Below are 57190 nucleotides of genomic sequence, written 5' to 3'. Positions count from 1 at the left end.
GTTTAGCGCTTCTTTGGCTTGTCCTGTCGGAGGCGCTAAGAATTTCAGCGGAACTCCGGTTTTCTTCTGCCATTCTTGGAAAAAGGGCACATCGGCATGTGTCGTTTTCACACCTGTTAAATTCCCGTTCAACTCACCCCAATAGGTCAGTGTTTTATCCGTAGTCATCGGATATGTCGTCGCGGTAGTTGTAGCTGGTGATTGTGACTCACTCGTTGTTGTCGTTGTTTCCGTCTTCGAGGAACAGGCAATGGCTGTACCCATCATCATGACAATCATGGTTGAAGCTAAAATTTTCTTCATTCGTTGACCCTCCACTACATGTTATGGTGAGATGCATCTCTTCCTTAAGCGTAGTGGAATCCATCGGATTAACCTATGAGCAATATGAAGAATGGCATGGTCTTTTCGTCATGTCAAATTGTTGATTTCTGCAATCCAATAGGCGAAATCACAAAATCAGCCCCAATTTAGACAAAAAAATAGCACGGAATGATGATCTTTCACATCATTCCGTGCTATTTGTTACCTTTTACAAACCGAAAATGGCATCAATGACTGGCTTTGTTGTTCCGCCGGGATACAAGACATACAACAATACATAAACCATTACGCCTGTTGGCGCTGTTAGCAGCCATACAATCGCTGCAACTTTACCGATTTTCTTATGTTTTAGGAATTTCTTTTTGTAAGCGAACCATAGCGTGACGAGGCCAAGAATGCCGCCTATTGTAGCCAAGGTAATATGGAAGAACAAGAACAAATGATAAGGCAATTTTAAGCTCTCCGGCCCACCAAATGCCGTATTTCCTTCAAATAAGGTTCGGGACATGTAGATGATGAAAAAGGCTAAAGCGAAAATAGCGCCTAGAACCATCAGCTTTTCATGCGTATCCCGGTTACCTTTGACGATATGATACCATCCGAATCCAACAAAAATGGCACTAATCACAATAAACATCGTAGAAATCGTAGGTAATATGTGCATCTTTCTAATCCTCTCTCTAAGCGCGATTCCAGTTCCCGCCTTGATTATTCAAGCTATCTTGTGATGGAATAGGATCCAATTCATCCTCATCCTTGCGCTCTCGGCGATACCAGCGGAAGAAAATATAAGCTAAAGTAGCTCCATAGATAATTTCTTGCAATATCTTCATGATTACACCACCGAGCTGTTGATCATCGAGCGGTGACAAATGAGCAAACGGAACAGTGACGTTGTCATACATATCGTAGATAATTGAATCCGCAAAAATGATAAGCGCACATGCGGGTGTCAACAACACACCATTTCCGAAAATATACGCCATCTTCTTCAAATCGTTCAAGCGATTCAGCTCAGGAAGCGGACAGAATACCGGAAACCACATAATAAAGGCTGTCACTAAGAGCAACGTATGATAAGCAAGAAGCGGTACATCATTCTTCATCAGATAATCCATAATAAACGGCATATGGTAGATGGAGAATAGCATATTGAACATGAACAATGCGATCAGAGGCCGAGTGAAGAAGGAAAATAGACTGCGAAACACGATATTTTTCATGCAAGCACGAACCAACCAAGCCGGTGTTCCTAGCCAAATGAAGATCGGTACAATCAAGTAAAGAATCGTTTGTTGCAGCATGTGCATACTGAACAAGTAGTGATGCCCTATGTAGTTAATTGGACTTCCTTGCCCAATATAGAATAAGATTAGCCCCGCATAGAAGAGAAGCTGCTGTGAGATCGAAATTGGCTCTGATTTCGCAGCGCTCCCATTCCCTTTCACGACAAAGCGACCATAACTATATCCGATTACGATGACGATCAACAATAAAACAGGATTCCACAAATCAAAAAAACCACCAATCTGACTCATACCTGCATCTATCTCCTTTCAAGCTGACTACTTCCGAATAACTCTACTTAAAAAAAGAGGAGGCACTTTGTCTAGACAAAGTTGCCTCTTCTTCCTTTTTTACCACCAAACCCAATATACGGCCATGATTACGCCAGTAAGAGCAACGAACGCTCCTGCAAAGATAAAGATTAGAGGGAACAAATGTCCTCTCTCTTTGGCATGCATCCAGAAAAGTAACTGAACGAGTGCCTGCACGATCCCGAGGGATACGATGAAAATCAAGATAAACGAACGATCCAAATCTCCGTAGAGTACGACAGCGAATGCCAACATCGTGAGTAGAATCGAGATAATGTAAGTCAAATAGTGATTTACGGGTGAATCGTGCTTAACCCGCTTGCTAGGTGCGTGTGTATCATGAGAATTGCTGCTCATTTAGTGACCCACCTTCCCCATCAGATAAACAACTGTGAAGATAAATACCCAGACTAAGTCGATAAAGTGCCAGTACAGGGATGCGACATAAAACTTAGGAGCCGTAACGACTGTAAGACCTTTCTTAAGTCCTTGGAAAATCAACAGTGTAATCCAGCAAACACCGAATGCTACGTGAGCACCGTGGAAACCAACCAACGTATAGAACGAGGTGGAGAAAGCACTTGTTGTAAACTTGTGTCCTTCATGCACATACTCGTAAAACTCGTAGATCTCCATTCCTAAGAACGAAAGACCGAACAAAACAGTTACTGCCAACCAAGCTAGCAATTGACCTACTTTTTGACGGTGCATCGCAATAATTGCGAATACACTCGTCAAACTGCTCGTTAAGAGAATAAACGTTGACCAACCAACTGTTTTGAGCTTGAAAAGCTCTTCAGCTGTTGGGCCATCCGGAACTGAGTTCCGAAGGGCAATGTAAGTTGCGAATAAGCAACCGAACAATACAACCTCTGCACCAAGGAAAAGCCAGAAGCCAAGAACTTTATTTTTCCCTTCGAGGGTAGCCGTTTCCGGATTAGCAGGCAGTGCGCCCGTGTGATGACTACTCATGCCTTTACCCCCTTATGATCGTCTTCAAGTTCTTCTGGTTCAATATGCCAACCGTGGTCGTCATATACGGAACGCAAGAACATGGCAATGAAAGTAACTACGATACCTGCAGCAGCTACATAGTAGTTTTTGTACATAAAACCAAAACCAGCGATGAACAAACCAACAGACATCACAAGCGGCAAGATCGATGCCGAAGGCATGTGGATCGAACCAATTGGTTCAGCTGGTGTCATTTGCTTGTTACCAGCCATTTTTTCTTTCCAGAAAGCATCTAAACCGCGAACAAGCGGAGTTTGTTTGAAGTTGTACTCAGGTGCAGGTGATGGAATTGTCCACTCCAAGGAGCGTCCATCCCACGGATCTGCAGGAGCTGTCATAGGTTTTCTTGCTGTAGTGATAATGTTGATGAGGAACACCAACGTACCAATACCCATTAAGAATGCACCAACTGTTGAAACTAAGTTACCGACTTCAAGTTGGTATCCTGGCTGATACGTAAAGACGCGTCGCGGCATCCCCATTAGTCCCAAGAAATGTTGCGGGAAGAATGTCAAATGGAAACCGATGAAGAACAACCAGAAATGCAATTTACCTAAGCCTTCACTTAGCATACGACCGAACATTTTCGGCCACCAGTAGTAAAGACCTGCGAACAAACCAAGTACTAGACCACCAACGATAACATAATGGAAATGCGCTACTACGAAGTACGTATCGTGGTACTGGAAGTCAGCCGCTGGAATCGCAAGCATAACCCCTGTAGTTCCACCCATAACGAATGTTGGAATAAACGCTGTTGCGAAGATATTCGCAGTTGTGAAGCGGATTTGACCACCCCAAAGTGTGAACAACCAGTTGAAGATTTTCACACCCGTTGGAACAGCAATCGCCATCGTAGCAATCGCGAAGATCGAGTTCGCTACTGGGCCTAGACCTGCTGTAAACATATGGTGAACCCAAACCATGAAGCCTAAGAAACCAATTAGCACTGTTGCAAATACCATGGAGCTGTATCCGAACAGACGTTTTTTCGAAAAAGTAGAAACAATCTCAGAAATAATACCGAAAGCTGGAAGAATCAAAATGTAAACTTCGGGATGCCCGAAAATCCAGAACAAGTGTTCCCAAAGCACATTGTTACCGCCTCTGGCTGCATCGAAGAATGCACCACCGAAGACGCGGTCAAACATTAGCTCAACCAATGCAACCGTGATTGCAGGGAAAGCAAGAACAATTAGACCTGAAGTTACAAAAGCAGACCAAGTAAACATTGGTAAACGCATGTATGTAAGCCCAGGAGCACGCATGTTGATAATCGTTACGAGGAAGTTAATCCCCCCGATTAGCGTACCGATACCTGCAATTTGCAAACCAAGAACGTAGAAGTCCGTTCCTTGCAAGTTGCCTTCAAGAGTTGCCCCCCAGTTTGAATCAGTGATCGAGGATAAAGGTGCGTATCCTGTCCAACCCGCATCTGGAGCTCCACCTAAGAACCAACTAGTGTTCATTAGCACGCCGCCGGCGAAGAATAACCAGAAACCAAGCGAGTTAACGAACGGGAACGCAACGTCCCTTGCACCAATTTGTAGAGGAACGATGGCATTCATGAAAGCGAAGATAACCGGCATGGCCGCAAAGAAAATCATCGTTGTTCCGTGCATCGTTGTTAATTGGTTAAATGAATCTCCAACAAAAATTTGTTGATCTGGATAAGCGAGTTGTATCCGAATCAAGATCGCTTCAAGTCCCCCTACGAGGAAGAAGAAGCCGCCCGCTAGTAAATACAGGATACCGATTTTCTTATGATCGACGGTAGTAAGCCAATCCATAAGCCCGGTATGTTTTTTTACTGGATGAGAGTGAGCCAACGTATGAACCTCCTTTACATCAAGAGTTTATTTCAATGTTTGTAAGTACGTAACAATATCTTTAATTTGAGTGTCATCTAATTTACCGTTTGCTTCTTTACCGAAAGCTGGCATTTTGTTACCCGGTTTCAGTTCTTGCGGATTATGTATCCACGATGCTAAGTTCTCAGGCGTCTTCTCTAGGATACCTGCAAGTGTATCGCGATCTGCGAAGCCTTTAAGGTTAGGAGCAACCCCTGGACCGCTTGCGTTAACAGCATGACAAGACATACAGTTTTCTTTGAAAAGCTCTTCACCCTTTTGAGCAGATGCTGGTACGGTAGAAGGAGCTTTCATTTTCGCAACCCAAGCATTAAAGTCTGCTTCAGACTTAGCCGCAACGGTAAAGTTCATCAAAGCATGTGAAGCTCCACAAAGCTCTGTACATCTACCTTGGAACGTTGCAATTTCATCTGCTTGCAAGTAAAGCGTATTACGGATACCTGGGTTCGTATCAACTTTACCACCTAGAGATGGTACCCAGAAAGCATGAGCAACGTCAGCAGAAACAACATCAAAGGCAATGATTTTGTCCTTAGGAATCACAAGCTGTTGAGCTGTTGCGATACCAAGGTCTGGATATTCAAACTGCCACCAGAACTGATGCGCAGTGACTTTCACATGGATAGCGTCTTTGTTCTTGTTGTAATTCTCGGAGTGTTTGAACGTGTAGGATACTGTCGGCACCGCAAGCACTAACAGTAAAAGAATTGGGATTACTGTCCAGATAATCTCCAAAACATGACTTCCTTCGACTTGTTTCGGAATACTTTCGTCGCCTTTACGCTTGCGAAAGCGAACTAAAACGTACACATAAATCGCAAATACGACAATTACGACAAAAATCATGATAAAGAGACTTAATTTCATTAAATAAAGCTGCTCCGTCGCCACAGGACCTTTTGGCACTAAAGCAGATAAGGTTGGGTCTCCGCACCCAGTTAGCATGAGCGTCATCACCGCTAGAAGGGGTAGCAGACGCCAGAACTTTTTCAATTGACTCATTGTATCAACCCCACTTTTAAAACAATATTTTTACCACGAAGGCCATGCCCATGTCAATTCACTTTAATAACTATAAATTCGTGAAAACTTTTTGTCAATCGCTGTAGGAGAGTTCACAAATTGTTCTTAAACAGCGTCTGTAGCGATATATTTCCCTTCATGGTTATTTCCATACACCCACCTCTTTATGCATAAAAGCCTTTATTTGTGAACACGAATAATTCGACAGAAACATCTCATCCTATAGACATTAAATCGCATTGGGAGGTCTGTTAATTATGTTCAGGAAGTTAGGTTTTCCGATTTGTGGAATCATATTCCTCCTGCTCACATTATCCGCATGTGGTTCTAGCGGTAAAGAGTACAGAGGCAATCCAGATAACTCTACTAGCTCGAATTTTGGCGCTAATGTCGAAAAGGGAGACGCGATGGACCGTGCCTATCAAGTACAACAACTCTCCGGCCCTGTTACGCATAACAACACGAAGCTGGAATACAGTCAGTATCTCTCAGACCAGCTTAATACCATGGACGGGGTTAATACGGCCTTAGTTATGATTACAAATCAGAATGCTTATGTTGCATTAATGATGGATAGCAGCGCGGTAGGTACGAAAGGTTTGACCAAAGAGACGAATAATCAAGGAACGAACAAAGGCTTTTACAACGATGATAACCCCTATGATGACTCATTACCGTCTAATGATCTAAATAAAGGTTACAATAGTTATGAAACAGCTGTGCATCATGATTTACTTTCGCATCAGTTTAAACAGGCCATTGCTGAGAAGCTTCGTGTCCTTAAACCAGATCTGATGGATGTCTATATTTCGGCAAATCGGGATTTCCTTAATAAAATGAATAGCTTCGCTCAGGAAAGCTGGAAAGGTCATTCGCTTATGCCTCTTCTAACTGACTTCAACCAGACGGTGACACGTGTGTTTGGAACAGCGCAATCATTACCCCATGACTAGTTAATTTAGGGCTAGCCTCCTAAAGGAAGCTTTATTTCTATTAGGAGGTCTTGCCACGCCTTTTGGAGCTCAACCAGCATGTAAATCTTCTATTAATAAAGTAGTTTATTTCTGCTTGTGGGTCGGCTCCTGTTTTCATTTGTCTTTCATTCCTGTACAATGAGGGAATCGTCTTTACTAAGAAGGAAAAAGGGAGCTGGCCAATTACCCATGTCAAATGGATTTGCCTCATTAGGTATTAGAGAACAATTAGTTCAAGTTTTGCAAAATCAAGGTGTCGTAGAACCGACCCCCATTCAACGAGAAGCGATTCCAGTATTGTTAAAAGGTTCGGACGTTATCGCACAAGCTCAAACAGGTACAGGTAAAACCCTTGCCTTTGTACTTCCTATATTAGAAACAATTGATGTAGAAAGCTCGGATGTTCAAGCGCTTATTCTTACCCCTACTCGTGAGTTAGCGATTCAAATTAGCAATGAGTTGAAAACCCTTGTCCCAATTACAGGTGCGAAGGTCCTAGCTGCTTACGGCGGGCAAGATGTAGAAAAACAGCTTAGAAAGCTACAAGGCAACATACATATAGTAGTAGGAACACCGGGAAGATTGCTTGATCATCTTCGTCGCGGTTCTATCAACTTCTATAAATTGAAAATACTCGTATTAGATGAAGCAGATCAAATGTTGCACATGGGCTTCTTGCATGAAGTCAAGGATATCATTGCGCAAACGTCACCTTATCGCCAAACGCTGCTCTTCTCCGCAACGATGCCAGAACAGGTCATCAATTTGTCTAAGGCTTATATGAAGGAAGCAAAAGAAATTAAAATTCAAAGTAAACAAGTCACTTTGACTGAAATTCAGCAGGTGCTTGTCCCTACGACTGATCGCGATAAACAAGACGCTCTTATTGCAGCAATTAAACAGTATAGGCCCTATCTTGCGATGATTTTCTGTCGGACCAAAGCCAAAGCGATTGCGCTCAATGAAACACTGCAAGAAATCGGATTAATGTCCGATGAGCTGCATGGTGACTTGTCTCAAGCGAAACGTGAACAAGTGATGAAGCGTTTCAGAGAAGGACGCATCGAGCTCTTAGTCGCTACGGATATCGCAGCTCGCGGTTTAGACGTGGAAGGCGTAACGCATATCTTCAACTATGATGTACCTCAAGATGCCGAAAGCTATATTCATCGGATTGGTAGAACGGGCCGTGCAGGCGAGTCAGGCGTTGCTGTGACTTTCGCAACGCAAAGAGATATGCCAACGATTGAGCTTATCGAAAAAGGCATCAAAATGTCATTGCGTGGTGCTGATGGACAGCAAAGACGTGTTGTTCGTTCCAACACGGATGACTACGTAGAGCAAGATGGCAGAGGGTCTGCACGTAAAGGCGGAGCTGGTGCTTCCTCACGCGGTGGCAGACGTAATGACCGTGGCGGAGCGCCCGAACAACGCAGCGGCGGACGTGCTGGAAGACCTGGAGCACGTGAATTGCGTGGCGAGCGCGCTAACGTTCAATACGGTGGCGAGCGCAAAACAGGTTTTGGTTCCAAAAGCGACAAATTCGGCTCACGCGGAGGTTCAGCTGGTGCTGGGCGTTCAGGCGAAAGACCGGCTAAAGTGAACTCGGAGCGTAGCCCGAATACATGGGGACGCGCAACCGTTGTTCACGAATCGCCAACTACGAATTCAGCTCCAGCTCGCGGAGCGAACATTGGCGCAGCCAAAGCACGCGTAACCGGTTCCTACAATGGCGGCGGTGAAGGTACCGAACGCAAACGTTCTGCTCCACATGGCGATAAGTCTTACTCGCCATACAACAAGTACGCTGGCGCAGGTCGTGATGACGCGGCTAGCGCGTCTCGCAACATTCGCGGCGGCAAGGGCCGTGGCGATGGAGCTGCACGCGGTGCTGCTCCTCGCAGTGAGGGCTTCGGCGCTCGCACGGGCAGCGCTCCTCGCGGCGAGGGCTTCGGCGCTCGCACGGGCAGCGCTCCTCGCGGCGAGGGCTTCGGCGCTCGCACGGGCGGTGCTCCTCGCGGCGAGGGCTTCGGCGCTCGCACGGGCGGTGCTCCTCGCAGTGAGGGCTTCGGCGCTCGCACGGGCAGCGCTCCTCGCGGACGGAGTGATGAGCGTGGTGCGCGCAGCGCAGCACCTCGTGGCGACAGCTTCGGCTCACGCGGCGGTGCTCCGCGCGGTGACAGACCAAGTGGCCCACGCGGTGGGCAAGGCGGCGCTCGTGGAAGTGCGCCAAGAGGCACTCGCGGCGGTGGCAGCAAACGCTAGGCTTGCTGATGAAGCGATTTCACGCAAGTCTTTACCGATGAAGCCTTACGATGTAAACTATAAGTATGGTTTAATCAGATTCAATTTTATAAAAATCGTTTCAACCCGTGCTCGCACGTAGGATTTACCCCCCCATCCAATCGAAGGAGGTATGTTCCATGTACGCATTAAAGGATAAAGAAATGATTTTTGTATTCACTGGCCCACACGGGGCAGGCCGAAAAACCGTTGCGGAAATGTCCGGCTCCACGCTGGGGATGAAACAAGTGATTTCGTACACCACACGACCTCCAAAACCAACAGAGGAAGATGGTCAAGATTATCACTTCATCTCACCCGCCCAATTTGTTCAGGCACAAGCTGGCGGTGAATTCATCGAGGTAAGTACCGTTAATGACCATTTATATGGAATCAAAAGTTCAGATATTGAACGAATGTTCCAGCAAAGTGGCAGCATCTACTTGATTCTGAATCGTTTTGGTGCCGAAACTCTCAAAAAGCTATATGGTGACCGTGTCGTCCAAATCTTCATTTATGCCCAGCGAGACACGCTCGAAGAGCGAATGAAAGAAAGCGGAGATTCCGAAGAGATCGCCTCTAAATATTTGTCCGACTATGAAAATGAATTAGCCTACCGAGATCAATGCGACCATGTTTTTGAAAATGTGGACCTGGCTCATACGGTATTTGATCTTACCAAAACATTGGATCTATATTTAAATCGTAATCTGGTCGACTTAGACTAGAAACGAAGGGCACTAGCTGCCGATAAAGGCCTGGACGGTCCCCCGTCCGGGCCTTTTCATCTAACGAATGAACGGCTTCGTAAGTAGTCCATTCCACTAAGGAGTTGAATGATATGAAAATCATTTCCATCGAACCTACACCCAGCCCCAACTCCATGAAACTTAATATGGATGAGTCCTTACCTGCCGGTGTGCGAGAAACATATACGAAGAAGAATCTAATTGGCGCCCCCGAGGAAGTGCAGAAACTGCTTGCAGTGCCCGGTGTTATTAGTGTGTTCCACGCTGCCGACTTCATCGCGGTAGACCGCAGCTCGAAGGGTGACTGGCAGTTCATCCTGGCGCAGGCGCGCGAGATCTATGGCGAAGCGCAGCCTGCTGCTGGTACTGGATTGCCAACCGAGCAGCCTGCAGCTGACGCTGCCTTTGGCGAAGCGCAAGTGCTCGTGCAGATGTTTCGCGGTATTCCGCTCCAGGTGAGGGTACGCGCAGGCTCAGAAGAAGCGCGCGTCGCTATGCCGGAGCGCTTCACAGAAGCCGCGGTGCGCGCAGGTACGGCTTCGCCGAACCTGATCAAAGAGCGGAAGCTCGAGGAGCTCGGCGTCCGCTACGGCGAGCTTGGAGACATCGCGGGCGAAGTCGTCCAGGAACTGGACGCTTCTTACGACGATGCCCGCGTCGAGGAACTGGTCTCCCGCGCGATGCAGGAGACCACGGATGCCCCTGTGGAGGAGGCTGCCACAGGAGATCTTGTCGCAGCAGCGGAGCAGCTGCGACACAGCGATTGGAAGCTGCGCTACGCCGCGCTTCAGAAGATCCAGCCGTCGCTAGAGACGCTGCCCCTTCTCGTCACTGCGTTGCAGGACGAGAACACGTCGCTTCGGCGACTGGCCACGGTGTACCTCGGGGACATCAAGGAACCCGAGGTACTGCCCTACCTGTATCGTGCCCTCGAGGACGATACAGCTTCTGTGCGTCGGACGGCGGGCGATACGCTGTCCGATCTTGGTGACCCCGCCGCCATGCCAGCGATGGCCAAGGCACTGAAAGACCGCAACAAGCTGGTCCGTTGGCGCGCGGCGCGCTTCCTTTATGAAGTCGGGGACGACTCCGTGCTTCCTGACCTGAAGCAAGCGGCAGACGATCCCGAGTTCGAGGTGCGTATGCAGGTCAAGATTGCCCTCGAGCGTATCGAAGGCGGTCACGCCGCTGAAGGATCTGTCTGGCAGCAAATGACACGCAGAAATGAGTAGCTGAGTAATGATAAAAGCACGAGTGCCTACTTCCGAATGGAAGATTGGCATTCGTGCTTTTTTGGATTTTTGCCTACTAAACGCTAACTAGTTTACTTCTTATACCGCTCAAAATACGTAATTCTCTCCTCAATCGTCGGATGCGAGCCGCGGAACCACTGCACCAGTTTTGGCTGAGTAACGGGACTGAGATTTTCTTTGGCGATATGCTGAAACGCCCGAATTGCTGCATCCCCATCCCCCGTCATCTGCATTGCATAGACGTCTGCTCGGTGCTCGATCACCCTTGAGAACGCATTTTGAGCTGGTGATGACAGGAAGCTCATCAGCGAGATGAGCAGCAGAAGAATTGGTAATGCAGCAAGATCTCTTTCCCCTCGCATGCCCCAAAGTGCCCCCCAGCGTTTTAAGATTAGCCGGTACGCATGGAAAGCCAACCAGAAGCCAACCAAACTGAGTGCAATACCATAGGCAATTCCCCAATAGATATGCCGCTCTACGTAATGCCCCATCTCGTGCGCCATCACCGTCAGGATTTCATCAGGCTGCAATTTATTCAGAATAGTATCCCACAGCACAATACGCGCGTTCCCGCCGATCCCATTGACATAAGCGTTAATGGCATTCGTCCTCTCCGACATGTTGACCTCGTAAACCTGATCGGTTGGGATGTGCGATTTGGCAGCAAGATCAAGAATTTGCGTTTTCAATTCCTGATTTTGAAGAGGCTGGAACTGATTGAACAACGGGTCCAGTACCACAGGCTGAATAAATGTGACGAATAAGATTAATGGAATGGAAATTAACCACAACCATACCCACCACCGTTTAGGGCTCCACTTACTGATCCATCTGAAAATCCCAACCGTGAGTATCGTGCCTACGATATCTATGAGAAATGTTTTTACATAATCCTTTAGAAAAATGATAGGTGTCTCATTGGATATGCCGAAGGCTTGGTCGATTTTGAACAGAAACACATCAATGGGAAGAAATAGCACGTCCATGACGAGGGTAAAAAGCACCACAAAAAGGAACATTTGCAGGAAAGAAGCTCGGAATACTTTCTCCGCGAGTTGACGGAAACTGACGGCTATGCCGAATAAGGCCACGGTCACACCCATTTGCAGGGGAGCGCTTAAAAAGAACGTTAACGAATGAATCCTTGAAAGTGCCTCTGCTTTGGCAATTTCTGCATGGGTCATGAACGTATTCGGATCCGCCACAGAACCAACTAAGGTCATAGGGATTTGAAATAAATCCCCTTTTAAGAAATATACAATCACGATAACGGCATAACAGGCAAAAGCAGCTGTACACCACAAATAGAAACGTTTCATCCCATGCCTCCACGTTCATCTTGATAGGCTCATCTTATATAGAGATTACTAGTTTGAATAAGCTTGTTTACTTAGTCTATGCGAGCAAGCCAGCAGCGTATGTGTCGCAAGGCATATTTTGGATGGCACATATTGCATTCTCCAGCGACCCATGATGTAATGAGAACATTGACAAGAACGGACGTGCTGCATGAAGAAATTGAAATTGCTTATACTTCTATTGCTGGCTTTGACCAGTTTTACACTTATTCTACTCGTAAAAACTAATTCTCACGATGCCAAACAACTCCTCACGCTAGCCAGTCCAAACGGAGAAGTTGCAGATCAGCATCTTGCAAGGGAAACCGCAACGGCAATCCCTTCACCCCCTGAATCTGGCGTTGCTCTGGCAGAAACTGCTTCTACTAACCAAACATCCACTGATGAAGCACCTGCGCTCGCTAAGCATCTTGTTCAAATACAAGCGATTCCGGCGCTCTCACAGCTCCCCGAGCTGCCGAATGGTTGTGAAGCTGTCGCTGCGACCATGCTGCTGAATTGGGCCGGACTGCCGATAACGAAAGAAGAAGTGGCACATGCTCTCCCCACGGGAGATATGCCCTACGAGAATGAATTCGGTGCCTTTGTGGGTGCAAATCCCAAAGATGTTTTCGTTGGCGATCCTTTTGATATCGGCTATGGGATTTATCATACCCCAGTAGCTAAGCTTATGAATCAGTGGTTACCTGGTCACGTTCGTGATTTGACAGGAACCTCCTTCGAGGATTTGCTTGGCGTCATCGCAAAAGGCAACCCTGCCATGATTTGGGCAACTGAGCATATGGATAGCCCTTATTTCGACTTGGAGTGGGAGGATGAGACGGGTGAGCTTGTCCCGTGGTATCAGCCCGAGCATGCCTTATTACTAACTGGCTGGGATGATGATTATGCTTATATGAACGATCCGATGACGGGTGAACAAGAAGCTTACCCACTCGCTTCCTTCAAGGAAGCATGGGAGTTCATGGGTTCCCAGGCCATCACGATTATCGGATAAAGACTAATGCGTTTGTGGAATGCACCATCGCACTACTGATTTTTTGACGACCCACGTCCGCAAGTCCACAAGTCATCTTATACTTTCTATTGTGGTCAAAAGTGCGAAAGAGCACTTTTGGAATAGGTTTCCCCTCCGTAATTGGAAATTGATGCAAATAGGCATCAATTTCGATCGATTTGAGGAAATTCTCTTTAAATTCGTTAAAAAGGTTGCCTATTTGCACGCATTTTCAATTTCGACTCAAAATTAGTGGAAAAGGTTGTCTTTTTGCATTTTTGTGAGAAGGGAGAGAGTATGTGCGTATGTGAAGTAACTTGAGTGATTGTTGTAGCTTGAGTAGCTTAATTAGCTTGGGTTGCTTAACTAGCTTGAGTTGTTGAGTAGCTTGAGTAGCATCCACAACTCGACTAGTATCATCAGTTTCCGTAGCCCAGATAATTTCAGCAGCTTAGAAAACAAGTTACCCGCCTGATTCGTCCTCATCATAACCTACATCAACCACCACCAAAAAAAGCATGGACCTCCCCCGAGGGGTTGTCCATGCTTTTTCTACAAGGGATCCAGCTGAACAGCAGCTTGCTTGCCACTCAGTTGAATGCCGGTATGCTTCTTCCCGTGGGAGCCAAGCTCCTTCACCAGCGTTTCCAGCAATTCCTTGGCTTTTGCGCCCTCCTTGCCAGAGATCTTAACGACCAGCAGGACGGCGTCCCCGCCCTTCAAAATACGCTCAGCTTGCTTACGCTTCGTATCGAGATCATGATCCTCGATGTTCGCCGTCAAGCGTAGCTCCTTGACCTTCGGACCCTGCTCTTGCTTACGGGTCTGCTGCTTTTCCTGCAGAGCCTCTTGTTTGACTGCGCCTGCTCCAATCAGCTTACAAGGAGGCGGGCTGCTCATGAGCGAGGTGCAGACGAGGTCTACCTTTAACTTTTTGGCAAGAGCTAGCGCTTCTTTCGTGGACATTACACCTAAATCCTCACCCTGCAGCCCCGTTACCTGAACTTCGGAAGCTTTGATTTTCTCATTCTTAATAATCATTGTGAATACACCTAATCTTTCGCTATAATGAACCCATCCACCCGTAGGTGGATAGAGGTTGGCCTAGTTTTTACGCGTGTTGCAATAGTTGTATAAGGAGCTGTCTGTTACCCGATGAATAATAAACAATTAGAAGAGCAAATGATCGAAAATTACAAACGTGAAGAGCATATGATGATTTTGGTTTTTGCACAGTGGTGTATTAATCATGGTCTGGATCCCGCAGCACTTTATCATAGCGCCTATCCAGACCAACCGAATAATGAAGCACTTGAGAAAGCCCTTGAATTAACGGTGCCGAAAGAGGAAGCTGGCGAAGTGCCGGATGACACTTTGCTTGGCGTGCTTTCCCTCTTTGGCAATGAAGAGCTGGCGTTCATTGTGACGCAAGAAATCGATAAACGGCCGAAGCGCACACGCTAGGCGATTTCTCATTCATCTGATCTTGGCTCCCTAGATTACGTAACTGTGTTGATGACTTAGATGAAAAGCTTCCGCCAAGAATTCAACGGTCCGCAGTCTCGTTTCCACTTGGTGTCCACCTGCAACGACCATGACTTCGTCGACACCATAGCTTTCAGCGAGTCGCAAGATTTGCTCCCTGACCTGGCCAGGATTTCCCACGATCATCCGCGAGCGATTGTCTCTCACACGGGTTTGATCCCAATCGGAATACGTATATTCCGCTGCTTCCTTCGGCGATTTCACTCCGGTGAACTCGCCTTTTTCCATTTGCAGAATACGCAAATCTACCGAGGTCGCAAGCTCCTCTGCCTCCGCTGTCGTTTCTGCGCACAGCACATAAATACAGACCGTCGCCTGCGGCACGACATTGAGAGCGGACGGCTGGAACGAGCTGCGGTAGCTTCGCACCGCATGCTGACCTCCCGCACCGTTGATGAAGTGCGCGAAGCAGAAGGCTGCGCCTGCCTGCGACGCATACACCCCGCTCTGCCCGGTGGAGCCGAGCAGCCACACCTGGGGCATCGAGGCCACCAAAGGTGTGGCTCGGATGCCCTCGAACACATGCCCAGGTTCCACCGAGTCGGTGAGGAACCGCAGCAAATCCGTGACTTGCGCGGGGAACCGCTCAAGTCCCTCGAACAGATCGGCGCTGACGCCACGCAGCGCCTTGGCCGTATGCGGCGTGCCGCCAGGTGCACGCCCGATACCAAGGTCGATGCGCCCTGGGTAGAGCGCCTCGAGCATACGGAAGTTCTCAGCGACCTTGTAGGCGCTGTAGTGAGGAAGCAGCACGCCGCCAGAGCCAAGCCGTATGCGGCTTGTGCGAGCAGCAAGCGTTGATATGAGCACCTCTGGAGAAGAACCTGCAAGCCCATCTGAATTATGGTGCTCTGACACCCAGAATCGGGTATAGCCTAGTCGATCAGCGCGTTTCGCTATCGCAATCGTTTGTTGTAATGCCTCACTATGGGTAAAGCCGGATGATACCGGTGACTGATCAAGAATACTTAGCTTTAGCATAGTCATCCCTTCTTTCTGAGTCTTCTACTGATGATGACATTCCTAATTATACAACGCTCGGCTCACAAAAGAAAAAAGGACAAACCGAAGTGGCGTTGTCCTTTGAGGTGTGTAATTACCGTAGTCGTTATGTTAAACACTTATTTTTTCAAGTACAAATCGAATACACCATAAGTCCCTGCCATAATAGTCAGAAGTAATCGCATTAACTGGCTTCGTAAAGTCATGATCTCCGACCAATTGCAACCCCGAAGCCGCAATCAAACTTAGAAAGCTATCAACATCTACATCCGGATAATCAACGGTAATTATCAATTTGCCATCATCTTTCAAAACTCGCTTAAACTCCTGCAGGGAACGAAGCTGCACTTCTGTGTCTTCGATGTGTTCCATGACAGAAATACAGAAGGCTACATCGAACTTAGCGTCTTCATAAGGCAAATTGGAAATGTCAGAAACAGCGAATTGGGGAATACTTAACATAGGCAGGTTAATTTGATCTATATTCTCTTTCCCAATATAATATTCCAACTCTTTGATAATTTCGTTTGTATCTAATATACGTTCATCCATGTCGCAAGCGTACACTGCTTTACATTTGTCCGCTAAATAATACTTAAAGGGATGACCTAATCCACATGCAGCATCTAGAACAATATCACCTTTTTCAACAAAATGGGAAGCCCAAATGTACTCATAATGTCTACTCCACCAATGATCAGGCAACCGATAAAAGATGTCTTGATTCTTGGTATCTTCATAAGTAAAAAAGCGAGATGTCTCTATAGCCATGCACATTCCCCCGTATATCATTTATATGTATTGTTATTTATTACATATTCTCCAAGAATGTGGTTTTCCCTTTCGGCGTGGATGTCATGACTCTCCTGCGCCTAATCGTACGAATTGCGTGCATACAGCCGATAAGCCCGAGACCACCAGCCGTGTAGCCAGCCAGTACATCACTTGGATAATGCACACCGAGGTAAATACGACTAAGCCCGATACATAGAATAACTAGGACAGCAATTGGTGGTATCAGCCAAGCAGCTCTCCATGTTTGTCGTACATTCACCCATAACAAGTAGGCAAGCAAACCGTAGAAGAGGATGGAGACCATCGCGTGACCGCTGGGAAAGCTGAAACTATCCACCTCTATTAACCATACCTCTGCAGATGGACGATCGCGTTTAATGAGATCTTTCAATCCCGAATTTAACAGCCATGCACCCAGTACACCAACGAATAAGACAAGGGTTTCCCATCTATGCTTGAATTTAAAATACAACAGTCCAGCTACTAGAAAAAAGAGAATAAATTCCGTGGATCCACTTCCCATAAATGTGAAAAATTTTGCAACAGAAGTCCATGTATCTCCTCTCTGCTCCTGAATGTAACCGCCTACATGTTGATCAAAAGCTTGCAACCATTTCGCCGAAATACTCTGCGACAACACAATAAAAATAAGGAGCAGAGCACCTGCTCCCCCTAAGCTCCAGCTCAAATCCCTTGCTACTACTTTCCCCTTCATCTGTTTCATGCCCTCCCACGGCGAATTGTTTATTCTTACCTCTTACGCTGCTTGGCGCACTTTGCGCCCTTGCCTTTTCTTAATAATCAATGGAACGATGGCAAAAACCGCATACATCGCTACGGCTCCGAGAAATTTCCATGACCAGATATCATTTAAGGAAGCACCAAAAACATTATAAACAATTGCTCCCGGAATAATCCCGATAAATGTAGCCCACGTATAGTCCCAGAAACGGATCTTCGATAATCCAGCGCCATAGCTAATCCCATCGAATGGAAAGAAAGGCATAAGCCGCATATATAGCACCACCATAAAGCCCTTTTCCTCCGCTTTTTGATCAAAAGATAGCAGCTTAGGGCTTCGTAATATGCGCTGAAAGCTGCCGCGCCCCCATTTGCGTGTAATGTAGAAAGACAGCAAGGCTCCCGCACCTGCACCAATAATATCGTAGATGGTCCCCCAAAAGGCACCAAATACATAGCCCCCATAGAGTGTCAAAGGTGTTGCCGGGAACAAAACCAATGGCCTGAGCGTATACGCCAGGATATACAATAGACCCCCAAGCGGGCCCAAATCACGAAGCCATCTCGTGACCCAATTCAGATCTACATGTTCCCATACACCTGTCCATTTCAATACGAGTAATCCCAGAATAGCAACAGCAAACCAACTAATTAGCAACCAAAGCGGCTTTGAACGCGCCATGGCTCGCCTCCTTCATACTCCTGATTCCCATAACTTTCAGGTGGAACTTCCACTCCATCTTACACAAATATACTGGTCGATATCAACTTGCCTGATGGTCATATGTTCACTTCCGATTTAAGACAGTTTTAAGACACATTACACATACCTCTAGCCAAAAGGAAATTATTGATGCTGACAGTTAGATATGATAAACTGCTCCCATCTTCTCTCCAAGCTTATCCAATATTTTCACATATGCCATGCCACCTATATCCCGCACCCACTGGAGGGGCTCCCCTATGCTGCTGCGACGCAAAAGTATTTTCATGACGTTATGGCTCTCTTATATCCTCATTTTACTCATTCCCGTAACCGGTACATTCATCTTGTATACCAATATGGAAAAAAGCATGGTCGATAATGCGAATCGATCTAATTTGGCTATGCTCGAACAAGCTCGCCAGGTCGTAGACAACAATTTGCAAGAAATCGAACAACTTGGTATTCAGATTGCCACACAGCCTAAACTTCAAACCTTGTGGACCATTAAAGATAGTGATAAATATATTCAGTACGAGGAAGCCGTACGCGCGTTAAAAACGATTCGCAATAGCTCCCCCTTCATTGAAGATTTCTACATTTATTTGCGTGATGATGACACGGTCATGTCCCCAAATTTAAAAACGGATGCCCCTACCTTTTTCACAAAGTTATACCCGCTCCCTGGTAAAAGCTTAGAACAAGTACGTACAACTAGCAACGTGAAAGGCACGATTGTCATGCTCATTAATGAGCAGCAAATCCTGGATCTTTTGAAAGGTATTCAGTGGGTCAATAACGGTTCTATGTTCATCCTGGATGAGAAGGGACAAGTGATTGTTTCCACCTCTATTACCTACAAGCTTTCTCCAAGCCTGCTCGCATGAGCTGCGCAGCAAATTTTTGAAACGAGCCGTCCAAACGATTACGTATATGCCGCATTTTATATCCATCGTCGTGATCTCAGGAATGCTTGTTGATTTCTTAGCACGTGATGGATTAATTAACAATATCCTTAGCTCTTGGTTCGGCTTTACGCCGCTTACTTTCTTGCAAGAGTCTGGCTGGTTCCGTTCCATCTATGTATCCTCGAATATTTGGCAGAATATCGGCTGGGGCTCCATTATTTATCTGTCTGCCATGTCCGGCATTGATCCATCGTTGTATGAAGCTTCCAAAGTCGATGGTGCCAATCGCTGGCAGCAAACGTTCAAGATTACCCTACCGGGTATCATGTCTACCATCGTCATTCTTCTTATTTTGCAAATTGGAAATTTCATGACCATCGGCGCCGACAAAATCTTGCTTCTCTACAACCCAACTACCTACGAAACGGCCGATGTTATCGGTACCTTCGTCTATCGCAAAGGGATTCTCGAATCCAACTTCAGTTACAGCTCCGCTGTTGGGCTCTTCAACTCTCTCATTAACTTCACGCTGCTCGTTCTGGCCAATTCATTAAGCCGACGCACCAGTGATAATAAGCTTTGGTAAAAGGAGGCTGCAATCATCATGAGTAGAAGCTGGGGAGAACGCATTTTTGACATCTCAAATTCCTTGTTATTGATCCTACTATCACTTGCTACCCTGTATCCGTTTCTATATGTTCTTATCGCCTCATTAAGCGATCCCGCATGGGTCGTGCAAGTGCGCGGGCTGCTTTGGTACCCGAAGGGCTTAAATTTCGAAGCCTATAGCATGGTGTTTAAAAATCCCGCCATCATGACCGGCTATCTGAATACCATCCTGTATGTCATACTCGGCACCTCGTTGAATATTCTCATGACATCCTTAGGTGCTTATGCACTATCTAGGCAGGACGTCATGTGGAAGAACCCAGTTATGTTTATGATCGTGTTTACCATGTTTTTCAGTGGCGGCTTAATTCCAACCTACCTGCTCATTAACGATTTAGGCATGGTGGATACCCGCTGGGCGCTCCTCATTCCAACGGCCATGAGTGCGTACAACTTGATTATTATGCGTACGGCTTTCCAAGGTGTGCCTATTAGTTTGGAAGAGTCCGCCAAGCTTGACGGTGCTAATGATTTCACTATTCTTTTCCGCGTCATTCTACCGCTCTCGATGCCTGTAGTTGCCGTGATGGTGCTCTTCTACGGAGTTGCCCATTGGAACGCCTGGTTCAGCGCTTTGATTTATTTACGAACACGTGACCTTTACCCGCTACAGCTCATTTTGCGAGAAATTTGATCACGAACAGTACCGAATCGATGATGACAGGTGTCGGCGGGAACGATAAGATGCCTATCGGAGAAACGATCAAATACGCGACAATCATCGTGGCCACAGCGCCTATTCTATTCCTCTACCCTTTCCTGCAAAAGTATTTCGTGAAAGGCGTTATGATCGGTGCGATCAAAGGTTGATTTTCATGAAAAAAAGAGCGGTCTTCCGCTCTTTTTTGTGCATTTCACGACTAAATCTCGAAATTCCACCACTTACCTAATCAATCGAGCTAAAGTTAAAAACCAAATAAACAATAAGCACTACCTGCAAGGCACCAACGAATAGGTTTAACGTTAGCGCCAATTTGGCATATCTGCTTTTTAAACTACTTACACTTAAACAAACTCCTATTATGAAAAAAATCATGCCTAATAAACTAGAAAATAAGAAAGAAGAAATAAACGATAACCCTGCTGATGCAATGGCCAGTTTGATTCGTAAATTCATGATAAGCACCGCCCCATTTGACCTTGCTGAGTAATCTAATTTCAATTGACATATCGAAAGGTGGGAATTTACACTATAGGAATATCTTAGGACTTTTCTTTCAAAGTAGTCAACCCCAGCAACCCTTTGCCATGTCCAACAAGTTGGGAGATACGCATATGAAGAAGATTGCCGTTCTACTTTTATTAACTGCGCTATGCCTCTGGCAGTATGCAAGGACCTTGGTCGCTGGAGAGGATCCATTCTTGCGATCGGATTACAGCAAGCTTCGACCTGTGAAGATTGAGCGGGTTATTCCAACCAAAGAAATAAAGCAGCTTCAAGAGATTGTAAGAGAGGCACGGGAGAAAGATCTCAAGATCTCAATTGCCGGCCAGCGTCACAGCCAAGGCGGGCATACGTACTACAAGGACGGCATTGTGCTGGATATGACCCCATTTAATAAAGTCCTCACCTTCGACGAGAAGGCCAAGACGATTACCGTTCAGTCTGGTGCCACTTGGGCAGATGTACAGAAGTATATCAATCCGTATGGACTTGCGGTGAAGACCATGCAGTCGCAAAATATTTTTACCATCGGAGGCTCGATCTCCGTCAATGCACATGGTCGTGACATTCGGAATGGCTCACTTATTCGTTCAGTCGAATCCTTCCGGCTATTGGGGGCGGACGGCCAAATAAGAAATGTTTCACGATTTGAAAATACGGAGTTATTCCCGTTGGCGTTAGGTGGATACGGCCTATTCGGTGTCATTGTGGATGTGACTTTGTCGCTTACAGATGACGAAGTGTACGAGATGACAAGTGAAACAATGACGACAGAAGCCTATTCGGACTACTTCCTTAACCAGGTTAAGCAAAATCCCGACATCCATATGCATCTCGCCCGTATTTCTGTCGCGCCGAATACCTTCTTGTCGGAAATGTATGCTACAAATTACAGAGCACGACCTGATCTTCCTCTTACTGATTATAATAAGTTAAAGCTGAATGACAGCTATGTGTTGCCTCTAAAAATTCTATTTGGAGTCAATCGATCTTTTGATTGGGGGAAGAATGCATTTTGGGACTTACAGCGGTATTTCCTTATCGGTCGCAGCACAATCCTATCTCGCAACAATGCTATGCGATCCGAATCTGATTTTATGGACTATAGCTCAGATACCAAAAATGATCTTCTTCAAGAATTTTTCATTCCCGTGGAACATTTTGCATCCTTTATTAACGACATCAAACCTATCCTCCAAGAAGAACAATTAAACCTATTAAATATTACGGTTCGATACGTTAATCAGGATGAGGAAGCGGCGCTGTCGTATGCAAAAAGTGACATGTTCGCCCTCGTTTGTCTGTTCAATACCCCGCTAAGTGAAGCGGCGCAAGCTCGTATGACCCATGGGATCCAGCGGATTATCGATCAATTAATGTCATTAAACGGTTCCTATTATTTGCCTTATGCTCCCTTCCCTTCGGTAGAGCAGTTTCGAACGATTTATCCTAAGGCCGAAGCCTTCTTCCAAGCAAAAGATAAGTGGGATCCACAGCATTTATTTATGAATCAATTCTATGACGATTATAGGGGGCACTAGGATGAATGTGCGAATGCTCATCAAATCCCAAAGTTTAGCGACGTTGGCGGCAGGGATGATATATCCCTACTACTTGTTGTTTCTGAAAAATCTCGGCAGTACGTATTCCGCATATGGCCTCGCTTTTGCCATATTCACAATAAGCTCGGCAGCATCCGCAATTTGGCTGGGTAAGCTCGTAGACCGCTCGTCAAAAAAGCTCATGGCAGGAAGCTCCCTAGGTATGATGGCGGCGATGCTCATCTTCCCTTGGATTCCTTCTTACGGCTTCGTCCTGCTTCTCCAAGCTTTCATGGGTGTATGCAATGCTATGCAGAAAATGAGCGAGCGCGGATTGCTCGCTGACGGGACTAAGCCTGGGAACCGCGGCGATACGCTTGGCAATTATCACTTTTGGACATCCGTAGCGTCTGGATTTGCTGTTCTTGTTGGCGGTTATATCATTGATTGGCTAACGATTGATGTGTTGTTTTATGTGAGTGCGGCGATTTACGGAGGGAGTGCGTGGATGACACTTCGCATGCAGGAAGAAACGATGACGAGTAACAAATAAGAAATAGACAAAAAAAACCTTCGCCACCCAACAGGGCAGCGAAGATTCTTTCTTTTATTTCGTCACATGAACTGTCATAACCTCACTTCTAGTTCAATTTAGGACTCAGGTTATTCCACAGGCGTTTACTCCCCGTACCGTCACGATCGGAGCGACAGTCGTAACCGTCGTATCCACCCATATTCCCCATTTGTCCGCTGTTCTCGTCGTCCAGCCCGGCTGCACGGTCGGCGTCAAATTCTCAAATGAGCCATTCTGGATCACGTTCACCTCTTCCGCCTGCACCGTAGCGGGGCTTAGAGCTCCCAAACCTGGAGGCAGCAATAAGCTCGTTAGCATAACAATGAGCAATGCCAAACTCCCTCTTCCTTTTCCTCGCATCAATGAATCACCCTCTTCTTGAGATTAGCGCTAAAATAACAGCGCTTAAACTTATCGTAGAGGCTCTAGCTTGTCCTGACTATGTCTCGTTCTACAGAACGATAAACATTTCTTCATTATGGTGATAAACCGTGATTCAGGTAGACTATCCGTGATTCATATTTCAGGATTTTCATACCCTTATTTTATTCCAAAGTCTGCTATTGGATTCTGTCCACAATTTTTAGTATAATTGCTGTTAGACTTCTCACCGTGTCGAATAGTGTGAGATTATGTCGAACCAACAAAAATATTCTTTGACTATATCCGAGTATTTTGGTAGGATATCAATACAGAACTACGGTTAATAAAATCATACATATAGATAAAAGGGAGAGAACATGATGAAAAAAGCATTAATTTCTATTTTTGCAGTAACAGTTTTACTGGCAGGTTGTGGTACTGCTAAGACAGACACAGCGACGCCTGCGGCATCTGCAGCTGCGGATGCAACGAAAGCACCAGCAAAGTCTGATAAGAAAATTATTCTAATCACGCCTGAGAAAATCGGTGTGAATCCCTTCTTCGCACAAGAAGACGAAGGTGTGAAAAAAGCTGGTAAAGAATTTGGTGTTACCGTTAAAACAGTTGAATCCACGGATGCAAGTGCGATTGAGCAAAACCTCCGCGCTGCCGTTGCCGATAACTATGACCTCATTATTACAAGCTCCTTCGAGTCTGAAGATGCTCTTAAGAAAGTTGCTGCTGAAAACCCTAAGAAATCCTTCGCGATTATTGATACTGTCGTTGACCTTCCAAACGTTCGCAGCGTTGTGTTCCGTGAACATGAAGCATCCTACTTGCTTGGTGCAGCAGCAGGTCTTGCTACGAAGAAAAATATCGTAGGTATGGTTGCCGCGGTTGATATTCCACTCATCAAGAAATATACAGTTGGTTTCCAAGAAGGTTTGAAATCCACGAATCCTAATGCGAAATTCATCGTTAACTATGTAGGTAGTTTCACAGACCCTGCAAAAGCAAAGGAACTAGCATTAACACAATTCGCACAAGGCGCAGACTTCATTGCAGGCGCATCCGCTGTAGGTGATCTTGGCGTGTTCGAAGCTGCGAAGGAAAAAGGCTTCTTTACTTCCGGACAAGATATTGACCGTACAGTTACGGATCCACAGCACATCGTTCTTTCCCAGTTGAAAGGTACAGATGCTGTTGCTTACCAAACGGTAAAAGATTTCGTGAATGGTACATTTAAATTCGGTTCTGTTGACTACGGTTTGAAAGAAGACGGCGTTGGTCTTACGTTCGTAACGAAAGATACAAAGACAGCACTTAGCCCTTTCATTGGACAAGACGTAGTAACGAAAGTTAAAGCTATCCGTGATGATATCGTTTCTGGTAAAGTGAAAGTAGAAAATCCAGTAAAATAATTATCCGTACCATAATTGCATATTTTTGACCTGGGAACTGTTTACGGCGACGTAAGCAGTTTCCTCATGTCTAGGTAGAGGAGCGAAAAGCCGCTATGCTGCTTCAAATGCGTCAAATTACGAAAACATATGGCAATTTAACAGCGAATTCGGACGTTGATTTCTCGCTGCGTCAAGGTGAGATTCATGCATTAGTCGGGGAAAATGGAGCCGGTAAAACGACGCTAATGCGTATCTTGTACGGCATGGAGCAGCCTTCGGCTGGCAGCATTCTTTTGAACGGTAAAGAAGTCGTGTTTACCAATCCCACCGATGCAATCCGTAATCGGATTGGGATGGTGCATCAGCATTTCATGCTTTTTCCTTCATTTACAGTGGCTGAAAATATCGTGATTGGCAACGAGCCCAGAGCTGGGCTTGCCTTTGACCGTAAAAAAGCCGCCTCCCAAGTTGAGGAACTTTGCGCGAAATATCGCTTACCCATTGATCCGAACATCAAGGTGGCTGAATGTCCGCTTGGTTTGCAGCAGCGTGTAGAAATCTTGAAAGTGCTCTATCAAGGTGCCGATATCATTATTTTGGACGAGCCTACTGGCGTACTGACCCCACTGGAAGCGAAAGAGCTACTCGTTATTATGAAAAGCTTAGCGAAACTCGGCAAAAGCTTTATTATTATTACGCACAAGCTGCATGAAGTTATGGAAGTCGCAGATCGGGTAACCGTGCTTCGGGACGGGAAAATAACCGGAACTGTAGACGCAAATGCTACGAGTATCGAGGAATTGTCCAAGTTAATGGTTGGACGTGATTTGAAGCAGCTGCAAAAGCGCACTGCGAATACGGGCCAAGCTGTTCTTCAACTCAAAGACGTATCCATTCATGGTGATAAAGGAAAACCTGTGCTCGATCGCGTCAATTTGCAAGTAAAAGCCGGGGAAATCGTTGGGATTGCGGGTATTTCAGGCAATGGCCAATCGGAATTGATTCAAGCGATCTCAGGGCTTCAATCCATTGATCAGGGAGAAATCCAACTGTTAGGCAAACCTATTCAAGGACGTTCCGTCCGCGAAATTAGAGATATCGGGCTATCCCATGTACCCGAAGATCGCTACCAATGGGGCGCTGCCAAAGAAGGCACTGTGCTAGAAAATGGCACCATGGGCCATCATAGAACCAAAAGCCGCACTGGTTTTTTACAAGGCAAAGAACTCCGTAACATGGTCAGCGGCTTCATTCAACAGTTTCAAATTAAGGCCGGATCTCAAGAAGCAAAAGTGAAGTTTCTTTCTGGCGGTAATTTGCAGAAGCTGATTGTCGCCAGGGAAATTGCTCAGCATCAACCCTTTTTAATTGCAGCTGAACCGACGCGCGGTGTCGATATTGGCGCTATGGAATTGATTCATGAAGAATTGCTGCGAAAACGCGATGAACAAGGCGCTATTTTATTAGTATCCTCCGAATTAACCGAGATTCTCAAACTGTCTGATCGTATCGTCGTCATGTACGAAGGACGCATTGCCGGCGAATTGTCGGCCGAGCAAGCAACTGAAGAGCAAATCAGCTTATGGATGGCAGGAGGCGATTCCAATGCTTAAAAGTCGATTAAATCTAAGCGCTTGGATTCAGCCGCTGCTAGCCGTAGTCATCGGCCTACTTGGTGGTGCAATTGCCATTGCCCTCATTGGCGGTTCCGTCGTTGATACCTATGCGCAAATGTGGAAAGGCGCCTTCGGCAGCTTCTACTTCTTAACGAATACATTAACACGCGCTACGCCACTCATTCTTGTTGGGTTAGGCGTATCGATCGCCTTCCGTGCCGGATTCTTCAACATGGGGTCCGAAGGTCAAATGATCCTAGGCGCTTTATCCAGCGCGATGGTCGCCCTCTATCTGCCTGGGCCTCCTCTATTTAAATTAGTAGCTGCTATTCTAGGCGGAATTCTAGCAGGCGGCATCTGGTCCGCTTTTGCCGGCTGGTTGGATGCTAAATTTCGTATGAATTTGATCATTACAACGCTGCTGCTGAATTATATCGCGGCTCTATTTGCTGGTTATATGGTCGCCTACCCATTCAAAGATAAGACAGGTTCTGCTGCGCTAGCACAAACGATGATGATTGATAAAAGCGTCTGGCTGCCCAAATTGTTTCAAGGTATGAGCATTCACGCAGGCTTTATTATTGCGATTGGACTTGCCGTTCTCTTATTTTTATTCATTAAATACACCGTCGCTGGCTATGAAATCCGTATGCTCGGTTACAATCCGTTGTTTGCGGCCTATGGCGGCGTCAACAGACGTAAAGTGATGCTGGCGAGTATGTTTGCCAGTGGTGGTTTCGCGGGGCTAGCCGGAGCTGTTGAAGTCCTTGGTATGCAATACCGCTATACAGACGGTATGATTTCGAACCCAGGCTACGCTTGGTCGGGTATCATGGCAACGCTGCTTTCCGGTGCTCACCCGCTCGGTACGGCGATCGCGTCTATACTCCTTGCTGCACTGCAAACCGGCGGCAGTGGTGTTGAACGTAATACGGACATTCCGTTGGAAATTTCCAGCGTTATTCAATCCTTGCTGATCTTGTTTGTAACGGCCAAGTTCAGCTACACCCTATGGAAACGACGGAAAGGAGGTAAGAGCGATGCAGCATCTTCTTGATGTAGCTTTATTTAACTCCATGTTTCGCATGGTAGCTCCGATCCTTCTAGCCGCACTCGGCGGGGCGATCTGTTCAAGAGTCGGTTTGTTCAACGTTGGCTTAGAAGGATTTGTGCTCGTAGGCGCCTTCTCTGCGATCGTGGGCAATTACTATACAGGCAATGTATTTCTAGCGGTGCTTATTGCTGTTGCCGTGACCATGCTGTTTTCCTGGATATTTGCCTATATGAGTATTCATTTACAGGCCAATGTCATCGTTGTCGGTATTTCCTTTAACTTTCTTGCGTTAGGTTTAACCGCATTTTGTTTGAAAGCCATCTTTCATGTCAAAGGCGCTTTCTATGATAAAAATATGATCGGACTGCCGAAGTGGGACATCCCCTTGATTAAAGATATCCCTGTCGTAGGCGGGATTATTTCCGGGCATTCTCCGCTTGTTTATCTGGCTTTTGTGCTTGTTTTCGTGCTTCAGTATTTCCTATTTAAATCCGTTACTGGCTTCCGTATGATTGCTGTTGGGGAAAACCCTGTTGCTGCGAAAAGCATCGGGATTAAAGTCAATCGGATGCAATATTTGGCCGTACTTATCTGTGGTGTCCTTTGTGGACTAGCAGGTGCACAGCTTTCACTCGGACAAGTTACGATGTTTACCGAAGGTATGACAGCAGGCCGTGGATTTATCGCACTCGTAGCCACGATGCTAGGCCAATCCAACCCGATTGGCGTCATGGCGTCCAGCCTACTGTTCGGCTTAATGGATGCGTTCAGTATCCGACTTCAAGGCTTCTCTTTACCCACTCATTTCACACAAATGCTGCCGTATATCGTGACCTTGCTTGCGATGCTGTTCTTCCGTAAAAGCAACTACTTGGCAGATGCACAGAAAGCGAATGGCAGTTCGCGTTAAAAAGGCACTATAAACAAACCTTTATCAACCTAAGCTTAGGAGGATGGCAGATGCATAAAGACACCAAAGCGGAGCGCATTAAGCGCATGCAAATCCCCGCTGTAGACGTTCCACCAGAGCTTGCTGGTCGGATTCCACCTGGTCAAGTCGTGACGGACCGCTTTCCTATTTTACATGAAGGCGAAGTTCCTAAGTACGATATGGCAGCGTGGTCGCTGCGCGTTTTTGGAGAAGTAGCCGAAGAGAAAACATTCAGCTATGACGACATATTGGCTTTACCACACACACAAATCCAGTGCGATATTCACTGTGTGACCCGTTGGTCCAAGCTGGATACGGTATGGGAAGGTGTGCGCTTCCGAGATTTCCTTCAACTGATCAATGTAAAACCCGAAGGAAAATATGTCATGATTCATGCGGACAATGACTATGAAACGAATGTGCCACTCGCCGATCTCATGGGAGATGATATCTTGCTGGCCACGACCTTCGATGGCAAGCCTCTGACGCTGAAGCATGGTTGGCCGCTTCGCCTCGTTGTTCCACATTTGTATTTCTGGAAAAGTGCCAAGTGGATTCGCGGTATCGAATTCATGTCGGAAGATCGCGAAGGCTTCTGGGAACGCAACGGCTTCCATAACGTCGCAGATCCGTTCGAAGAACAGCGCTTCTCCGGCGAAGCCATTCCAATCCCCGAAGATGAGTGGGTCAGAAAGGAGTTCGATTAAGTTGCTTTTATCTATCTTACAAGTCAATTCGGAGGACTTAACTCCCTATGCCATCGTGTGCGGTGACCCGTTCAGAGCGGAAGCCATTTCCCGCAAGCTGGACAATGCGCGTGAGCTTTCCTTCAGCCGAGAATATCGGACTTTTGTAGGCGAAAAGAATGGCGTTCCCATCACCGTTGTGAGTCATGGTGTCGGGTCACCTGGTGCAGCTGTTTGCTTCGAGGAGCTCATCAAAGGCGGCGTAAAGACGCTGATTCGCGTCGGAACCGCTGGATCATACTCAGCCGACGTACCGCCAGGAAGTCTCGTTGTAAGCACAGCCGCGGTACGTGAAGAAGGCTTAACTCGCCAGTTAGTTCCTCACGGCTTCCCCGCTGTAGCTGATCACACAGTTACCCGTGCGCTGTATGAAGCGGCTTCTGAAACGAACGGACTCGTGAAACAAGGGATTACCGTTACCTTGGATGCTTTCTTCCAAGGAGTCGAGGAATTCCCTCATCGTAAATACAAGCAAGCTGGCGCTTTGGCCGTTGAGATGGAAATTGCCGCTCTCTATGTCATTGCTTCGCTGCGGGGTGTGCGCGCTGGCGCCATTGTTGCCTTGGACGGTTATGCAGATGCCGATTTGCGGGAAGTTTACAACCCGCATACGGATGTCGTTTCTGGCGCCATTGAGCGGGAAATTGATGCTGCGATTCGTGCGATTGTGAAATTGCATACGGAAGACAACTAACGCTATAGATGTAAGACCAAAAAACCTTCAACCCCACTTTTCAGTGGATTTGAAGGTTTTTCGCTTATCTCATTTATTTTATGCCAACCATTGCTTCACTTTCGCTGAGAAGTTATTCAGCATCTCTTGTGAACCGAATTGGCCGCTGAAATCTTCAATACCAAGGTAACCGTCGTAGCCAACAGCTTTCAAATCACCAAGCACTTGCTTCCAGTTCACGATACCCGCATCAATCGGCGCCCATTCGCTTTTCCAAAGCTTAATGCCATCTTGCTCTTCACCTGAAAGCGTCCATGCCGCATTCTTAACATGCACATGTGCAAGGTATGGCCCAAGCAATTCAAGACCCATACGGTGGTTCTCAAAGCCTTCATGCACCATGTTACCCGCATCGTGAAGCACACCAATGTTCTCCGGTTTGAAACCAGATACGAGTCTATGCGCTAGACCAGCACTCGCAGTGATCGTATTGTGATGCGTCTCTATTAAACCTTTAACGCCATACTGCTGGGAAAGCTCTTGGACATGGTGCAGGTAGTCCACTGCTTTAGCAAACAAATCATTGTAGTTTTTGCTCTTATCGTAACCAGGTACGCCAACACGGATGAATGGCACGCCGATTTTTTGAGCTGCTTTAAACACATGCTCCGTTTCAGCAACATCACAGTTATTCAAATAAGGTGTAATGCTCAGGTTCACAAGGTTCTCGTTCAGAGCTGCTTGCTTAAAACGCTCTAGTTCTGCATCGGAAGCTGCCGGATCGATTGAGCACAGATTATTTCTCCAGAAGGATGGCGTCTCTCCAACTGCGTCCGCAGGAATATCTTTGAAGCGCCACTCAATGCCAGTAATACCAGCAGCGGCAGCAGCTTTAGCAAGCTCTTCAGGTGTAAAGTCAGGTGTAGCGACAGTAAATACGGATAATTTCATATATAAGCCTCCTAAAAGTTTTTCGCTAGAAAAACTAGCATCGTAAGCATAAGCTTAAGTATAAGCAAGATCAGGTTGAATGTTTATCTCTCCTATATTTTGCAGTATAATAAAAACGTATTCATTGCATTAATTGGGCAAAAGTTTGCTAATATTGACTCCAACTCACAGAGGAGATCTTCACATGCAGGAAATGTACAAGAATCTCGACCGGCTGTTGACTTTCCGACACGCTATAACACATAATCCATTACCGTTGGACTTTCACCAACATCAGGACCATTATGAAATCTATTTCTTCCTTACCGGCGATGTTCATTATTTCATTGAGAAGCAAGTGTATCCCTTGCAGTACGGCGATCTGCTGATCATGCATAGCAATGAGCTGCATCGACCTAATTTCCAATCGAAGAAACAGCGCTATGAGAACGTTGTTATTCATTTCAATCCAGCGCTGCTCCAACATATGAATTCTCAACAGTTCGACTTGTTGAACTGCTTCAATAATCGTGTATTTGGTGAGCAAAATCGCATGAGACTGACGCCGCCGCAAATTGACGACATCATGAAACTCTACGATCGCATGGAAATGCATCGTCGCCCGCAGGCTTTACCAGGTTCAGAAATCCTTTATTTTGCTACTTTTATTGAGCTGCTCGTTTTTATTAATCGAATCTTCCAGAATCAAGGGAAACAAGAAGAACAGGTCATGATGCCAGACAAGCTCTCCTCTCTCTTCACCTACATTGATGAAAATTTAGATCAGGATCTGTCGCTCGAGGTACTCGAACAAGTTGTCTTCATGAATCGCTCCTACCTATGCCGGCTTTTCAAAAAGCATACAGGCAGCACCATTCATGAGCACATTCTGTTCAAGCGCATCGCCAGAGCCAAACATTTGCTGCGCGAAGGCTCCACCGTCACCGACACGTGCCAGCTCGCAGGCTTCAACGATTATTCGAACTTCATTCGGACTTTTAAAAAGGCCGTCGGCCTGCCCCCCCGTCAGTACCAATCGCAGCAACGACGGGTGTAATAAGCAGTTTTGCTTACCTTGGAAAATCTCAATCCATACTTAGGAGTTGACCCTTGTGTCCCACAGTCAAATTGCCTCCCCGGAAGGATTGGCGCTGGTTGCCAGACTCCGCGATTTTTGCACAAAACTGCCGGTAGTAGAAGAAAAGGTTGATGGCTTTGGCCACACTACCTTTCGTGTCAAGGACAAACCTTTTATTTTTGTAGGTGAGAGCGATGACCAAGTCTCAACCTCTTTCAAAACGAACCTTACTACTCAAGAGTTTCTCTTAGGTCAGGATGGCACGCCTTATAAGAAGACGCCATATATCGGCCAGCATGGCTGGGTTAGCATTATGAACATTGAACTCGTGCCATGGGCAGAGATTGAAGATTTGATCGTAGAAGGGTACGCGCGTACGGCACCTAAGAAAATTGTCCAGCAGTTGAAAGCCACAATGTCATAACCCCGTTGTTATTACAAAAAAAGGTTGCCCAGGTCTCAACGACTTGGGCAACCTTTTTAACTATTCAAAACCTATTTCAGGTTCTCTGGATTCAATACAAGAAGCTCAGGCAATACGAAGATACCATCCTTACGGATCAACACGTCATCAAACCAAATTTCGCCGCCACCATACTCAGGACGTTGGATGTTCACCATATCCCAGTGCAGCGAAGATTTGTTGCCGTTGTAAGCATCATCATAACAATTACCAGGTGTGAAGTGGAAGCTTCCATCGATTTTCTCATCGAACAGAATATCTTTCATCGGGTGCTGAATGTAAGGATTCACGCCGATCGCGAACTCACCTACATAACGCGCGCCTTCATCCATGTCGAAAATTTCATTGATACGATCCGTGTCATTCGCTGTGGCTTTGACGATTTTACCATTTTCGAAATGAAGCACCACATTCTCGAAAATAAAGCCATCATGCGGTGAAGGCGTATTATACGAAATTACACCGTTGACGGAATCACGCACAGGAGCGGAGTACACTTCGCCATCTGGAATGTTAAGCTCTCCGTCGCATTTCACGCCGCCAATACCTTTGATCGAGAACGTCAAATCTGTACCCGGGCCAACAAGGCGCACTTTGTCAGTGCGATCCATAAGCTCTTTCAACGGATCCATCGCTTTGGACATTTTGCCATAATCCATCGTACATACATTGAAATAGAAATCCTCGAACGCATCCGTACTCATACTAGCAAGCTGAGCCATCGAAGATGTTGGGTAGCGAAGAACAACCCATCTTGTATCCTTGATGCGGACATCGAAATGTACCTGTTGATAGTACACGGAATTGTACAACTTCATCCGATCAGCCGGAATATCCGACAGTTCATAAATATTCGCACCACCGCGAACACCTATGTAACCGTTCATTTGCTTCATTTGGAAGGCGTCTACATCTGCCCATGTTTGCATTTGAGCTTCCGTACCGTTCATAACGAGCTCACGAATCACAGCATGGTCACGCAAGTTAACAAAAGGTTGTGCACCCGCGGCGTGAACCTTTTTGACGATTTCTTTTACAAGAGCAGAATCAATCCCATAAGCTTCAATTAAAATATTTTCACCTGGCTGTGCCTTAACTGAATAATTCACCAATACATCAGCAAGCTTAGTTAATCTAGGATCCAGCATGTGTTATCTCTCCTCTTCATTGGCGGGTTCGATGGGGTCAAAACCTCTTTCATGTGTCTGAAAGCCGACCGTCGTCAAATAGAACCATTCCCCATTCTCCTCTTGCTCGGCATCTAGTTCATAAATAAGCGCACGGAATTTCCTTAACCATTCGGCATATTTCGCTTTACTCATTTTGACTTCAACCTGCGTCATGATAATCGGCCACTGGGATCGGTCTGGCGATGGAATTTGAAACGCCTCTTCGGGGGCATTAATCGCTCTGTTTCTAGCATGTCCAAGTACACTTAATGTACGTTCTCGGTAATAATTTTCTACCTCCGAAACATACGGGAGCAAGTTCTCACCAGGCACAAAACCACGTGCTACGGCACGATAAAATTTTTGCACAATGCCATTCTTAAGCTCCGTACGAACAACGCAAATCAAATTATGACGTTCAAGCTCATTCAAATGATAATGCACTTTGGCGCGCGCCATCCCTAACAGTTTAGCCAACTGCTGACCCGTATAAGCTTTCTCTATGAGATATAGCAGTACTCTAGCGCGAAGTGGATCACTAATTGTTTTGAGTTGTTCGAGTTCTTCAATGATATAAACAGGCTGCAGTTTCATCGTGGATCCGACCTCCCTCTCCAGTACCAAGATTAACGAATGTACCCTGTGCCAGAACGAGTTTTTCCTCGAAAAAGCCTTGCTACAAGCGCCTCTTGGTCTTCTTATAATCTCTTAAAGAGATTAATTAAACGACGGTCAAATCTTTTTAACCGTATCATAATGCTAAACAGAATCTATGTCAATTGCGGTTTCTGACTACCTAATCATTCAGTACGAGGCCTTTTTCCATGCGACATTTCACCGCTTTAAAGGATTACCGAAATTAAGCTTTCTACTATGGTAGCAAAAAGGGACGTTTCTGTCACCATAAAGGTAGAAACGTCACCAATAAATTAACGAGCTAGATTGTATGACTCCATTCAAATGGAGCTCTCTCATCTATCGATGTTTTGAAACTAGTAATTTCAGTAGTACTTCAGATGACAGATAATGATTTTTGTCAGTTGATAACCCAATGGCGGATGATACGAATGAGGACCCGGAGGGCTACGCTATCAAATGCTCATAAACAGCGAGTTCAGTAAACAAATTTTGATTTTTGTCATTTGATAGCTCTGTGGTGGATGATGCGAAAGTGAGACCAGAAGGCTGCTCTATTAAATCCCCCCAAACCAGCAATTTCGACTAACAAAAAATGATTGTTGTCAGTTGTAATTCTTTAACCTTAGGTGGGGATGCATTGTTCAACTTTCAATTATTTAAACCGAGTTCTTTAACTAACAGAAAATGTTCTTTGTCATTTGATAGAGCTGTGGTGGATGATGCGAAAGTGAGACTAGAAAGGCTACTCTATTAAATGCTCATAACCAGCAATTTCAGTTATCAAATATTGATTTTTGTCATTTGATATTTTTGTGTGGATGATGCAAATGAGGACCCGGAGGGCAGAACTACGGGAAAAGCAGCGTGCGCAACGCCGCTGCAGCTTCGCGCGGTGAGCGCGCACCCGCGATGGCGCTCACCACCGCCACGCCGTCCGCCCCTGCGCGGATGACGGCGCCTGCATTCGTGGCATCGATCCCCCCGATGCCCACGAGCGGCAGCTGGATGCCGCCTGCGCGCATCCGCGCTAGTACGGCAGGCCCCTGGACCTCCCGCGCATCGAGCTTCGTGCGCGTGGCGTACTGGGGGCCTACGCCAAGATAGTCGGCGCCTTCGGCCAGCGCCGACTGGGCTTCGCCCAGATCGTGGGCCGACACACCCACGATCATGTTCGGCAGCCGCTCGCGCACCGCGGCGGCTGGGGCATCCTCTTGGCCGATGTGGATACCATCGGCCTCAAGCTCTAGAGCCAGCCGTTCATCATCGTTCACGATGAACGGTATCCCGCGCTGCGCGCAAAGGCGGCGCAGCCGCGCGCCCAGCGCGAGCAACTCCGGCCCCTGCAGGGCGCCGGGGCCCTTCTCGCGCAGTTGGAACATTGTGATGCCGCCGTCGATAGCGGCTTCCAGCACTTCATACGGGTCAGCACCGCCACAATTCGGGCTGCCCATCACCAAATACAAACGCAGAGCTTTACGCAGCTCTTCAGCACGCAACACGACACTCATCGCACACCTCGCGTGGCTGTATCTTTCGAATCAGCAGCCCGAACACCCTTCTGATATGCCCAATGATTCGTCGGTCCATGCCCGCTTCCGATATGTAAAGGCTCCGAAATCGCAGCGTGGATGAAGTTTTTCGCCAGCTGTAGGGATGCCTTCGTCGTGAGTCCTTGCGCCAAACCCGACGTCAAAGCAGCTGCAAATGTGCAACCTGTGCCATGCGTATGTTGGGTAACCAAACGTTTTGAAGTGAACTCCGTAAAGGAAACTCCATCATACAGCAAATCCGTCGCTTGCTCCGTATTCGCTTCATGGCCTCCTTTGATCATAACGTGCTTGCAGCCGTATGCATGGATTCGAATGGCTGCCTTCTGCCGAGAGTCCCCGTCCGTAATCGATATCCCGCTAAGCGCCTCTGCTTCAGGGATATTCGGCGTCACCACATCAGCAAGTGGCAGCAACGAATGGATCATCGCGTCAATCGCCTCTTGCTGCAAAAGCGAAGCCCCGCCCTTGGCAATCATCACGGGATCTACAACGATCTGCTTCCATCCATACTTAATAATCGCCTTTGCCACAATGCGAATAATTTCGCCGCTGAAAAGCATCCCTGTTTTGAGTGCATCCGGCTGTAAATCTTCACCAATAGACGCCAGTTGGCGTTCAATCGCTTCCACACTCATCGGGTAAACACCTTGCACACCTAGCGTATTCTGCGCGGTAACAGCCGTAATCACGGACATTCCGTACACGCCGAGTTCTTGAAATGTCTTCAAATCTGCCTGAATACCAGCGCCACCGCCGCTGTCCGAGCCGGCAATCGTCAATGCTTTGTAAATCGCCACGGTACTCCCCCCTACTTACTTTTCGCTACTATTTGTCTTAACGGTCATGACAGACGCAATCGTCGCCTATATCACGATCTCCATAATCTAACGGACACGGCAGTCGTTATTGCAGCTGAATTCTCCAAATGAGCAGGAAATTCGACTGAATAGCGACCTCTGTGTCCGTTAGCTTTTCAAAACTTCATCTATATATCAAATAACGGTTCCTGTGTCCGTTAGCCAAGGAATGACCAAGACCTAGACCTAGACCCGGCTCAAACCATCCATCGGACTGCTCGCCGACGCATAACGCTTCTTCGGAATACGCCCCGCCTCAAAGCCCGCGCGTCCCGCTTCAATCGCGAGTTTCATAGCATAAGCCATTTTGACAGGATCTTTCGCACCGGATACCGCTGTGTTCAGAAGTACACCATCTGCTCCCATTTCCATCGCCAATGACGCATCCGAAGGTGCCCCAATCCCTGCATCCACGATAACAGGAACCGTCGCCTGTTCGATAATGAAACTCAGGTTCAACGGGTTAATGATCCCCTGCCCTGTGCCAATCGGTGATGCACCAGGCATAATCGCATGTACGCCAAGCGCTTGCAAACGTTTAGCTAGCAAAACATCATCCGACGTATACGGAAGCACGATGAAGCCTTCCTCCAGCAGCATTTCTGAAGCTTTTAGTGTTTCCACTGGATCGGGCAGCAGCGTCATTTCATCCCCAATAACCTCAACTTTGATCATGTCGCACAAGCCTGAAGCTTTTGCTAAACGTGCGATGCGAACCGCTTCTTCAGCTGTTTTGGCACCAGCGGTATTCGGCAGCAACGTGAAATTCGACGTATCCAGCATCGACAAGAAATTCGGCTGACTCGCCTCAAAAATATTCATCCGACGAACCGCAAACGTCAAAATTTGTGATTCACTAATATCTACCGCTTGTTTTTGAATCTGAAAATCTGGAAATTTCCCCGTACCTAGCAGCAAACGTGAACGAAACTCATATGGACCGATTTTTAACATATATTTATCCTCCTCCAACGAAATGAACGATCTCGATTTTGTGACCTTCCGCAAGTTCAGCACCAGCGTGATCCTCTTTATGTAAAATGGCTGCGTTATGCTCAACCACGAGCATTTTGTCGCTTAGGTCGAAATGCGCAAGCAGCTCCACAACGGTCCGAATCGTATCGGGTACGTCAACCTGCTGACCATTAATGTGCAGTTTCAATGCTTATCAATTCCTTTCCTGTAGCTGAAAATGTGTCCTGATCCTGCTGACTCACTCGCGTGGTCTCTGGCGAGAAATCCGGGCTGAAGGCATCCAGCCAAGGGGCTATCGCATCATTCCCTTGTTCACCTGCGCCATCTCCACCCACAATCCAATCCGCTATCACCCTCCCGGTGATCGGGCTCAGCAATATCCCGTTGCGGTAATGACCGCACGCTGTATACAGACCCTCCACCGTCGGCACTTTGCCGATGTAAGGCAGTCCGTCGGCTGTCTGCGGGCGCAGCCCCGACCAAGCCTTCTCCCACTCTGCGTCGCCGAGCGCGGGCATCAGCCCCCTCGCGCGCTCCATCAGCTCAGCTAATCCGGAGAGCGACACCTTGCGGTCATAGCTGTTCGGCACGACCGTCGCGCCGACCACCAGCCGTCCGCCGGCTTTCGGAACGATATAGCACCCTGGCGAGAACAGGGTTTTCTTCAAGAGCGGCTTCGGCGTCCTAACGGAGAAGCACTCGCCCTTCACAGGATACATCGGCAACTCGACGCCGATGCTCCCAAGCAGCTGACCGCTCCACGTGCCTGCGGCGACGACGACGTGGTCGCTGTAGAGCGGACCAGCGGCCGTCAGCACGCCGATGACGCGCTCCTGCGCGGTCAGCAGCCCTTGCACCTGGGCGAACGGTTGCACCTTCGTCCCAAGCACCTGCGCCGCCTGCGCGAATGCCGCCGCCAACAGCGGAGCATCGACCTGCCCATCGCCGGGCAGGTACAGGGCTCCGCGCGTCGCTGCGCTCAGCGCGGGCTCTATGGCCGCGGCTTCAGCGGAGCTGAGCCACTGGGCCTTCTCGCCCGCGGCGCGCTGGAGCTTCTCCCGCGCGCGCAGCTCCTCCTCTTGAACGTCGCTGAGCGCGACGTTCAGCAGCCCCTCACGGACGAGGCCGATGTCGATGCCCGTGAGTTCTCGAAGTTCCCCGCTCAGCTCGGGGAACATGGCACGGCTTTGGCGCGCCCACTGGAACAGGGCGCCTGTGTCTTCCATCTCGGACTGCGCGCCGAGCATGCCTGCGGCCGCAGCCGAGGCTTCCGTGCCTAGCTGGCTGCGCTCCAGCAGCGTGACGGATTGACCTCTTTTAGCCAAGTAATACGCGATGGATGTACCGATAACACCGCCGCCAACGATGATGACATCTGATCTTGCTGCTGACATTTCGCTCACCTCTATTTATTGAAGCTCATCATGATAGGCCAGAACGGCTCCAAGGGGATCCGCTGCTTCCCATATTCCGCTCATCACCGCGATGCCTGATGCTCCTGCATCCAGAACGGACTTTACCCTCACAGGTGTCATCCCGCCTATCGCAATCACAGGAATATTAACGTGATTAACTAATTGTCTTAACTGCTCCAAGCCCCTAGGCGGCACGCCTTGCTTAGAGTTTGTCGCAAAAATATGACCGAACATGACATAATCGGCCCCTTCTTTTTCACGCCACATCGCCTCGACTGCATGATGCACAGAGACTCCGATGCGCTGTATCCCGCGGCAAAACTCATCCTGAATAACAAGAGACGGCGTTGTACCTGGAAGTTGAAGCCCTCCTGTTTGCAAGGCTAGAGCGATAGAGGGGAGACCGTTGACGTACAGGCTTTTGGCTGGAATCCCTTGCTCCAACAAGTACTGAACGCCGATAAACACTTCGTCCAAGGATTTCGTTTTCTCGCGAATATGAATCGCTGTGACATATGGGTGAATCTGCGCCGCAATCTTTGCGATCTCGGACCATGTTTGCTTCCCGCCCGATATAACATGCAGTTCTTTCTGTGACATGCAAGGCTCGACTCCTCTCCACGGAACATCGCTTCTCTTTCACCAGCGCCCTTCATCCTGACTTTGCTCGTAAACACAAAAAAACCACTTTCCTCAGGAAAGTGGTTGTAGGCTGCCTCATCATAAACAGTTATAAAATCGGCTCCAAAGCTCGTTCCACTTTCCTCCGCTGGCATAAACCAGATCAGGTTCAAAGGGTTCAGTCTACACTGTCTCAGCCTCTCGGCGCCCCTAGGGATTCATTCGTATGCAATTACTAAACATCATAGCATGACAGCCAACTCTTGGAAATAACAATTTTCCATTTCAACTTGCAGTTGACCTAGCCATTCTCAGCTCACTGAGAATTACGTCTCTCTATTGAAACCATTTCCAAAACTTCCCGTATAGAGTATCAGTAAATCTTATATTAAGGGGTGTTTGCCATGGAACCATTTGTACTGCCAGAACCTGATCGACGAAGACCCTCTTCCCTCCCGCCAGGCTTGATGACCAAAATTGTTATCGGCCTTGTTATCGTTCTCGCCCTTATTTTTGGATCGTCCACCTTCTACACGGTACAGGAGCATGAGAAGGCGGCTATTTTAACATTAGGCAAATATACAACAGAGAAGGAAGCTGGGCTTCACTTTAAACTCCCTTTCCCTATTCAACAGGTGATTGTCCTTCCTGCCAAAAAGACACAACGTATCCAAATCGGCTTCCGTGAAGTGGGTGGCAAAATCACTCCCGTAGAAGAAGAAGCGATGATGATTACGGGGGATGAAAATATTTTATCCGCTGATGCCGTGGTGGAATGGAATATCAGTGACATGCGTAACTACTTGTACAATATTGATAATGCAGAACTGTTCCTACGTAACTCCGCAAGCGCAGCGATTCGTTCGGTTATCGGCGCTACTGCGCTCGACTTTGCCATTACAGAAGGAAAAACAGAGGTCCAAGGCAAGGTCAAAGAACGCCTGATCGAGATGCAGACGAAATATCAAACAGGAATTCATATTGTCGATTTGAAATTCCAAGATATTGAGCCGCCAGCTGGCGATGTGCAGAATGCGTTTAAAGATGTAACCAACGCACGTGAAGAAAAAAACACGAAGATTAACATAGCTACGAAATACGAAAATGATATCCTTCCTAGGGAGCGCGGTAACGCTCAAGCATTGCTTGAGAATGCCGAAGCACAGAAGAAATCACGGATTTTGAATGCACAGGGGGATGTGGCGAAGTTTAATGCCCTGTATGCGGAGTATGCCAATAATAAATCAGTCACAGAGAGCAGGCTTATCATCGAGACCTTAGAAAAAATATTGCCGAATGCCAAAATTTTTATCAGCGACAGCACCGGCGAAACGGTCAAATATTTACCAATTAATGAGCTGCTGCGCACACCTGCTGCGGCAACAGGCACGACTGGAGGGACTGCGAAATGACTTTACAAAGCAAATGGATTATGAGATCCATCCTTGGTGTCGTTCTCGTCATTTTCTTCCTGATATCCATCTTTATTGTCAAAGAAGGCCAATACCGCGTCGTTCTCAAATTCGGAGAAGCTGTTCGTATCCAAACAGAACCTGGCATTCATTTTAAAATCCCATTCATTGAATCGGTTCGCACGCTTCCCAAATATCAGATGGTGTATGACAGCAAACCTACTTCCATTTTGACCAAAGATAAAAAGCCGATCGAAGTTGATAACTATACGGTATGGCGGATTGATGATGCTCAGCAATTCTTGCGCACGATTCAATCGATTACTGGCGGGGAAGAGCGTATTGATGCCGCAGTATATAACACCGTTAGACGGAAGCTATCGGAAATCAATTACAGCGATATCATTAGTGAAAACACGCAACGTGGCAACTTGAACGATGAGATTACGAAGGAAGTTTCCGAGTTAATGGAGCGCGATAACTACGGTATCCAGATCGTCGATGTGCGCATCAAGCGCACGGATCTGCCTGATTCCAACAAGCAAAGCGTGTATAAACGGATGATCTCTGATCGCCAGTCTATTGCGGCAAAGTACTTGTCCGAGGGCGATGAAGAATCCAAGAAAATCACTTCCAAAGCCGACAGACAGGCAAGTGAGTTAATCGCTCAAGCTCAAGCAGATGCGAAGAAAATTGTGGCTGAAGGCGAGCAAGAAGCGGCTAAAATCTACAACTCCGCTTACGGCCAGGATCCTGCTTTCTACAATTTCTACCGTACGTTGGATAGTTACTTAGTGTCATTTAAAGGGGAGCCGGTCATCATGCTGCCTATCGATTCTCCGTATACGAAAATTTTACTTGGCAAATAATAGTAGCTCCCCCCAAGTAAGTGTAACAAAAGCATGCACATCTGAGGATGGCATGCTTTTTGTTTATGTCATTAATCATTTTCCAATGAGCAGCCATTGGATTTTATCCAGTGATTTATCCGTTTTGGGAGGTTCATTCTCAACTTCCATTGGATAATTCCATTCTTAACCTTCCAAATGGGTCGATTTCGTAGGAAAATCTGACATTCAATTGGATTTATCCAATCAAAGTTGGATTTTTCATCTCAAAATCTGCATTCTACTGTATTTATCCAATGGCACATATAGGAGGGAGCGAGAACCGTGGAGTGGCTTAGTTTTGAGTTATGGGTTATGAGTTAATACACCCACTCTCCATCCTCCGGAATCACAACCTGCTCCAACAACCCTTCCACTCCCAATCTGCCCCGCAAATCCGCTCGCGTCACATGACAATGATTGATCGCATCCATGTGCACGGCAACGATTTTCGTGAATGGCGCGTACCGGCACAGGCTCACCACATCGTTCGCATCCATTGTGATGGGATCACCCACTTCGAACTGCGCACCGCCCGCATTAACGACTGTCCAATCTGGCAGATACGTTTCCAACGCTTGCTGTACGTCGTCACACCAAATTGTATCCCCCGCGAGATATAGTGTCGGCTCGTTCTCCGCTTTGAACACAAAGCCCGAAACCTGCCCCATCAACTTCCCAATCTCCCCAGTTCCATGCTGCCCAGATGTTCGGAACAAGGTTACTCCCTGTTGTGTAAATGACTCCTGAATGGCCGTCACAGACGTAAACCCAGCAGCCTTAAACGCTCCTTCATCTCCTGGTTGACACAGGATAGGCGTCGATTTCGGCAGTGCTTCCTCTGCTGCTCCATCCCAGTGATCCCCATGCAAATGTGTCACAATAATCAAGTCTGGTTGATCTATTTCTGTTATCGGAAATGGCAGAGGCACGAGGGGATTCCGTCTTGGATTGGTTGTATTCACGATTGGCGGGTTTACCCCCGCGTCACTAAACATCGGATCAATCAGGAATTTAATGCCTGCGTATTCCAGCCAAAGTGTGGCATGGCGAATGAGTTGAAGCTTCATTTTCAAAGCACCTCTTATCTTCTAATTGTTGTTCTGCTACAATTGTAAAATAATTCGCTTGTTTCTCATACAATCTGCTGAAACGAATATACGATTTTCCATTTCATTGTGAAAGGAATTCAACACGTGCTAAGCAACCCACCGATCGATGAGATCGATTTACGTATCTTACAGCATTTACTACTAGATGCTACTCAGTCGCATAAAGCGATTGGTCAACAGGTTCATCTAACTGGCCAAGCGGTCGGCGCACGCGTACGTAAGCTCCAGGATCTCGGCATCATTACGGGTTATACTGTAAACTGGAATCCCGAGAAAATCGGGCAGGTCGTGCACGCGTTTATCGTTGTTTTTATGAAATCTAATACGGCTCACCAAGCTTTCCTCACATATATTCAACACCAAGAGAGTGTTGTAGAGACGCACCGCGTCAGCGGCGAAGGCTGTTATTGGATGAGAGTGCGCGTCCGTACGCCCCTTGAATTGAATGCTTTCCTGGATGAACTTCTCACCTATGGCAATTACAAAATCAGTCTTTCCATCGGGCAAGTCAAATAGCAGTCTGCTTCGCTTCAAGCTGGTCACGAAAGGATGTTCACCTAGATGCTGCCTCAATTAAATCGTCAATTAGAAAAGATTTTGCCGCTGATCACACCCATTAGTGTCCTTATCGGGGTTCTACTCGGAAGTCACTTATCTGGATTTACTTATTTGTCGCCATGGTTGTTTGCTTTCATGACTTTTTCGGGGAGCATCGCTTCGAGCTTCAAAGAATTCATCAAGGTCGTCGTTCAACCACTGCCCCTTCTCACTACTTTGTTCATTTTGCATGTCGGGATGCCACTGATCGCACTCGGACTCGGTCATGCTGTCTATAGTCATGAACCGCTGACAATTACGGGACTTATTTTGGCCGCAGCTATTCCAACAGGGATTACAAGCTTTGTGTGGGTGGCCATTTATCGAGGCAATATTGTATTAACGTTATCGATCATCCTGATGGATACGATTCTTTCACCCTTCGTAGTGCCGTATACGCTCTCTATATTGGTTGGCACCAAAGTGCAGCTCGATACGTTTGCGATGATGAAAGGCTTGTTCTTCATGATCGTCGTTCCTTCTCTCATTGGGATGCTGCTGAATCAATGGTCGCGTGGGAAAATTAAGGAGCAATGGGGAGGCCGTTTAGGTCCTTTTTCGAAAATATTCATGGGCGTCGTCGTTGCCATTAACAGCTCCGTCATCGCTCCGTATTTGCGTGACTTCAACGCAAAGCTGCTCGGGTTGGCAGGTTTTGTACTTATCGTGGCCTCACTTGGCTACATGATCGGTTGGCTTGTCGCTAGATTGTTCCGCTGGGAGCAAGATGTCGTGGTTGCCCTTACTTTTAACAGTGGTATGCGGAATATTAGTGCGGGCGCGGTACTCGCTGTAGCTTACTTCCCGCCACCCGTGGCGATCCCAGTCGTGCTTGGCATGCTGTTCCAGCAATCCCTTGCTTCTCTCTTCGGCTTTCTGCTGAATCGGAAATATGCCTTGAAAAGTGATACGCCAAGCTTACATGTTAATGGTGTTAAACAAATGTAAAAAAGACTGCTCAGCAATCGCTGGCAGCCTAAATACTCCTCATTATTTCGATAGCCGAGTAAACATCACATACGAATAAATAATCGGAATGAAAGAACTAATGACGATAGCGGCTATAAATATGCCGATCGCAATTGAGCTCGTTAAAAACGCTGCAATGAAGGCAACAATGCCGCCAATCATCATCAGTGGACCTCCCAAACGATGTGTCTTTCTCCAAATTTCTTCGTTAGCGAGCGTCCACGGTGTCCGTATGCCAAACGTATAGTTGGGCTTCACTTGTGTTAAAAAGTTCCCCATAACGGCAAACAACACGCCCAGTAAAATCATCGTCATTTTCTTAAAGTCCAAGCTGTAGCCCAAGTTAAAGACAATGATTGCCCAACCTACGATAGCTAAAAGGATCGTAACTCCGAACCGCGTCACCTCAAATGCTGCAGGAAATTTCTCGAAATTTGCTTTCTTCGGATCGATCGCTCTCATAGCCCGCATGAATAGCGGCAGCAGACCCAGCAGTACTAGCATGAGCAGCGAGATTTCTTTGCTCATCGTCCCGTTCACTTCATTATTTACGCCAAAATGGCTCGCCATCGTGTCCGGAAGACGGTTATACAGAATGAAGCCCCCTATCGCTGGGGAAAGGCTAATCACAAGTAACAAAATTTCCTTCCATTTTTTCATGACGATTCCTCCTCATCTTTTTTGTTAAGTATGTTAAACATCCATCCGATGACGTCTTCAACAACTGTAGTGTGCAAGGTATACAGGATATGTTGTCCATGACGTTCATCCATAACGAGTCCCGCCTGTTTAAGCAAGTTCAAATGATGCGATATGCTCGGCTTACTAATCTTGAAATGATCAGCAATATCACCAGCATTCATACTCTTTTCTCGCAGCAGTTGCAAAATTTCACGACGAGTCGGGTCCGCTAGCGCTTTAAATGCCTCATTCAAATGGAAGTCCCTCCTTATTTAGATATTTGTCTAAATGTATAATAAAATAATACATCGATTATTCCCACCTGTCAATTGGCATGTGTCTTCAACTGTTTTGGCTATTAGACGATGTAGGTTTATAATAAGAAAGAGGTTTTCGGGCACCGAAAACTTATACTTTCTTATGTGGTAAAGAAATCAAACTTAACTTCTCGCGTCAGACAGGATGGTACACATGAACGATAAAATTGTAATGCCCGTTTGGACAATCGGTTTGTTCATTGTGGTTATGAATACGACGATGTTCAACGTCTCGATTCCCAGTATTATTCAAGATCTTAACATCACGGCGGATCTCGGATCCTGGGTCATCTCCAGCTATTCCATTGGCTATGCCTTATCTACGGTTATATACAGTAGACTCTCCGATGTGGTGCAGATTCGTAAACTGCTCACGGTAGGACTGATTGTGCTCGGACTTTCCTCAGTGTTCGGACTGTTCGCAACGGAGTTCCACACACTGCTGGCGGCACGTATTCTACAATCCGCAGGCGCAGGGGTGATGGCTGGACTTGGGTTGGTTCTCGCCAGCCGCTACATCCCGATTGAACGAAGAGGCTCGGCGATTGCGATGATTTCCGCTGGGAGCGCGATGGCCTTCGGACTCGGCCCGATCGTTGGCGGATTAATAAGTGAATACTTTGGCTGGAATGGGTTGTTCGCCATTACCTGCCTAGTCTTAGTCATTCTTCCCATTCTCTTGCGCTTGCTTCCCAAAGAACAGCCTGTGCCGTTCCGATTTGACATGCTAGGGGCACTATTGACGGTCGTCAATGCCGCGACCTTACTACTCGCGGTCACGCAAATTTCAGGCGTTTGGCTTGCCATTAGTGCCATTTCCTTTGGCATACATGTTTGGCACTTGAAACGATCAAGTAACACGTTCATAAACCCCTTATTACTAGCAAATCCAGCGTTTCGGAAGCTTGTAGTCATTGGATTCTGTATTCTGGTCCTGAACCTTGGGAATCTATTTCTAATGCCACTCGTTCTAGCCAAGGTGTTCAATCAATCCGCCATGACTATCGGTTTAACGATTGCGCCAGGCGCGATTCTGTCCGCGTTCCTAACCCGCTTCGTCGGCCGTTGGATTGATCGATTCGGCAATCTGCGGTTTCTGCTTATCGGCCACGGAGTTTTATCCCTGGTGATGATCGCATTCTCGACATTGCTTGGTGCTTCACCGCTTGTCGTCATGATCGGTTATCTTTGTTTCTCTCCTGCCTTTTCCGCAACAATCGCATCGTTAAATAATGAGACTTCACGCATCTTGCCGAAGCATTTAATTGGCTCGGGCATGGGACTTATGCAGCTGATCCAGTTTTTTGGAGGATCCATGTCTGTCGCGATATGCGGTATTCTACTTGAGATCCAGCGGAATACGTCGCTCCTGCATGCGTACAAGCATGTATATGGTTTGTTAATTATCGTTGGGCTTTGCTCACTAGGCATGCTTCTGTGGTACAGGCTCTCAGGGATGCGGATAGATATCGAGGATAGCGCGGCAACCAAATAGAACGGAACGACGATTCAAATGAATAAAGGCATCTTCGTTTCCCCTCTCGGGGTGAAGGTGTCCTTTTTGAGTTTTTAACTCGTTCGCACAACTTATTATCCATTTTATAGTAGAACATACTAGGTGATTGAAATAATCAAATAAGGAAGTGACAGACGATGTGGAAAAAGACGATAGCAATAGGGCTAGTCGCTATAGGTTTGCAAGTCAGTCTTGGGGCTTCTTCAGGAAACGCTTATGAATATGAAGATACACCAACGGAAGTCGCGGACGGGATCCATATCCCCAGAGAGTTAACCCTGCTTGAGGACATTCCCTATTATGTCATTCCGAATGCCCTATTGAACAAAGCGGAAGGGTCCCTCTCTCCCCAAACCGTTAAGGTAATTGAAGCCGAAAACCATTGGTCAGGAGCTTGGAATTGGTGGAAAATTCATACCGACGCCGGGGATCGATGGATAAAAACCGCTCCTTGGCAATTCGATGCCCCGCCGCCAACGACAATCAATTTGATGACCGAAACTTCCCTATATGCGAAGCCATCTGAAAACAGCAAGCCTACAGCAGCCCTTTCCCCACAAGAAGTCCAAGTGGTTGACGCGGAAAAAGGTTGGTTCAGGAATAGCTCTGGAACAAGTGATGATTACAATCCCAAGAAGTGGTTGAAAATTCATACAACATGGCTGGGGGATCAATGGATTCATTTGAATTTAGATCAGATTGGCACCTTTTATCCAGCAGATCAAATGAGCTTTTATGCCAATTTCTATTTTAACCTTACACCTCAAATGAATTATCAAACCTATCAAACCGACGGGACACTTCCGAAACAGTTTGTACATGTGACTGGCAAATTTCGGACTTTGCTCGGTACCTATTATCAGATTGAAACAGATGATGGAACGAAATGGGCATTTGGCAGTGGACAACCGATCGTAGCCGAAACCAAGATCATTAAACGAACAAAGCCAAGTGCGTTGTATGCCTATCCCTCTTCTCAGTATGAGGATGAGCCTAAGCTAATCCTTACGGGAGACTTGCCTGCTTTTGAGAAAACGTATAACGAGTACATCTCGAACTATGGCTACGACGGTGATTGGTTTCACATTCGTACCGCGCAGGGTGAAGGCTGGTTTAATCCTTCTTTTGCCGAGCCTGAGGATGCAGTCGCTGAGACAGCATCTATTCAACTCAACGCACCTATCACAACACTTTTTCGCTATCCAAATACCGGAATTATCCTCAATCATGGACAGATTGGCCCACAAACGCTCCATCCCATTGCTGCTTGGACCGACCCGAATGGTATCCGTTGGTTCCAGATTAACTCTTTCGTAGGTACATCTTGGATTCGTCTTGATCCCTTTCAGGATAGGGTGATCTTGAAGGACCGCGAATCCGATATGTTAATCCAGGGAGACAGCTCCTTTCAAGGAGGTTTCAATCAAAATGAGAAAGGTGCCTATACCGACGGTAATGTATCCATCGGATACGACGACAAGCAAGGTGAACCCTTCTTAGATACTGCCTATCTAGCGCGTTTGTATCATTTCGATCTATCAGGTCCAGACGTCGCCGGTTGGTGGACGTTAACGAACGATTCCGGGTATGCTTTTCAAATAAAAGCAGGTGATCTTCAAGCTAGAACCCTTTGGGAAGGTAAGCTAGCTAAACAATTGAAACTATCGTCTGCACCTGATTCCTCAAGTGTTCAAGGCCCGCCATTCCTAAGTCTGACCGATATAAGGACTTTGTTTGGAGCTACCACAAGCGTTAACATCGGCTATCAGGATAGCAGGGTTATCACATTGAGTGCTCAGCTGTATAAGATTAATAACTTACAACTGCCACCTGTTGCTTCTGATCATCCTTTGCATATGTCAGGGCTTATCTATGAAAATCGGTATGTAGAGTTCAATAGCATCGCTCCTGACTTACAAATCACGGTGAAGAACCGAGATTCGGGCGAAACATCCACAACCGAACAAGTTGCCGCGATGAAGCTACTTTATGATTTAGGTTATAGTAGTAGGCTTTATGACATTTCAATGGATCACCCACTTCAGCCAGGGATGAATCATTTAACCATTCGTTTCCAAGTTGGTGAACGAATTATCTTGCAGCGTGATTGGGATATCATGCATACGGTGAAATAGCCATATGTACAAGAAAGCAGGTTGCCGAGGAGGCAACCTGCTTTTTCACACCCTACAACTAACCACGCCTCCACTCACGCTTTAGCATGCCATATACGATAAGGTCGATGTAATGATCGTTCAGCCATGCAGCATCCCTAATCTGTCCTTCTCTCGTAAACCCTAATTTCTCCGGAATGGCTCGGCTTCTGAAGTTGCTATCCCCACATCTGATTTCGATACGATTTAGACCCAGTTCGTTAAACGAATAGTCCACAAGCCATTGGCAGGCTCGGGTCATGATGCCATGTCCTTGAAAGCCTTCTCCTAACCAGTAACCCAGACTAGCGCAATGATTAGCCCAATTGATCGGGTGAAAACCGACGCAGCCTGCGAACTCTCCTTTGAACCAAATGCCAGCATTGAAGCCATTATTGGATGCCTCTTGACTCTGACAGTGCTGGATAAAAGCTCTTGAATGATCGCTATTCCGTGTTGCATCTACCCATGGCAACCATTCTCTCAGGTAGTCACGACAACTGTCTGTTAATGCAAATATAGCTTCAGCATCCTTTGGTTCGAGTGATTTCAGTGTAAGATCAGCATCCAGTTCAATGCGCATATCTTCTTCCCCTCCAAGTGATTTCTTAAGTCGATCCCTTCGCATAAACTGCAAAAAATAACATCATTTCTCCGATGATTACGTAATTCGGCATTTCGAACATCAGATCCAACCCAAGAAATAAAGCTAGTAAGCCTAGAAACACGGCTAGATGAGCTATCTTTAATCGTTGGTGTGCATGTCTATACTTGTGGAAGACTAGCGATGTCGAGAAAAAGTACAGAAGCACAGAGCCGAAAATAAAGATTAACATAAACCCATAATTCAATTGCCCCAAGAATAAAAGCTGGATCGATGCGGCAATCATGCATAAGGATAAATAGATGAATAAATGGCCATAGATGATGGTCTGACCTGCCGTTTCTAGGGCTTTGTTCACTTTCTTCTCGACATTCTCAAAGTATTGCCACCACATCGCAATGATGAGCAGAAAGGTGAGCGATGCAAACAGTATGGATCGCCATGTCCAATCACTGGACTGTAAGACAGTCAGTATGCTTATGACCGATTCCCCAAGCAGAATCAACGTAAATAACGAGAAACGCTCTAATAAATGGTGGGTATTAATCGGGCTTCTCACCAAGTATTTCCGCCCCATTAAGGGGAGTAAAATATCCACCATAATACCCGCATACAACACCGCGTAGCGAATCCATGAGTCAAAAAATAGGGAGAGTGCCGATATGGCAAGTCCGATCCAAAAACGGCTGCCTAAATATCGTGCAGTAATCCGTCGATGATCTTCTTCTTTTTTATGTACAGCCAAGTATTGAATCGCCGTCATCGCTCGCAATCCTAGGTAGCCGATGAGAAAGGGCACAAAATACTGATCAAAATCGACGGACAAGCTTGCCGTCATAATTAACACAAAAAATAATTGCAGAATGAGAAAAACGCGATGCGATGTACTGTCCCGTCCAAACCGATTGACAAATAGGGACTGTCCTACCCAAGCCCACCAAATCGGAATAAAGATTAGAACAAATTTGCTTAAATACTCCAGTGGAATCGTTCCGTGATGCACATGCAGCAAGACGTGACTTGCTTTGGAAACAGCTGCTACAAAAAGCAGGTCGTAGAATAGCTCAAGCCAGGTTACCTTTTTCTCGACCATTGCTTTGATGTGATGCAGCCCTGATACGGGATTGTTCATTATTGGGCTCCTTTACTAAATTTCATCGTCATTACGATTTCAACCTATATCTGTGGTTACTCCGAATGTCATCTATGATCTCATTCAAGTTCTCAATTTGGTGTAAGCTCGTATCCAGGAAATGTATCGACTCTAATCCAGCGTCCTCAAATTCATCGATGAGAATTAGGCAACGTTCACCCATTTGATGCTGCGGTAATCTCGTTTGATCCCTTTGTAGAAGCGTCGCTTTATCTGTCCACAATACAACATAAACAATATTAGTATTTAATGCTATTAATTGCTTGTGAAGCCACTTTGCCTCTTCAGGAAATGTCACATAATCGACGACCACATCTACACCATGTGTAATAAAATTAGATGTAAGCCGCCAAATGTTTTGCCAAATAAGTGATAACTCGGACTGACTTTCCCATGGTTTCTCCCGACCATTCACGTGCATATGACTGACAGCATCACCTGAAATATATGCGGAGTTTGGCAAAGCTTTGGCCAACGCACGTGAAGTCGTAGATTTCCCCACCCCTGCTGGTCCAGATACCAGATAGACAGTTTGTATGGTTAACACCCCTTTTGCAATCATTATGATTCTCTCGTTCTCCCTTAAAAAATCCCATCTCCACGTATTCGTGATGCACATCGATAATCCTGTAGCTCCAGAGTAGAGTTTAACTGTATAACCTACAGCTAAATTCCTCGAATCCAACTGATTATCGGAATTTGATGGAAAATAACTGTAGAAAACACAGCTAATTCACCAAATATCGTGATAATGGTGAAAATAGATGGAGAAAACACAGCTAATTCACCAAATATCGTGATAATGGTGAAAATAGATGGAGAAAATCCAGTTAGTTGCTCTATATGAAAAAAGCCACGCCCTCTGAGGACGCAGCTTAGCTAAACGATCTCATTTAAATACGGGAATAGCCTCTGTGTAGACTTCTTCCGCTCTCCCACTCGTATAGGTTACCTTACGGTCAACCATATCAACGATGTAATAATGAACTCCGGCTTTCGCCAACGTTCTTTTTTAGATACTTCACTAATTCGCTTCACTTCTTCAACATTCATTATCGGCGCTCCTTCCAAAAGCTAGTGTACCCAAGGATAACTTATCTCCTCTCAGTATACATTAAAGAGCTGCCATCAACCATTGACGTTCCTCTGCCCCAACGGCGTGGATCAAGTGCGCAAGTACTTTCTTCTGTTCCGGATTCAATCGCGCGAATACCTTAGGTTCCGCATGGCATAACTCACGAATCGCAGCTTCGAGCTCATCCCGGCGGTTCGCTGCCTCAGGATCACCAGTGAACGTCGGAAACGCCTTCGCTTCAGCGAATTCCTTGATAACAGCATCGGATAATTTCCGCAGATAAGGCTGCCTTTTCTCACTAATGAACGTCCCCAGCTCATCTAGCAGATATTGAAAGGCATCGCTTTTGCGACTCGCACCGAATGTAAACGACTGCTGCCCACTTAAATCCTCACTACTAAAATCAAACTGATCAAATAGCTTACTCTGAATATAGACACTATGGTAAAAGGAATCCCCTTTATTGTTAAACGTTGTGGGCTGTTTATGCTGCTCTTTCAACTTCGAGTCAATAAAATACAGCTTCGAATATTCATGATTCATGCGATCTTCCCAACGAATAAACGTGATTCGAAATTTCGTCTGCGACATCGTATGGGCGAATGTGAAGGTTTCCTTCTCCGCAATCAAGCTAGCATAGTCCAGCGGTTCACCATCAATACGAATCGTGTACGGCTTGTCCGCGTGCAGTTCCAAAAACCATCCGAATTCTCTGCTCAAAAATGCCAGAAAATCCTCAACCACGAACTCCTTGATGATATTGTTAAACGTGACGGTAGTCCCTCTGTCCTTATCCGTTAGATCAGGCTTGGTCACATGATAGGCATCCAATTGTTTCGCTTGAATATGAATCTTATACGTATTTTTGAGCAGGAGACCATCCTCGTAAGTGGTTTGCCAAATAGCTTCCGAAGCAAAATGATGGAAGGTTAAGCGACCTATCCCATTTTTCCCATGCATAGCCGAAGTCGTTCTCCCCCGTTTATCAGGATCCACACTCTTCTCAGATTCATAGAAAGGCGTAAACTTTCCTTCTAAATCTTTCAGCTTAATGCCATAGCCGTTGTCTGAAATGACGATTTGATCCACGCCGTCTAGTATGTTTTTATGAAGGGTTATGTCTACCGCCGTAGCCTCAGCGTCGAAACCGTTCCAGATGTATTCGGCAATAGCTTGCAAATAATCAAACTTACGAAGCGCTTTTTCGATACCTTTTGAGGATATTTTTATGTTGTTCATGGCGATCAACCCTTTCTTCATATAGTCAGCCTGTACCCATACACTTATCATATTGCAAAAAGCTCATTTCGTATGTCGATTGATGTCCTCTCGCTTCAAGTCTTTTTCGACAAAAAAAACTGACACCCCAGGTGTCAGTTTCCATATTTCAATTCAGCTATCGCTTTTTTGTATTTATCGATTCGTTCATAGTCTTGACGGGTAGGCTGTTCTATTCGACTGAGGTCACAGTTATCTTCTAAATCCAGGAGCTTCACAACCAACGCTAATGGGTTTACTTTGATCCTCTTAATAAATCCTTCATACGTTTCATCCGACCTTCTAGTAAGGCAATCTAGCGCTTCTAGGATAGGTAGACTAAAGCCTTCTTTTTTCAAATCAAATAGGGTTAGATCCGAATCCTCCACGACATCATGTAAGACTGCAACGATGGATTCTTCCGTTGATTTGGCCCTGCTAGCTAAACGAATTGGGTGTAAAATGTAGGGACTGCCCCCTTTGTCTACCTGACCATCATGGGCCTTTGCTGCGATTAAAATGGCTTTCGTTAATGTGCTCATAGATGTCACCCTCTCACCTTGTTCGTGAAATAGCTTTTTCACCAGTTATAGCATAAGTCCCTGTTTTTGCATATGGCTGCTGCGTTGTATAATGTAAAAATGATAACAAACAAGGAGATCCTCATTATATGCTAGAGAATGAAAATTTTTCAGAAATTACAACGGCTGGTAAACGCCTACATATGCAAGGAGATTGCGAGAACTGCTTTGGTTTATGTTGTGTTGCGTTGCCTTACGCAGCTTCAACGGATTTCGCTAACGATAAGGATGCTGGACAACCCTGTACAAACTTACAAACCGACTTTCGTTGTGGTGTTCATACCCAGCTTCGCCAAATCGGTTTTCGAGGCTGTACCGTGTATGACTGCTTCGGTGCAGGACAGAAGGTTTCACAGATCACCTTCGGTGGTACGGACTGGCGTAAAGCACCTGAAACCGCGAAGCAAATGTTTGAGGTATTTCCCCTGATGCGCCAGCTTCATGAGCTGCTCTGGTATTTGACTGAGGCCTTAACCCTGCCATCGACTGATGAGATTCATGGGGAACTGAGCACCTTGCTCGCTGAAACGGAACGCCTCACGAACCTCGATCCCGATAGTCTGACCACGCAAGACATCGCCGCACATCGAGCTGCCGTGAATGTGCTGCTGCTTCGAGCAAGCGAGCTTGTACGCGAAGCAGCACTGCGCGAGTATGTGATCCCCAAAAGCCGCCGTAAAGCTTACGGGAGAGGCGCCGATCTGATTGGTGCTAAGTTGAAAGGTGCTGATCTTCGGGCCAGCAATCTACGAGGAGCCTATTTAATAGCAGCTGATCTGCGAGGCGCCGATCTGCGGAAAGCGGATCTCATCGGCGCGGATCTCAGGGACACCGACCTTCGAGGAGCGGATTTGAGCGACAGTCTGTTTCTTACTCAGTTTCAAGTGAATGCCGCCAAAGGAGATAAGCACACGAAGCTGCCTGCATACTTAACACCCCCTGCACACTTCAGTAGCGAGTAGCCAAATGTGTGGGGAGCGCCCTGTGGTGATTAGCTGGAAAACCTCCCAGGTTTTCCAGCTAGATCTTTCGATAGGACTATAGAATGTCCTATAAGAAGTCTTAGAGATCCTTGACCATTCGCCATACAGCGTTGGGTTGATCTTCTTCTTTTTCTAAGAGGCGAAAGCCACATTTCTCGTACAAATATAGCGCAGGTAGATTCGTTGGAGCTACACGTAAATGATATGATTTTACCCCATATTTCTCAAAGAATCCTTCCGCATAAGCCACTAACTGTCGACCGTATCCTTTTCCTCTGTAGGATGGAATTAAATAGAATAAGTTTGCATAGCCGATATAACTACCCTCATGAAGAACAATTTGAAGCTCCAGTTGACCAATGGGTTGACCTTCCTCTTCGATCAGCACAAGTCCTTCTGGAAAGCGCCTAACGCGATCGGCAATCCTCCTGACGTAGTCATCCTCATCCCCGAAGCCTTCTTCACTGCCGAAGCTCACCACATAGGAATCTTTCCGAAAGGCTATGATCGTTTCTCGATCTTTCTCCACATCTATCGTCCTAAACTCCATTGATGATGCCCCCCTCATAGCATTTTAATCACTAATTTTAAGCTGGCTTTCAGCATTTATTCGCTATTCTTTCATATTACCATCGTACAATGACAACGTGGACAATCAAAAATAGGAGTGATACATACACGTATGAATATGAAAAAACTAGCAGGCATATGCATTCTGATCCCCATTCTTCTAGCAGGATGCGGGAACCAATCTGACACACAAACCGCAGCAGCAGGCACTTCTCAGCCAGTGCAGCAAACGGAGAAGGCAGCGGGAAATGGCCAACAGAATGGCCAACAAAACCGCCCTGTGATGGATCCCGCACAGAGACAGCTCTTCAGTACGTTCCAAATGCTGACCATGATGGACAAATCGGATGGATTGACCATCACGAAGGAGCAAGCACAAGCCATGCTGCCTGTCGCTCAGGATATCGTCACGAAAAATGAGCTCAGCGACGACAATAAAACCAAGCTGCTGGCAAATTTGACAGATGCTCAGAAGACCTTCTTAACTGATGCAGAAACCCGCATGAGTAATCGTGGTAACGGAGGCAACGGTGGGCCGAATGGCCAGGGATCAGGCAATCGAAATGGTGGCTCCGGCGATGCAGGTAAAACGCAGTCGCCAGATGCTTTAGCTACCCCTAAAGCAAATGCCACGGATGGGGCTGGAAGTGGCCAGCAAGCCGGAGGACAAAAACCGAATGGTACTGGTGGCGGAGGTCAAAATGGTGGCGGCTTCGGTGGCGGCAATCGTCCTGCAGGCGGACAAATGGGAGATTTTGGTAAGTCTTTCGTTGAACTCTTGCAAAACAAGGTGAAATAAGTCGAATATTTCCGAGGAAATGATACAGCCCTGAGTCCACTGGACTCAGGGTTTTCAGGTGTTTATAAATTGCGAGAATGGGATGTTAATGCTTCACAACACCCTATCTTCATAGTCCTTCCAGTGGGGGAATTGGGTTATCATACATTTAATATCCCTATCAGCTATAACCGCTGCAATTCTATCTATCAAGCATAGAATAGTTTGGTAAGCATTCGATATTCTGATAGGAGATGGAGAGATGACTAGTAAAAAACGTATTACAGGTGAACCGAGTAGAATTGTTCGACTTCCTAGAAGCGCAGGCATCACCAAAATGAAAGCTAATCTGTTATATCATGCTCAACTGAAGAAGCACAACAAACTAGGAGCAGGCCGCTTGTTTCCGAACCAAACAACAATCTCAATTGGTACAGACAACTCTTGGTTCAACGCTCAGGAAATTTCACGTGACCCAGCATGGATACCGGTGGCCAACGCCAACTATGTTTGGTTCTCTGGCAACCTGAGCAGTGAAAATGCGGTCATTTCGACACGCTTCTCGCTCTCGCAACGAAGATCTATCCTGAGTGCTTCTCTCTTTTTATCCGTTGACAACTACGCAGTTGTCATCATCAACGGTGTACCCTTGGTCTATGACGCACCACAGAACACCCCTTCTTTCTTCAACCCTGGACGCAGCTTCAATATCAGACGATTTTTACGACGCGGCCGTAATGATATTGTCATCATCGCCTTCAACTTTGGTGGACCACGCAGTGCAAGCAATCCCGCTGGCGTGGCAGCAAGACTGAATATTCGACTCAGCTCACTGCTGTAAATTCATGTAAAATAAAAAAGACCCCTAAACCACAATCTGAACTGTGACCCGTAAGATGGACACTTTGAAAAAAGTGCCCTCTTACGGGTCATTTGTGTTTTAATCAGACTATGAGAATGGAGCGGAGGAAGAAA

General features: G+C 46.6%; 59 protein-coding genes, 2 pseudogenes and 1 riboswitch (1 of these 62 cut by a window edge). Of the genes and pseudogenes, 28 read left to right on the top strand and 33 right to left on the bottom strand.

The window, feature by feature from the left end:
• The 7 genes from ASL11_RS00300 to coxB form a co-directional block, all read right to left on the bottom strand.
• Positions 1 to 303 carry the start of an extracellular solute-binding protein gene (locus tag ASL11_RS00300; protein ID WP_056608289.1) on the bottom strand. It extends 1317 nt beyond the left edge of the window, so only the first 303 of its 1620 coding nucleotides appear in the window; its start codon is at positions 301 to 303; its stop codon lies off the left edge, out of view.
• 229 nt (positions 304 to 532) lie between these two features.
• Positions 533 to 988, bottom strand: a complete 456-nt coding sequence (locus ASL11_RS00295) for a DUF420 domain-containing protein (RefSeq protein WP_056608285.1) — start codon at positions 986 to 988, stop codon at positions 533 to 535.
• Positions 989 to 1004: 16 nt separating this feature from the next.
• Positions 1005 to 1862, bottom strand: a complete 858-nt coding sequence (locus ASL11_RS00290) for a cytochrome c oxidase assembly protein (protein WP_056608282.1) — start codon at positions 1860 to 1862, stop codon at positions 1005 to 1007.
• 99 nt (positions 1863 to 1961) lie between these two features.
• Positions 1962 to 2279 (bottom strand): cytochrome C oxidase subunit IV family protein, encoded by a 318-nt coding sequence (locus ASL11_RS00285; protein ID WP_056608279.1) that lies wholly within the window; start codon positions 2277 to 2279, stop codon positions 1962 to 1964.
• Entirely contained in the window at positions 2280 to 2894 is a 615-nt protein-coding gene (locus tag ASL11_RS00280) for a cytochrome (ubi)quinol oxidase subunit III (protein ID WP_056608276.1), read from the bottom strand. It abuts the gene before it with no gap.
• Positions 2891 to 4726, bottom strand: a complete 1836-nt coding sequence (ctaD, locus tag ASL11_RS00275) for a cytochrome c oxidase subunit I (RefSeq protein ID WP_200962400.1) — start codon at positions 4724 to 4726, stop codon at positions 2891 to 2893. The genes ASL11_RS00280 and ctaD overlap by 4 nt, the downstream gene beginning before the upstream one ends.
• Before the next feature lie 66 nt (positions 4727 to 4792).
• Complete coding sequence (gene coxB, locus ASL11_RS00270; RefSeq protein ID WP_056608270.1) at positions 4793 to 5809, bottom strand: cytochrome c oxidase subunit II; 1017 nt, start codon at positions 5807 to 5809, stop codon at positions 4793 to 4795.
• Between the two features lie 278 nt (positions 5810 to 6087).
• Here coxB and ASL11_RS00265 point away from each other — a divergent pair, with 278 nt between their 5' ends.
• The 4 genes from ASL11_RS00265 to ASL11_RS00250 all read left to right on the top strand — a co-directional run bounded on the left by ASL11_RS00265 (position 6088) and on the right by ASL11_RS00250 (position 11068).
• Positions 6088 to 6783, top strand: coding sequence for a hypothetical protein (locus ASL11_RS00265; protein ID WP_056608267.1), 696 nt, complete (start codon positions 6088 to 6090; stop codon positions 6781 to 6783).
• Positions 6784 to 6993: 210 nt separating this feature from the next.
• A complete protein-coding gene (locus ASL11_RS35335; RefSeq protein WP_063795433.1) occupies positions 6994 to 9069 on the top strand; it encodes a DEAD/DEAH box helicase in 2076 nt (691 codons plus the stop codon).
• Positions 9070 to 9227: 158 nt separating this feature from the next.
• The gene (locus ASL11_RS00255; RefSeq protein ID WP_056608264.1) at positions 9228 to 9815 is read left to right on the top strand and encodes a guanylate kinase; all 588 of its coding nucleotides are present in this window, start codon (positions 9228 to 9230) and stop codon (positions 9813 to 9815) included.
• Positions 9816 to 9928: 113 nt separating this feature from the next.
• The gene (locus ASL11_RS00250) at positions 9929 to 11068 is read left to right on the top strand and encodes a conserved virulence factor C family protein (RefSeq protein ID WP_056608261.1); all 1140 of its coding nucleotides are present in this window, start codon (positions 9929 to 9931) and stop codon (positions 11066 to 11068) included.
• 92 nt (positions 11069 to 11160) lie between these two features.
• On the opposite strand, the gene ASL11_RS00245 is transcribed toward ASL11_RS00250, so the two are convergent.
• On the bottom strand, positions 11161 to 12408 hold the full coding sequence (locus ASL11_RS00245) for a M48 family metallopeptidase (RefSeq protein ID WP_056608259.1): 1248 nt from the start codon (positions 12406 to 12408) through the stop codon (positions 11161 to 11163).
• Positions 12409 to 12598: 190 nt separating this feature from the next.
• On the opposite strand from ASL11_RS00245, the gene ASL11_RS00240 reads away from it, so the two are divergent.
• Entirely contained in the window at positions 12599 to 13444 is an 846-nt protein-coding gene (locus ASL11_RS00240; RefSeq protein WP_056608257.1) for a C39 family peptidase, read from the top strand.
• A gap of 552 nt (positions 13445 to 13996) precedes the next feature.
• Here ASL11_RS00240 and infC read toward each other — a convergent pair.
• Entirely contained in the window at positions 13997 to 14482 is a 486-nt protein-coding gene (infC, locus tag ASL11_RS00235; RefSeq protein WP_056609556.1) for a translation initiation factor IF-3, read from the bottom strand.
• A 117-nt stretch (positions 14483 to 14599) separates the two neighbouring features.
• Here infC and ASL11_RS00230 point away from each other — a divergent pair, with 117 nt between their 5' ends.
• Positions 14600 to 14908: a hypothetical protein gene (locus ASL11_RS00230; RefSeq protein ID WP_056608254.1), complete on the top strand. Its 309-nt coding sequence runs from the start codon at positions 14600 to 14602 to the stop codon at positions 14906 to 14908.
• A 30-nt stretch (positions 14909 to 14938) separates the two neighbouring features.
• Here ASL11_RS00230 and ASL11_RS00225 read toward each other — a convergent pair whose 3' ends face one another.
• The 4 genes from ASL11_RS00225 to ASL11_RS00210 all read right to left on the bottom strand — a co-directional run bounded on the left by ASL11_RS00225 (position 14939) and on the right by ASL11_RS00210 (position 18209).
• Positions 14939 to 15970 (bottom strand): LLM class flavin-dependent oxidoreductase, encoded by a 1032-nt coding sequence (locus ASL11_RS00225; protein WP_056608251.1) that lies wholly within the window; start codon positions 15968 to 15970, stop codon positions 14939 to 14941.
• 132 nt (positions 15971 to 16102) lie between these two features.
• Positions 16103 to 16762 (bottom strand): class I SAM-dependent methyltransferase, encoded by a 660-nt coding sequence (locus ASL11_RS00220; RefSeq protein ID WP_056608248.1) that lies wholly within the window; start codon positions 16760 to 16762, stop codon positions 16103 to 16105.
• Positions 16763 to 16802: 40 nt separating this feature from the next.
• Complete coding sequence (locus tag ASL11_RS00215) at positions 16803 to 17501, bottom strand: phosphatase PAP2 family protein (RefSeq protein ID WP_056608245.1); 699 nt, start codon at positions 17499 to 17501, stop codon at positions 16803 to 16805.
• Between the two features lie 42 nt (positions 17502 to 17543).
• Entirely contained in the window at positions 17544 to 18209 is a 666-nt protein-coding gene (locus tag ASL11_RS00210) for a TVP38/TMEM64 family protein (RefSeq protein WP_056608242.1), read from the bottom strand.
• A 281-nt stretch (positions 18210 to 18490) separates the two neighbouring features.
• Here ASL11_RS00210 and ASL11_RS00205 point away from each other — a divergent pair, with 281 nt between their 5' ends.
• From ASL11_RS00205 to ASL11_RS00195, 3 genes and pseudogenes are all read left to right on the top strand, one after another.
• A complete protein-coding gene (locus ASL11_RS00205; RefSeq protein WP_056608239.1) occupies positions 18491 to 19117 on the top strand; it encodes a cache domain-containing protein in 627 nt (208 codons plus the stop codon).
• Positions 19113 to 19724 (top strand): annotated as a pseudogene (locus tag ASL11_RS00200) (ABC transporter permease subunit); the annotation flags it as partial. The gene ASL11_RS00205 and the pseudogene ASL11_RS00200, both read left to right, overlap by 5 nt.
• A gap of 18 nt (positions 19725 to 19742) precedes the next feature.
• Positions 19743 to 20617 (top strand): annotated as a pseudogene (locus tag ASL11_RS00195) (carbohydrate ABC transporter permease).
• 76 nt (positions 20618 to 20693) lie between these two features.
• Here the strand turns inward: ASL11_RS00195 and ASL11_RS36215 are convergent.
• Complete coding sequence (locus tag ASL11_RS36215; RefSeq protein WP_157256753.1) at positions 20694 to 20924, bottom strand: hypothetical protein; 231 nt, start codon at positions 20922 to 20924, stop codon at positions 20694 to 20696.
• A 158-nt stretch (positions 20925 to 21082) separates the two neighbouring features.
• Here ASL11_RS36215 and ASL11_RS00190 point away from each other — a divergent pair, with 158 nt between their 5' ends.
• The gene (locus tag ASL11_RS00190) at positions 21083 to 22513 is read left to right on the top strand and encodes an FAD-binding oxidoreductase (protein WP_056608233.1); all 1431 of its coding nucleotides are present in this window, start codon (positions 21083 to 21085) and stop codon (positions 22511 to 22513) included.
• A 1-nt stretch (position 22514) separates the two neighbouring features.
• Complete coding sequence (locus tag ASL11_RS00185; protein WP_056608231.1) at positions 22515 to 23066, top strand: MFS transporter; 552 nt, start codon at positions 22515 to 22517, stop codon at positions 23064 to 23066.
• Between the two features lie 105 nt (positions 23067 to 23171).
• Here ASL11_RS00185 and ASL11_RS00180 read toward each other — a convergent pair whose 3' ends face one another.
• Positions 23172 to 23450 carry a hypothetical protein gene (locus ASL11_RS00180; protein ID WP_157256752.1) on the bottom strand — a complete coding sequence of 93 codons (279 nt, stop codon included), beginning with the start codon at positions 23448 to 23450 and terminating at the stop codon, positions 23172 to 23174.
• 380 nt (positions 23451 to 23830) lie between these two features.
• Between ASL11_RS00180 and ASL11_RS00175 the strand changes: the two genes are divergently transcribed.
• The 6 genes from ASL11_RS00175 (at position 23831) to ASL11_RS00150 (ending at position 29894) form a co-directional block, all read left to right on the top strand.
• Positions 23831 to 24871, top strand: a complete 1041-nt coding sequence (locus ASL11_RS00175) for a BMP family lipoprotein (protein ID WP_056608225.1) — start codon at positions 23831 to 23833, stop codon at positions 24869 to 24871.
• A 95-nt stretch (positions 24872 to 24966) separates the two neighbouring features.
• A complete protein-coding gene (locus tag ASL11_RS00170; protein ID WP_056608222.1) occupies positions 24967 to 26466 on the top strand; it encodes an ABC transporter ATP-binding protein in 1500 nt (499 codons plus the stop codon).
• Positions 26459 to 27526 carry an ABC transporter permease gene (locus ASL11_RS00165; protein ID WP_056608220.1) on the top strand — a complete coding sequence of 356 codons (1068 nt, stop codon included), beginning with the start codon at positions 26459 to 26461 and terminating at the stop codon, positions 27524 to 27526. The genes ASL11_RS00170 and ASL11_RS00165 overlap by 8 nt, the downstream gene beginning before the upstream one ends.
• Positions 27510 to 28433: an ABC transporter permease gene (locus ASL11_RS00160; protein ID WP_056608217.1), complete on the top strand. Its 924-nt coding sequence runs from the start codon at positions 27510 to 27512 to the stop codon at positions 28431 to 28433. The genes ASL11_RS00165 and ASL11_RS00160 overlap by 17 nt, the downstream gene beginning before the upstream one ends.
• A gap of 50 nt (positions 28434 to 28483) precedes the next feature.
• On the top strand, positions 28484 to 29161 hold the full coding sequence (locus tag ASL11_RS00155; RefSeq protein WP_056608214.1) for a sulfite oxidase-like oxidoreductase: 678 nt from the start codon (positions 28484 to 28486) through the stop codon (positions 29159 to 29161).
• Between the two features lies 1 nt (position 29162).
• Positions 29163 to 29894, top strand: a complete 732-nt coding sequence (locus ASL11_RS00150) for a nucleoside phosphorylase (protein ID WP_056608211.1) — start codon at positions 29163 to 29165, stop codon at positions 29892 to 29894.
• 78 nt (positions 29895 to 29972) lie between these two features.
• On the opposite strand, the gene ASL11_RS00145 is transcribed toward ASL11_RS00150, so the two are convergent.
• Positions 29973 to 30824: a sugar phosphate isomerase/epimerase family protein gene (locus ASL11_RS00145; RefSeq protein WP_056608207.1), complete on the bottom strand. Its 852-nt coding sequence runs from the start codon at positions 30822 to 30824 to the stop codon at positions 29973 to 29975.
• Positions 30825 to 31008: 184 nt separating this feature from the next.
• On the opposite strand from ASL11_RS00145, the gene ASL11_RS00140 reads away from it, so the two are divergent.
• Positions 31009 to 31860 (top strand): AraC family transcriptional regulator, encoded by an 852-nt coding sequence (locus ASL11_RS00140; protein ID WP_056608204.1) that lies wholly within the window; start codon positions 31009 to 31011, stop codon positions 31858 to 31860.
• 55 nt (positions 31861 to 31915) lie between these two features.
• Positions 31916 to 32305: an MmcQ/YjbR family DNA-binding protein gene (locus ASL11_RS00135; RefSeq protein ID WP_056608201.1), complete on the top strand. Its 390-nt coding sequence runs from the start codon at positions 31916 to 31918 to the stop codon at positions 32303 to 32305.
• Between the two features lie 71 nt (positions 32306 to 32376).
• Here the strand turns inward: ASL11_RS00135 and ASL11_RS00130 are convergent, their stop codons facing one another.
• The 8 genes from ASL11_RS00130 to ASL11_RS00095 all read right to left on the bottom strand — a co-directional run bounded on the left by ASL11_RS00130 (position 32377) and on the right by ASL11_RS00095 (position 39549).
• A complete protein-coding gene (locus tag ASL11_RS00130; protein WP_056608198.1) occupies positions 32377 to 33492 on the bottom strand; it encodes an aminopeptidase in 1116 nt (371 codons plus the stop codon).
• A 3-nt stretch (positions 33493 to 33495) separates the two neighbouring features.
• Positions 33496 to 34107: an ArsR/SmtB family transcription factor gene (locus tag ASL11_RS00125; RefSeq protein WP_056608195.1), complete on the bottom strand. Its 612-nt coding sequence runs from the start codon at positions 34105 to 34107 to the stop codon at positions 33496 to 33498.
• Positions 34108 to 35000: 893 nt separating this feature from the next.
• Positions 35001 to 35660, bottom strand: coding sequence for a thiamine phosphate synthase (thiE, locus tag ASL11_RS00120; RefSeq protein WP_056608192.1), 660 nt, complete (start codon positions 35658 to 35660; stop codon positions 35001 to 35003).
• Positions 35657 to 36499 (bottom strand): bifunctional hydroxymethylpyrimidine kinase/phosphomethylpyrimidine kinase, encoded by an 843-nt coding sequence (gene thiD, locus ASL11_RS00115; RefSeq protein ID WP_056608189.1) that lies wholly within the window; start codon positions 36497 to 36499, stop codon positions 35657 to 35659. The genes thiE and thiD overlap by 4 nt, the downstream gene beginning before the upstream one ends.
• 246 nt (positions 36500 to 36745) lie before the next feature.
• A complete protein-coding gene (locus tag ASL11_RS00110; RefSeq protein WP_056608186.1) occupies positions 36746 to 37513 on the bottom strand; it encodes a thiazole synthase in 768 nt (255 codons plus the stop codon).
• Positions 37514 to 37517: 4 nt separating this feature from the next.
• Positions 37518 to 37721 (bottom strand): sulfur carrier protein ThiS, encoded by a 204-nt coding sequence (thiS, locus tag ASL11_RS00105; RefSeq protein WP_056608183.1) that lies wholly within the window; start codon positions 37719 to 37721, stop codon positions 37518 to 37520.
• On the bottom strand, positions 37705 to 38928 hold the full coding sequence (thiO, locus tag ASL11_RS00100) for a glycine oxidase ThiO (protein WP_063795432.1): 1224 nt from the start codon (positions 38926 to 38928) through the stop codon (positions 37705 to 37707). The genes thiS and thiO overlap by 17 nt, the downstream gene beginning before the upstream one ends.
• Before the next feature lie 15 nt (positions 38929 to 38943).
• Positions 38944 to 39549: a thiamine phosphate synthase gene (locus ASL11_RS00095; RefSeq protein WP_056608180.1), complete on the bottom strand. Its 606-nt coding sequence runs from the start codon at positions 39547 to 39549 to the stop codon at positions 38944 to 38946.
• A 144-nt stretch (positions 39550 to 39693) separates the two neighbouring features.
• A riboswitch (TPP riboswitch) is annotated at positions 39694 to 39792 on the bottom strand.
• 182 nt (positions 39793 to 39974) lie between these two features.
• On the opposite strand from ASL11_RS00095, the gene hflK reads away from it, so the two are divergent.
• Both hflK and hflC read left to right on the top strand, forming a co-directional pair.
• A complete protein-coding gene (gene hflK / locus ASL11_RS00090; protein ID WP_063795431.1) occupies positions 39975 to 40982 on the top strand; it encodes an FtsH protease activity modulator HflK in 1008 nt (335 codons plus the stop codon).
• Positions 40979 to 41851 (top strand): protease modulator HflC, encoded by an 873-nt coding sequence (hflC, locus tag ASL11_RS00085; protein WP_056608177.1) that lies wholly within the window; start codon positions 40979 to 40981, stop codon positions 41849 to 41851. The genes hflK and hflC overlap by 4 nt, the downstream gene beginning before the upstream one ends.
• 338 nt (positions 41852 to 42189) lie before the next feature.
• Here the strand turns inward: hflC and ASL11_RS00080 are convergent, their stop codons facing one another.
• Positions 42190 to 42939 (bottom strand): MBL fold metallo-hydrolase, encoded by a 750-nt coding sequence (locus ASL11_RS00080; protein ID WP_056608174.1) that lies wholly within the window; start codon positions 42937 to 42939, stop codon positions 42190 to 42192.
• 126 nt (positions 42940 to 43065) lie between these two features.
• On the opposite strand from ASL11_RS00080, the gene ASL11_RS00075 reads away from it, so the two are divergent.
• Both ASL11_RS00075 and ASL11_RS00070 read left to right on the top strand, forming a co-directional pair.
• On the top strand, positions 43066 to 43497 hold the full coding sequence (locus ASL11_RS00075) for an Lrp/AsnC family transcriptional regulator (protein ID WP_056608171.1): 432 nt from the start codon (positions 43066 to 43068) through the stop codon (positions 43495 to 43497).
• A gap of 45 nt (positions 43498 to 43542) precedes the next feature.
• Complete coding sequence (locus tag ASL11_RS00070) at positions 43543 to 44526, top strand: bile acid:sodium symporter family protein (protein WP_056608168.1); 984 nt, start codon at positions 43543 to 43545, stop codon at positions 44524 to 44526.
• 42 nt (positions 44527 to 44568) lie between these two features.
• Here ASL11_RS00070 and ASL11_RS00065 read toward each other — a convergent pair whose 3' ends face one another.
• Together ASL11_RS00065 and ASL11_RS00060 are read right to left on the bottom strand one after the other, a co-directional pair.
• Entirely contained in the window at positions 44569 to 45207 is a 639-nt protein-coding gene (locus tag ASL11_RS00065; RefSeq protein ID WP_056608165.1) for an SdpI family protein, read from the bottom strand.
• On the bottom strand, positions 45204 to 45482 hold the full coding sequence (locus ASL11_RS00060; protein WP_056608162.1) for an autorepressor SdpR family transcription factor: 279 nt from the start codon (positions 45480 to 45482) through the stop codon (positions 45204 to 45206). The genes ASL11_RS00065 and ASL11_RS00060 overlap by 4 nt, the downstream gene beginning before the upstream one ends.
• 217 nt (positions 45483 to 45699) lie before the next feature.
• On the opposite strand from ASL11_RS00060, the gene ASL11_RS00055 reads away from it, so the two are divergent.
• Together ASL11_RS00055 and ASL11_RS00050 are read left to right on the top strand one after the other, a co-directional pair.
• A complete protein-coding gene (locus ASL11_RS00055) occupies positions 45700 to 47040 on the top strand; it encodes an MFS transporter (protein ID WP_056608159.1) in 1341 nt (446 codons plus the stop codon).
• 158 nt (positions 47041 to 47198) lie between these two features.
• On the top strand, positions 47199 to 49196 hold the full coding sequence (locus ASL11_RS00050) for a hypothetical protein (protein ID WP_056608156.1): 1998 nt from the start codon (positions 47199 to 47201) through the stop codon (positions 49194 to 49196).
• Positions 49197 to 49254: 58 nt separating this feature from the next.
• On the opposite strand, the gene ASL11_RS00045 is transcribed toward ASL11_RS00050, so the two are convergent.
• The 5 genes from ASL11_RS00045 to ASL11_RS00025 all read right to left on the bottom strand — a co-directional run bounded on the left by ASL11_RS00045 (position 49255) and on the right by ASL11_RS00025 (position 53845).
• Complete coding sequence (locus ASL11_RS00045; protein ID WP_056608153.1) at positions 49255 to 49797, bottom strand: GNAT family N-acetyltransferase; 543 nt, start codon at positions 49795 to 49797, stop codon at positions 49255 to 49257.
• Positions 49798 to 49822: 25 nt separating this feature from the next.
• Positions 49823 to 50911, bottom strand: coding sequence for a low temperature requirement protein A (locus ASL11_RS00040; RefSeq protein WP_056609552.1), 1089 nt, complete (start codon positions 50909 to 50911; stop codon positions 49823 to 49825).
• A 70-nt stretch (positions 50912 to 50981) separates the two neighbouring features.
• Positions 50982 to 51533: an AAA family ATPase gene (locus tag ASL11_RS00035; RefSeq protein ID WP_056608149.1), complete on the bottom strand. Its 552-nt coding sequence runs from the start codon at positions 51531 to 51533 to the stop codon at positions 50982 to 50984.
• Positions 51534 to 52085: 552 nt separating this feature from the next.
• Positions 52086 to 53336, bottom strand: coding sequence for an ATP-binding protein (locus ASL11_RS00030; protein ID WP_056608146.1), 1251 nt, complete (start codon positions 53334 to 53336; stop codon positions 52086 to 52088).
• An 83-nt stretch (positions 53337 to 53419) separates the two neighbouring features.
• Positions 53420 to 53845: a GTP pyrophosphokinase gene (locus ASL11_RS00025; protein ID WP_056608144.1), complete on the bottom strand. Its 426-nt coding sequence runs from the start codon at positions 53843 to 53845 to the stop codon at positions 53420 to 53422.
• Positions 53846 to 53973: 128 nt separating this feature from the next.
• Here ASL11_RS00025 and ASL11_RS00020 point away from each other — a divergent pair, with 128 nt between their 5' ends.
• Entirely contained in the window at positions 53974 to 54846 is an 873-nt protein-coding gene (locus tag ASL11_RS00020) for a pentapeptide repeat-containing protein (protein WP_082595170.1), read from the top strand.
• 100 nt (positions 54847 to 54946) lie between these two features.
• Here the strand turns inward: ASL11_RS00020 and ASL11_RS00015 are convergent, their stop codons facing one another.
• Positions 54947 to 55417: a GNAT family N-acetyltransferase gene (locus tag ASL11_RS00015; protein ID WP_056608140.1), complete on the bottom strand. Its 471-nt coding sequence runs from the start codon at positions 55415 to 55417 to the stop codon at positions 54947 to 54949.
• 132 nt (positions 55418 to 55549) lie between these two features.
• Between ASL11_RS00015 and ASL11_RS00010 the strand changes: the two genes are divergently transcribed.
• Together ASL11_RS00010 and ASL11_RS00005 are read left to right on the top strand one after the other, a co-directional pair.
• Entirely contained in the window at positions 55550 to 56236 is a 687-nt protein-coding gene (locus ASL11_RS00010; RefSeq protein ID WP_056608137.1) for a hypothetical protein, read from the top strand.
• 241 nt (positions 56237 to 56477) lie between these two features.
• Positions 56478 to 57056: a hypothetical protein gene (locus tag ASL11_RS00005; protein ID WP_056608133.1), complete on the top strand. Its 579-nt coding sequence runs from the start codon at positions 56478 to 56480 to the stop codon at positions 57054 to 57056.
• Positions 57057 to 57190 lie beyond the last annotated feature (134 nt).

The organism is Paenibacillus sp. Soil750, from assembly GCF_001428045.1.
GTDB classification, from domain to species: Bacteria; Bacillota; Bacilli; order Paenibacillales; family NBRC-103111; genus Paenibacillus_E; species Paenibacillus_E allorhizoplanae.
This window is presented reverse-complemented; position numbering and strand designations above follow the sequence as displayed.

Bases quoted from the DNA above. Each gene is read 5' to 3' on its own strand.
- ASL11_RS00280 (WP_056608276.1), bottom strand. From the start codon at position 2,894: ATGAGTAGTCATCACACGGGCGCACTGCCTGCTAATCCGGAAACGGCT.
- ASL11_RS00225 (WP_056608251.1), bottom strand. From the start codon at position 15,970: ATGCTAAAGCTAAGTATTCTTGATCAGTCACCGGTATCATCCGGCTTT.
- ctaD (WP_200962400.1), bottom strand. From the start codon at position 4,726: ATGGATTGGCTTACTACCGTCGATCATAAGAAAATCGGTATCCTGTAT.
- ASL11_RS00095 (WP_056608180.1), bottom strand. From the start codon at position 39,549: ATGTCACAGAAAGAACTGCATGTTATATCGGGCGGGAAGCAAACATGG.
- hflC (WP_056608177.1), top strand. From the start codon at position 40,979: ATGACTTTACAAAGCAAATGGATTATGAGATCCATCCTTGGTGTCGTT.
- ASL11_RS00295 (WP_056608285.1), bottom strand. From the start codon at position 988: ATGCACATATTACCTACGATTTCTACGATGTTTATTGTGATTAGTGCC.
- ASL11_RS00255 (WP_056608264.1), top strand. From the start codon at position 9,228: ATGTACGCATTAAAGGATAAAGAAATGATTTTTGTATTCACTGGCCCA.
- ASL11_RS36215 (WP_157256753.1), bottom strand. From the start codon at position 20,924: ATGAATTTACGAATCAAACTGGCCATTGCATCAGCAGGGTTATCGTTT.
- ASL11_RS00220 (WP_056608248.1), bottom strand. From the start codon at position 16,762: ATGGCTATAGAGACATCTCGCTTTTTTACTTATGAAGATACCAAGAAT.
- ASL11_RS00005 (WP_056608133.1), top strand. From the start codon at position 56,478: ATGACTAGTAAAAAACGTATTACAGGTGAACCGAGTAGAATTGTTCGA.
- ASL11_RS00010 (WP_056608137.1), top strand. From the start codon at position 55,550: ATGAATATGAAAAAACTAGCAGGCATATGCATTCTGATCCCCATTCTT.
- ASL11_RS00290 (WP_056608282.1), bottom strand. From the start codon at position 1,862: ATGAGTCAGATTGGTGGTTTTTTTGATTTGTGGAATCCTGTTTTATTG.
- ASL11_RS00245 (WP_056608259.1), bottom strand. From the start codon at position 12,408: ATGAAACGTTTCTATTTGTGGTGTACAGCTGCTTTTGCCTGTTATGCC.
- ASL11_RS00185 (WP_056608231.1), top strand. From the start codon at position 22,515: ATGAATGTGCGAATGCTCATCAAATCCCAAAGTTTAGCGACGTTGGCG.
- ASL11_RS00035 (WP_056608149.1), bottom strand. From the start codon at position 51,533: ATGATTGCAAAAGGGGTGTTAACCATACAAACTGTCTATCTGGTATCT.
- ASL11_RS00190 (WP_056608233.1), top strand. From the start codon at position 21,083: ATGAAGAAGATTGCCGTTCTACTTTTATTAACTGCGCTATGCCTCTGG.
- ASL11_RS00070 (WP_056608168.1), top strand. From the start codon at position 43,543: ATGCTGCCTCAATTAAATCGTCAATTAGAAAAGATTTTGCCGCTGATC.
- ASL11_RS00030 (WP_056608146.1), bottom strand. From the start codon at position 53,336: ATGATAAGTGTATGGGTACAGGCTGACTATATGAAGAAAGGGTTGATC.
- ASL11_RS00265 (WP_056608267.1), top strand. From the start codon at position 6,088: ATGTTCAGGAAGTTAGGTTTTCCGATTTGTGGAATCATATTCCTCCTG.
- ASL11_RS00170 (WP_056608222.1), top strand. From the start codon at position 24,967: ATGCTGCTTCAAATGCGTCAAATTACGAAAACATATGGCAATTTAACA.
- ASL11_RS00140 (WP_056608204.1), top strand. From the start codon at position 31,009: ATGCAGGAAATGTACAAGAATCTCGACCGGCTGTTGACTTTCCGACAC.
- ASL11_RS00285 (WP_056608279.1), bottom strand. From the start codon at position 2,279: ATGAGCAGCAATTCTCATGATACACACGCACCTAGCAAGCGGGTTAAG.
- ASL11_RS00250 (WP_056608261.1), top strand. From the start codon at position 9,929: ATGAAAATCATTTCCATCGAACCTACACCCAGCCCCAACTCCATGAAA.
- ASL11_RS00080 (WP_056608174.1), bottom strand. From the start codon at position 42,939: ATGAAGCTTCAACTCATTCGCCATGCCACACTTTGGCTGGAATACGCA.
- thiO (WP_063795432.1), bottom strand. From the start codon at position 38,928: ATGTCAGCAGCAAGATCAGATGTCATCATCGTTGGCGGCGGTGTTATC.
- ASL11_RS00130 (WP_056608198.1), bottom strand. From the start codon at position 33,492: ATGCTGGATCCTAGATTAACTAAGCTTGCTGATGTATTGGTGAATTAT.
- hflK (WP_063795431.1), top strand. From the start codon at position 39,975: ATGGAACCATTTGTACTGCCAGAACCTGATCGACGAAGACCCTCTTCC.
- ASL11_RS00165 (WP_056608220.1), top strand. From the start codon at position 26,459: ATGCTTAAAAGTCGATTAAATCTAAGCGCTTGGATTCAGCCGCTGCTA.
- ASL11_RS00065 (WP_056608165.1), bottom strand. From the start codon at position 45,207: ATGAAAAAATGGAAGGAAATTTTGTTACTTGTGATTAGCCTTTCCCCA.
- ASL11_RS00215 (WP_056608245.1), bottom strand. From the start codon at position 17,501: ATGAAGGGGAAAGTAGTAGCAAGGGATTTGAGCTGGAGCTTAGGGGGA.
- ASL11_RS00240 (WP_056608257.1), top strand. From the start codon at position 12,599: ATGAAGAAATTGAAATTGCTTATACTTCTATTGCTGGCTTTGACCAGT.
- ASL11_RS00040 (WP_056609552.1), bottom strand. From the start codon at position 50,911: ATGGTCGAGAAAAAGGTAACCTGGCTTGAGCTATTCTACGACCTGCTT.
- ASL11_RS00050 (WP_056608156.1), top strand. From the start codon at position 47,199: ATGTGGAAAAAGACGATAGCAATAGGGCTAGTCGCTATAGGTTTGCAA.
- ASL11_RS00020 (WP_082595170.1), top strand. From the start codon at position 53,974: ATGCTAGAGAATGAAAATTTTTCAGAAATTACAACGGCTGGTAAACGC.
- ASL11_RS00155 (WP_056608214.1), top strand. From the start codon at position 28,484: ATGCATAAAGACACCAAAGCGGAGCGCATTAAGCGCATGCAAATCCCC.
- ASL11_RS00210 (WP_056608242.1), bottom strand. From the start codon at position 18,209: ATGGCGCGTTCAAAGCCGCTTTGGTTGCTAATTAGTTGGTTTGCTGTT.
- ASL11_RS00205 (WP_056608239.1), top strand. From the start codon at position 18,491: ATGCTGCTGCGACGCAAAAGTATTTTCATGACGTTATGGCTCTCTTAT.
- ASL11_RS00160 (WP_056608217.1), top strand. From the start codon at position 27,510: ATGCAGCATCTTCTTGATGTAGCTTTATTTAACTCCATGTTTCGCATG.
- ASL11_RS00175 (WP_056608225.1), top strand. From the start codon at position 23,831: ATGAAAAAAGCATTAATTTCTATTTTTGCAGTAACAGTTTTACTGGCA.
- ASL11_RS00230 (WP_056608254.1), top strand. From the start codon at position 14,600: ATGAATAATAAACAATTAGAAGAGCAAATGATCGAAAATTACAAACGT.
- ASL11_RS00145 (WP_056608207.1), bottom strand. From the start codon at position 30,824: ATGAAATTATCCGTATTTACTGTCGCTACACCTGACTTTACACCTGAA.
- ASL11_RS00110 (WP_056608186.1), bottom strand. From the start codon at position 37,513: ATGTTAAAAATCGGTCCATATGAGTTTCGTTCACGTTTGCTGCTAGGT.
- ASL11_RS35335 (WP_063795433.1), top strand. From the start codon at position 6,994: ATGTCAAATGGATTTGCCTCATTAGGTATTAGAGAACAATTAGTTCAA.
- ASL11_RS00015 (WP_056608140.1), bottom strand. From the start codon at position 55,417: ATGGAGTTTAGGACGATAGATGTGGAGAAAGATCGAGAAACGATCATA.
- ASL11_RS00055 (WP_056608159.1), top strand. From the start codon at position 45,700: ATGAACGATAAAATTGTAATGCCCGTTTGGACAATCGGTTTGTTCATT.
- ASL11_RS00025 (WP_056608144.1), bottom strand. From the start codon at position 53,845: ATGAGCACATTAACGAAAGCCATTTTAATCGCAGCAAAGGCCCATGAT.
- thiE (WP_056608192.1), bottom strand. From the start codon at position 35,660: ATGAGTGTCGTGTTGCGTGCTGAAGAGCTGCGTAAAGCTCTGCGTTTG.
- ASL11_RS00045 (WP_056608153.1), bottom strand. From the start codon at position 49,797: ATGCGCATTGAACTGGATGCTGATCTTACACTGAAATCACTCGAACCA.
- coxB (WP_056608270.1), bottom strand. From the start codon at position 5,809: ATGAGTCAATTGAAAAAGTTCTGGCGTCTGCTACCCCTTCTAGCGGTG.
- ASL11_RS00125 (WP_056608195.1), bottom strand. From the start codon at position 34,107: ATGAAACTGCAGCCTGTTTATATCATTGAAGAACTCGAACAACTCAAA.